55 protein-coding genes, 5 pseudogenes and 2 riboswitches are annotated in these 54,594 nt (G+C 72.7%); of the genes and pseudogenes, 33 read left to right on the top strand and 27 right to left on the bottom strand.

Annotation, left to right across the window (positions count from 1 at the left end):
- Positions 1-202: 202 nt before the first annotated feature.
- The 8 genes and pseudogenes from KV205_RS16625 to KV205_RS16590 form a co-directional block, all read left to right on the top strand.
- On the top strand, positions 203-475 hold the full coding sequence (locus tag KV205_RS16625; protein ID WP_265865146.1) for a hypothetical protein: 273 nt from the start codon (positions 203-205) through the stop codon (positions 473-475).
- Between the two features lie 139 nt (positions 476-614).
- Complete coding sequence (locus KV205_RS16620; protein WP_265865145.1) at positions 615-1,826, top strand: PP2C family protein-serine/threonine phosphatase; 1,212 nt, start codon at positions 615-617, stop codon at positions 1,824-1,826.
- A gap of 191 nt (positions 1,827-2,017) precedes the next feature.
- Positions 2,018-2,578, top strand: a complete 561-nt coding sequence (locus KV205_RS16615) for a DUF5994 family protein (RefSeq protein WP_265865144.1) — start codon at positions 2,018-2,020, stop codon at positions 2,576-2,578.
- A gap of 324 nt (positions 2,579-2,902) precedes the next feature.
- Complete coding sequence (locus tag KV205_RS16610) at positions 2,903-3,106, top strand: cold-shock protein (protein WP_265865143.1); 204 nt, start codon at positions 2,903-2,905, stop codon at positions 3,104-3,106.
- A gap of 362 nt (positions 3,107-3,468) precedes the next feature.
- Positions 3,469-3,759: a CBS domain-containing protein gene (locus KV205_RS16605; RefSeq protein WP_265865142.1), complete on the top strand. Its 291-nt coding sequence runs from the start codon at positions 3,469-3,471 to the stop codon at positions 3,757-3,759.
- Positions 3,760-3,841: 82 nt separating this feature from the next.
- Positions 3,842-4,027 (top strand): annotated as a pseudogene (locus KV205_RS16600) (SCO5918 family protein); the annotation flags it as partial.
- 488 nt (positions 4,028-4,515) lie between these two features.
- Entirely contained in the window at positions 4,516-4,854 is a 339-nt protein-coding gene (locus KV205_RS16595; RefSeq protein ID WP_219664784.1) for a MerR family transcriptional regulator, read from the top strand.
- Between the two features lie 564 nt (positions 4,855-5,418).
- A pseudogene (locus KV205_RS16590) lies at positions 5,419-5,553 on the top strand (excalibur calcium-binding domain-containing protein); the annotation flags it as partial.
- Positions 5,554-6,302: 749 nt separating this feature from the next.
- On the opposite strand, the gene KV205_RS16585 reads toward KV205_RS16590, so the two are convergent.
- The 3 genes from KV205_RS16585 to KV205_RS16570 form a co-directional block, all read right to left on the bottom strand.
- Positions 6,303-7,313: a quinone oxidoreductase gene (locus KV205_RS16585; RefSeq protein WP_265865141.1), complete on the bottom strand. Its 1,011-nt coding sequence runs from the start codon at positions 7,311-7,313 to the stop codon at positions 6,303-6,305.
- Between the two features lie 160 nt (positions 7,314-7,473).
- Complete coding sequence (locus tag KV205_RS16580) at positions 7,474-8,244, bottom strand: aldo/keto reductase (RefSeq protein WP_265865386.1); 771 nt, start codon at positions 8,242-8,244, stop codon at positions 7,474-7,476.
- Positions 8,245-8,522: 278 nt separating this feature from the next.
- The gene (locus tag KV205_RS16570) at positions 8,523-10,010 is read right to left on the bottom strand and encodes a hypothetical protein (protein ID WP_265865140.1); all 1,488 of its coding nucleotides are present in this window, start codon (positions 10,008-10,010) and stop codon (positions 8,523-8,525) included.
- Positions 10,011-10,350: 340 nt separating this feature from the next.
- Between KV205_RS16570 and KV205_RS16565 the strand changes: the two genes are divergently transcribed.
- On the top strand, positions 10,351-10,977 hold the full coding sequence (locus KV205_RS16565) for a TetR/AcrR family transcriptional regulator (RefSeq protein ID WP_265865139.1): 627 nt from the start codon (positions 10,351-10,353) through the stop codon (positions 10,975-10,977).
- Positions 10,978-11,071: 94 nt separating this feature from the next.
- Positions 11,072-11,521 (top strand): annotated as a pseudogene (locus KV205_RS36310) (TetR/AcrR family transcriptional regulator); the annotation flags it as partial.
- A 93-nt stretch (positions 11,522-11,614) separates the two neighbouring features.
- Here KV205_RS36310 and KV205_RS16555 read toward each other — a convergent pair.
- The 3 genes from KV205_RS16555 to KV205_RS16545 all read right to left on the bottom strand — a co-directional run bounded on the left by KV205_RS16555 (position 11,615) and on the right by KV205_RS16545 (position 13,850).
- Positions 11,615-12,256, bottom strand: coding sequence for an endonuclease (locus KV205_RS16555; RefSeq protein ID WP_265865137.1), 642 nt, complete (start codon positions 12,254-12,256; stop codon positions 11,615-11,617).
- Positions 12,256-13,281: a non-homologous end-joining DNA ligase gene (gene ligD / locus KV205_RS16550; RefSeq protein ID WP_265865136.1), complete on the bottom strand. Its 1,026-nt coding sequence runs from the start codon at positions 13,279-13,281 to the stop codon at positions 12,256-12,258. The genes KV205_RS16555 and ligD overlap by 1 nt, the downstream gene beginning before the upstream one ends.
- A gap of 62 nt (positions 13,282-13,343) precedes the next feature.
- On the bottom strand, positions 13,344-13,850 hold the full coding sequence (locus tag KV205_RS16545; RefSeq protein ID WP_265865135.1) for a universal stress protein: 507 nt from the start codon (positions 13,848-13,850) through the stop codon (positions 13,344-13,346).
- A gap of 718 nt (positions 13,851-14,568) precedes the next feature.
- Here KV205_RS16545 and KV205_RS16540 point away from each other — a divergent pair.
- Together KV205_RS16540 and KV205_RS16535 are read left to right on the top strand one after the other, a co-directional pair.
- Positions 14,569-15,711, top strand: coding sequence for a zinc-dependent alcohol dehydrogenase family protein (locus KV205_RS16540; RefSeq protein WP_265865385.1), 1,143 nt, complete (start codon positions 14,569-14,571; stop codon positions 15,709-15,711).
- The gene (locus KV205_RS16535) at positions 15,708-16,055 is read left to right on the top strand and encodes a DUF3040 domain-containing protein (RefSeq protein ID WP_265865134.1); all 348 of its coding nucleotides are present in this window, start codon (positions 15,708-15,710) and stop codon (positions 16,053-16,055) included. Before KV205_RS16540 ends, KV205_RS16535 begins: the two co-directional genes overlap by 4 nt.
- Positions 16,056-16,159: 104 nt before the next feature.
- Here KV205_RS16535 and KV205_RS16530 read toward each other — a convergent pair whose 3' ends face one another.
- From KV205_RS16530 to KV205_RS16510, 5 genes are all read right to left on the bottom strand, one after another.
- Positions 16,160-18,595, bottom strand: a complete 2,436-nt coding sequence (locus KV205_RS16530) for an endonuclease/exonuclease/phosphatase family protein (protein ID WP_374214677.1) — start codon at positions 18,593-18,595, stop codon at positions 16,160-16,162.
- 252 nt (positions 18,596-18,847) lie between these two features.
- Positions 18,848-19,354: a hypothetical protein gene (locus KV205_RS16525; RefSeq protein WP_265865383.1), complete on the bottom strand. Its 507-nt coding sequence runs from the start codon at positions 19,352-19,354 to the stop codon at positions 18,848-18,850.
- A 59-nt stretch (positions 19,355-19,413) separates the two neighbouring features.
- A complete protein-coding gene (locus KV205_RS16520) occupies positions 19,414-20,733 on the bottom strand; it encodes an MAB_1171c family putative transporter (protein WP_265865133.1) in 1,320 nt (439 codons plus the stop codon).
- Between the two features lie 55 nt (positions 20,734-20,788).
- Positions 20,789-21,361, bottom strand: a complete 573-nt coding sequence (locus tag KV205_RS16515; RefSeq protein WP_265865382.1) for a toxin — start codon at positions 21,359-21,361, stop codon at positions 20,789-20,791.
- Positions 21,362-21,469: 108 nt separating this feature from the next.
- Entirely contained in the window at positions 21,470-21,919 is a 450-nt protein-coding gene (locus tag KV205_RS16510; RefSeq protein WP_265865132.1) for a hypothetical protein, read from the bottom strand.
- Between the two features lie 346 nt (positions 21,920-22,265).
- On the opposite strand from KV205_RS16510, the gene KV205_RS16505 reads away from it, so the two are divergent.
- The 8 genes from KV205_RS16505 (at position 22,266) to KV205_RS16470 (ending at position 27,639) form a co-directional block, all read left to right on the top strand.
- Positions 22,266-22,460 (top strand): hypothetical protein, encoded by a 195-nt coding sequence (locus KV205_RS16505; protein WP_265865131.1) that lies wholly within the window; start codon positions 22,266-22,268, stop codon positions 22,458-22,460.
- A 19-nt stretch (positions 22,461-22,479) separates the two neighbouring features.
- A complete protein-coding gene (locus KV205_RS16500) occupies positions 22,480-22,821 on the top strand; it encodes a WXG100 family type VII secretion target (RefSeq protein WP_374214676.1) in 342 nt (113 codons plus the stop codon).
- On the top strand, positions 22,821-23,684 hold the full coding sequence (locus KV205_RS16495) for an RNase A-like domain-containing protein (protein ID WP_265865130.1): 864 nt from the start codon (positions 22,821-22,823) through the stop codon (positions 23,682-23,684). The genes KV205_RS16500 and KV205_RS16495 overlap by 1 nt, the downstream gene beginning before the upstream one ends.
- A gap of 33 nt (positions 23,685-23,717) precedes the next feature.
- The gene (locus tag KV205_RS16490; protein WP_265865129.1) at positions 23,718-24,281 is read left to right on the top strand and encodes a hypothetical protein; all 564 of its coding nucleotides are present in this window, start codon (positions 23,718-23,720) and stop codon (positions 24,279-24,281) included.
- A gap of 41 nt (positions 24,282-24,322) precedes the next feature.
- The gene (locus KV205_RS16485; RefSeq protein ID WP_265865128.1) at positions 24,323-24,622 is read left to right on the top strand and encodes an RNase A-like domain-containing protein; all 300 of its coding nucleotides are present in this window, start codon (positions 24,323-24,325) and stop codon (positions 24,620-24,622) included.
- A gap of 13 nt (positions 24,623-24,635) precedes the next feature.
- Entirely contained in the window at positions 24,636-25,289 is a 654-nt protein-coding gene (locus KV205_RS16480; RefSeq protein ID WP_265865127.1) for a contact-dependent growth inhibition system immunity protein, read from the top strand.
- 33 nt (positions 25,290-25,322) lie between these two features.
- The gene (sigJ, locus tag KV205_RS16475) at positions 25,323-26,267 is read left to right on the top strand and encodes an RNA polymerase sigma factor SigJ (protein WP_265865126.1); all 945 of its coding nucleotides are present in this window, start codon (positions 25,323-25,325) and stop codon (positions 26,265-26,267) included.
- A gap of 124 nt (positions 26,268-26,391) precedes the next feature.
- Positions 26,392-27,639 carry an NAD(P)/FAD-dependent oxidoreductase gene (locus KV205_RS16470; RefSeq protein ID WP_265865125.1) on the top strand — a complete coding sequence of 416 codons (1,248 nt, stop codon included), beginning with the start codon at positions 26,392-26,394 and terminating at the stop codon, positions 27,637-27,639.
- A 19-nt stretch (positions 27,640-27,658) separates the two neighbouring features.
- Here KV205_RS16470 and KV205_RS16465 read toward each other — a convergent pair whose 3' ends face one another.
- From KV205_RS16465 to KV205_RS16455, 3 genes are read right to left on the bottom strand one after another with little or no spacing between them, the layout of a single operon-like run.
- A complete protein-coding gene (locus tag KV205_RS16465) occupies positions 27,659-29,008 on the bottom strand; it encodes a hypothetical protein (RefSeq protein ID WP_265865124.1) in 1,350 nt (449 codons plus the stop codon).
- Complete coding sequence (locus KV205_RS16460) at positions 29,005-29,445, bottom strand: hypothetical protein (RefSeq protein WP_265865123.1); 441 nt, start codon at positions 29,443-29,445, stop codon at positions 29,005-29,007. The genes KV205_RS16465 and KV205_RS16460 overlap by 4 nt, the downstream gene beginning before the upstream one ends.
- 14 nt (positions 29,446-29,459) lie before the next feature.
- On the bottom strand, positions 29,460-30,938 hold the full coding sequence (locus KV205_RS16455) for an APC family permease (protein ID WP_265865122.1): 1,479 nt from the start codon (positions 30,936-30,938) through the stop codon (positions 29,460-29,462).
- 396 nt (positions 30,939-31,334) lie between these two features.
- On the opposite strand from KV205_RS16455, the pseudogene KV205_RS16450 reads away from it, so the two are divergent.
- Positions 31,335-31,553: pseudogene (locus tag KV205_RS16450) on the top strand (NAD(P)-dependent oxidoreductase); the annotation flags it as partial.
- Positions 31,554-31,625: 72 nt separating this feature from the next.
- Here KV205_RS16450 and KV205_RS16445 read toward each other — a convergent pair.
- Both KV205_RS16445 and KV205_RS16440 read right to left on the bottom strand, forming a co-directional pair.
- A complete protein-coding gene (locus tag KV205_RS16445; RefSeq protein WP_265865121.1) occupies positions 31,626-32,498 on the bottom strand; it encodes a CbtA family protein in 873 nt (290 codons plus the stop codon).
- Between the two features lie 20 nt (positions 32,499-32,518).
- Positions 32,519-32,746, bottom strand: coding sequence for a CbtB-domain containing protein (locus KV205_RS16440; RefSeq protein ID WP_265865120.1), 228 nt, complete (start codon positions 32,744-32,746; stop codon positions 32,519-32,521).
- 35 nt (positions 32,747-32,781) lie between these two features.
- Positions 32,782-32,921: riboswitch (cobalamin riboswitch) on the bottom strand.
- 63 nt (positions 32,922-32,984) lie between these two features.
- Here KV205_RS16440 and KV205_RS16435 point away from each other — a divergent pair.
- Positions 32,985-33,551 carry a histidine phosphatase family protein gene (locus KV205_RS16435; RefSeq protein WP_265865119.1) on the top strand — a complete coding sequence of 189 codons (567 nt, stop codon included), beginning with the start codon at positions 32,985-32,987 and terminating at the stop codon, positions 33,549-33,551.
- Between the two features lie 6 nt (positions 33,552-33,557).
- Here the strand turns inward: KV205_RS16435 and KV205_RS16430 are convergent, their stop codons facing one another.
- The 3 genes from KV205_RS16430 to KV205_RS16420 all read right to left on the bottom strand — a co-directional run bounded on the left by KV205_RS16430 (position 33,558) and on the right by KV205_RS16420 (position 35,461).
- Positions 33,558-33,914, bottom strand: a complete 357-nt coding sequence (locus KV205_RS16430) for a GntR family transcriptional regulator (RefSeq protein WP_265865118.1) — start codon at positions 33,912-33,914, stop codon at positions 33,558-33,560.
- Positions 33,915-33,916: 2 nt separating this feature from the next.
- Positions 33,917-34,909: a hypothetical protein gene (locus KV205_RS16425; RefSeq protein WP_265865117.1), complete on the bottom strand. Its 993-nt coding sequence runs from the start codon at positions 34,907-34,909 to the stop codon at positions 33,917-33,919.
- A gap of 108 nt (positions 34,910-35,017) precedes the next feature.
- Positions 35,018-35,461: a MarR family transcriptional regulator gene (locus KV205_RS16420; RefSeq protein ID WP_265865116.1), complete on the bottom strand. Its 444-nt coding sequence runs from the start codon at positions 35,459-35,461 to the stop codon at positions 35,018-35,020.
- Between the two features lie 95 nt (positions 35,462-35,556).
- Here KV205_RS16420 and KV205_RS16415 point away from each other — a divergent pair, with 95 nt between their 5' ends.
- The 3 genes and pseudogenes from KV205_RS16415 to KV205_RS16405 all read left to right on the top strand — a co-directional run bounded on the left by KV205_RS16415 (position 35,557) and on the right by KV205_RS16405 (position 37,500).
- Positions 35,557-35,904 (top strand): DoxX family protein, encoded by a 348-nt coding sequence (locus KV205_RS16415; RefSeq protein ID WP_265865115.1) that lies wholly within the window; start codon positions 35,557-35,559, stop codon positions 35,902-35,904.
- A 157-nt stretch (positions 35,905-36,061) separates the two neighbouring features.
- Positions 36,062-37,002, top strand: a pseudogene (locus KV205_RS16410) (ATP-binding cassette domain-containing protein); the annotation flags it as partial.
- A 153-nt stretch (positions 37,003-37,155) separates the two neighbouring features.
- The gene (locus KV205_RS16405) at positions 37,156-37,500 is read left to right on the top strand and encodes a hypothetical protein (protein ID WP_265865114.1); all 345 of its coding nucleotides are present in this window, start codon (positions 37,156-37,158) and stop codon (positions 37,498-37,500) included.
- A 69-nt stretch (positions 37,501-37,569) separates the two neighbouring features.
- Here the strand turns inward: KV205_RS16405 and cobN are convergent, their stop codons facing one another.
- Complete coding sequence (gene cobN / locus KV205_RS16400; RefSeq protein ID WP_265865380.1) at positions 37,570-41,193, bottom strand: cobaltochelatase subunit CobN; 3,624 nt, start codon at positions 41,191-41,193, stop codon at positions 37,570-37,572.
- A gap of 38 nt (positions 41,194-41,231) precedes the next feature.
- A riboswitch (cobalamin riboswitch) is annotated at positions 41,232-41,371 on the bottom strand.
- 64 nt (positions 41,372-41,435) lie between these two features.
- Here cobN and KV205_RS16395 point away from each other — a divergent pair.
- The 3 genes from KV205_RS16395 (at position 41,436) to cobJ (ending at position 44,862) form a co-directional block, all read left to right on the top strand.
- Positions 41,436-42,713, top strand: a complete 1,278-nt coding sequence (locus KV205_RS16395; protein WP_265865379.1) for a cobalamin biosynthesis protein CobG — start codon at positions 41,436-41,438, stop codon at positions 42,711-42,713.
- Complete coding sequence (locus KV205_RS16390) at positions 42,710-43,363, top strand: precorrin-8X methylmutase (protein WP_265865113.1); 654 nt, start codon at positions 42,710-42,712, stop codon at positions 43,361-43,363. Before KV205_RS16395 ends, KV205_RS16390 begins: the two co-directional genes overlap by 4 nt.
- A gap of 65 nt (positions 43,364-43,428) precedes the next feature.
- Complete coding sequence (gene cobJ / locus KV205_RS16385) at positions 43,429-44,862, top strand: precorrin-3B C(17)-methyltransferase (RefSeq protein WP_370416790.1); 1,434 nt, start codon at positions 43,429-43,431, stop codon at positions 44,860-44,862.
- Here the strand turns inward: cobJ and KV205_RS16380 are convergent.
- Together KV205_RS16380 and KV205_RS16375 are read right to left on the bottom strand one after the other, a co-directional pair.
- A complete protein-coding gene (locus KV205_RS16380; RefSeq protein WP_265865111.1) occupies positions 44,834-46,465 on the bottom strand; it encodes a serine hydrolase in 1,632 nt (543 codons plus the stop codon). The two genes, cobJ and KV205_RS16380, sit on opposite strands and share 29 nt — an antisense overlap.
- Before the next feature lie 37 nt (positions 46,466-46,502).
- Positions 46,503-47,237 carry a cobalt-precorrin-6A reductase gene (locus KV205_RS16375; protein ID WP_265865378.1) on the bottom strand — a complete coding sequence of 245 codons (735 nt, stop codon included), beginning with the start codon at positions 47,235-47,237 and terminating at the stop codon, positions 46,503-46,505.
- A 33-nt stretch (positions 47,238-47,270) separates the two neighbouring features.
- Between KV205_RS16375 and KV205_RS16370 the strand changes: the two genes are divergently transcribed.
- Positions 47,271-48,407 carry a cobalt-precorrin-5B (C(1))-methyltransferase gene (locus KV205_RS16370; RefSeq protein WP_265865110.1) on the top strand — a complete coding sequence of 379 codons (1,137 nt, stop codon included), beginning with the start codon at positions 47,271-47,273 and terminating at the stop codon, positions 48,405-48,407.
- Positions 48,408-48,449: 42 nt separating this feature from the next.
- Complete coding sequence (locus KV205_RS16365; RefSeq protein WP_265865109.1) at positions 48,450-49,007, top strand: GNAT family N-acetyltransferase; 558 nt, start codon at positions 48,450-48,452, stop codon at positions 49,005-49,007.
- Here the strand turns inward: KV205_RS16365 and KV205_RS16360 are convergent.
- Positions 48,994-49,770, bottom strand: a complete 777-nt coding sequence (locus KV205_RS16360; RefSeq protein ID WP_308404085.1) for a hypothetical protein — start codon at positions 49,768-49,770, stop codon at positions 48,994-48,996. The two genes, KV205_RS16365 and KV205_RS16360, sit on opposite strands and share 14 nt — an antisense overlap.
- Positions 49,771-49,883: 113 nt before the next feature.
- On the opposite strand from KV205_RS16360, the gene KV205_RS36550 reads away from it, so the two are divergent.
- The gene (locus tag KV205_RS36550) at positions 49,884-49,958 is read left to right on the top strand and encodes a 50S ribosomal protein bL37 (RefSeq protein ID WP_099895366.1); all 75 of its coding nucleotides are present in this window, start codon (positions 49,884-49,886) and stop codon (positions 49,956-49,958) included.
- Between the two features lie 30 nt (positions 49,959-49,988).
- Here KV205_RS36550 and cobM read toward each other — a convergent pair whose 3' ends face one another.
- The 3 genes from cobM to KV205_RS16345 are packed head-to-tail and all read right to left on the bottom strand — an operon-like array spanning position 49,989 to position 52,186.
- The gene (gene cobM / locus KV205_RS16355) at positions 49,989-50,738 is read right to left on the bottom strand and encodes a precorrin-4 C(11)-methyltransferase (protein WP_265865108.1); all 750 of its coding nucleotides are present in this window, start codon (positions 50,736-50,738) and stop codon (positions 49,989-49,991) included.
- A complete protein-coding gene (gene cbiE, locus KV205_RS16350) occupies positions 50,735-51,991 on the bottom strand; it encodes a precorrin-6y C5,15-methyltransferase (decarboxylating) subunit CbiE (protein WP_265865107.1) in 1,257 nt (418 codons plus the stop codon). The genes cobM and cbiE overlap by 4 nt, the downstream gene beginning before the upstream one ends.
- 60 nt (positions 51,992-52,051) lie before the next feature.
- Complete coding sequence (locus KV205_RS16345) at positions 52,052-52,186, bottom strand: DUF6126 family protein (protein WP_265865106.1); 135 nt, start codon at positions 52,184-52,186, stop codon at positions 52,052-52,054.
- A gap of 117 nt (positions 52,187-52,303) precedes the next feature.
- Between KV205_RS16345 and KV205_RS16340 the strand changes: the two genes are divergently transcribed.
- Both KV205_RS16340 and KV205_RS16335 read left to right on the top strand, forming a co-directional pair.
- Entirely contained in the window at positions 52,304-53,380 is a 1,077-nt protein-coding gene (locus tag KV205_RS16340) for an LLM class flavin-dependent oxidoreductase (RefSeq protein WP_265865105.1), read from the top strand.
- On the top strand, positions 53,377-54,018 hold the full coding sequence (locus KV205_RS16335; RefSeq protein ID WP_374214684.1) for an FMN reductase: 642 nt from the start codon (positions 53,377-53,379) through the stop codon (positions 54,016-54,018). The genes KV205_RS16340 and KV205_RS16335 overlap by 4 nt, the downstream gene beginning before the upstream one ends.
- On the opposite strand, the gene KV205_RS16330 is transcribed toward KV205_RS16335, so the two are convergent.
- On the bottom strand, positions 54,015-54,518 hold the full coding sequence (locus KV205_RS16330) for a PP2C family serine/threonine-protein phosphatase (protein ID WP_265865103.1): 504 nt from the start codon (positions 54,516-54,518) through the stop codon (positions 54,015-54,017). The genes KV205_RS16335 and KV205_RS16330 overlap by 4 nt on opposite strands.
- Positions 54,519-54,594: the final 76 nt, after the last annotated feature.

Here is a 54,594-nt window from a genome sequence, read left to right as displayed (position 1 = left end):
TGCCACGGCAGACGCCGGGCCGGCGGGCGGGGCGGCGGCCCCGTTCCTTCACCGTACTCCGGGAAGACCCGCGGATGCGCCGCTCCCCGCTGCGGAGCCGTTCGGCACCGGCGGCTTCGGACGTACCGTGGACGTACGGGGGCGTGCCCGGCCCGCTCCAGGCGTTCGCGGGCGGACTTCCAGTGGAAAGGACGGTGCCGCCTTGGACCGCAACGAGTCAGAAGCAGAAGCCCTTCCGCCTCCGGGGTACGCCGAGGTCCGCATCGTCTCCGCCACCCCGGACGCCGCCCGGGTGGTGGCTGACATCCTGCGTCACTGCTTCGCCGGCGGCGAGCAGCGCAGCTACCCCACCCCTGGCGGGGGTACCCGCCTCCACCTCACCGTCGACACCGCCCACACCGCCGAACCGGCCCGGTCCTGGCTGGCCACCAGCAGGCCCCCGAGCGGCACCGGGCCTCACTCCGAAGAACCCTGACAAGGCAGCGGAGCCGACGGACGCGCGTGGCGGCCCGGGTCGCCCCGGAGCATCCTGGAAGCCGCACCGCGATGGCGTCGGATCCGGCTCATCGGCACCAGCCCCGGTCGTCGGCCCGCCACCCGCTTGGAGGCTCCGGATGACCGTCGGACGGCACGAGGACCGAGTTCACGACCGCTCGGCAGGCTTCGGGGAGACGCTGCTGGGTGGGTTCCTGGACCGAGCGCACGAGCTGCCGGCCGAACGGGTCGGGCAGGTCGTCGCCGAAACGGCGGCCCGGATCGGGGGCCGGGATGTGCAGATCCTGCTCCAGGACTACGGGCAGCAGACACTGGTCCCGCTCCCCGGCGAAGGGCTGAAGGGCGGTCGGCCCCTGCCCATCGACGGTTCGACGGCCGGCAGGTGCTTCCTCACCTCCCGCCCGGTCGAGGTGCCGCTGGCCGACGGGGTACGGCTCCACGTACCGCTGCTGCACGGCGGCGACCAGGCGGGCGTCCTGGCCGTCACCCTGGACACGGTCGATGACGACGACCGCCGCATCCTGTGCAGGCTCGCGGGCCTGACGACCGACATGATGCAGACCAAGAACCGCTACACCGATCTGTTCTTCCGCACCCGCCGCATCGAACCGATGAGCGTCGCCGCGGAGATCCAGTGGTCGCTCCTGCCGCCGCTGGCCATGACGACGCCGCGCGTCGCCGTCGCCGGAGTCCTGGAGCCCGCCTACGACGTGGCCGGCGACAGCTTCGACTACGCCCTGAACGGGGGCACCCTTCACCTCGCCATGATCGACGCCATGGGCCACGGCCTGGACGCGGCCACGATGGCGACCGTCGCCATCGGCGCGTACCGGCATGCCCGCCGGATCAGCGTCGAGCTGTCCGAGATCTATCTCTTCATGGACCGGGCGGTGGCCGAGCAGTTCGCCCCCGACCACTTCGTCACCGCGCAGATGCTGCGGCTGGACACCGGCACCGGCCGCCTCCAGTGGGTCAACGCCGGGCACCCCGCCCCCATGCTGATCCGCGACCACCGCGTCGTACGCCGCCTGAACAGCCCCACCACCCTCCCCGTCGGCTTCGGCGGAGACCAGCCGCAGGTCAGCGACGTGGCCCTCGCGCCCGGGGACCGGATCCTCTGCTTCACCGACGGTCTGATCGAGGAACACGAGGCCGGGCAGGAGGAGTTCGGCGAGGACCGGCTGATCGACCGTGTCCACCGACTGGACCAGGCCGACCGGGGCGTACGGGCCGTGGCACGCGATCTGTCCCACACGCTCAGACGGGCCCGCGGCGAGACCACCACCGACGACGCGACCCTCGTCCTCATCGAGTGGCGCGGACGAGGGTGACAGGGACGCGGCGCGTCCGGCGGCCACGCCCGCCGTCAGAACCGCCCGGCCCGCCGCCCCCGCCCGGCTCCGGCGCGGAGTACGTTGGAGGTACCGGGAGCACCTCGAACACCCGCCCCCACGCGGACGTCGTTCCCGGCGATCATCAGGCCGGGGTGCCCACAGGCACCCCGGGGACAGGTCCCAGTCTCATGATCAGCACCACCGCTCCCACCCGCCAGGCACGCCTGGCACTCACACCGCGCACCTCCCTGGCCGGGCTGCTGGACGGCGCCTGGTGGCCGTACTCACGCGATCTCGCCACCGAGCTGCCGCCCCTGGTGGACGCGCTACGGGACCGCTTCGGACGCGTCACGCGCATCACCGCGAACCCCGCGCCCTGGCCCGTCGCCCCGTACCAGGTCCCCGTCGGCGAATACGCCGTGCACATCGGCTGGTTCACCGACCAGGCTCCCGACACGATGATCCTGCTCTCGTACAACCTCGGCCGCTGCGACCTGCTCGTGATTCCCCCGGAGACCGAACCCGCCTCCGCCGCAAGGCTGATGGCCGTCGCCTCCACCCCGGGCAACCTCCACACCACGGACACCCTCATGTCCGACGAGGACGCCACCGGCCGCCGCCTGCGGGAGGCCACGGCCGGTGAGAACGCCTGGGAGACGGGGGGCGGGGCCTCATCGCAGCCCCCTTCCCACCCCCGCCCCGTCGTCGGAGCACGCATGATCCCCCTGCCGCGGAGCATGTGGAGGTGACGGCTGCCGGTCTGTCGTCTCCCCGATCTCTCCACGCCGCGAACGAGTATCTGCTCCGGCGGGATGAGAAATGCGAGGGGTCGCGCAGTCAGTCTTTTTGACGTCTAGAAATAGTGACGCCATCGGACCGGGAACGATCGAGTCCGCATGCTAGCCTCGATTTCAGTTGCAGTTGTGGTTCCCGAAACTTCAAGTGCCCCCAGTCAAGCCCGTCGGCCACTGGGAGTGCTTTTTTGTCTCCGGTCTCTCCGGCGGGGTAATCATCACGGCGACACAGCATCCGCGCAGTGCGGATGCCGATGAGCCCCCAGAAAGAGATATGACATGAGCAGTGGCACCGTGAAGTGGTTCAACGCAGAAAAGGGCTTCGGCTTCATCGCGCAGGACGGTGGTGGCCCCGACGTGTTCGCCCACTACTCGAACATCGCCTCCCAGGGCTTCCGCGAGCTGCAGGAAGGCCAGAAGGTCACCTTCGACATCGCGCAGGGCCAGAAGGGCCCGACGGCCGAGAACATCGTTCCCGCCTGACGCTGACGCGCACGACGTGGCTGGGGCCCGCATCCCTCGGGGTGCGGGCCCCAGCCGCATTCTTCTCTCCGCCGACCCGGATTCCATATCCATTCGAAGCTTTTCTCGGAATTCTCCACGTCATTCGATCGCCTGGGAATTCAGGGATGTTCACCGCGTCGATGCGGTCCCGCATGAACAGCACGGGCACCGCGCGCCGTATCCCGGACATCCGTGATGGCGTTTGCTCGCCGCGCCCGGCGCCGAAGGCGGGGGCTCGACGCGATACTTCCGACCCCGTCATGCGCTCCGGATCCCAGCCCCGGCGGCCAGAACCCTCGTACCCGGGGCCGGCACTCCTCTCTCCCACCCAGGAGCCGCATGTGACATCGGATCAGGCACAGCTCGACCCCGCGCACACCGCCGCCGGCAGCCCGCCCGCGCCCCCGACCGGCGAGGCAGAGCCGCATGTCTGGGCCGACATGACCGTCGAGGTGGCTCTGGCAGTCATGAGCGGCGCACGCACCGGGCGCCTCATCGTCCGGGACGACGACGGCCGGCCGACCGGCCTCGTCACCCGGGCCCAGCTCAACGGCTTCCGCGCCACTTCCGCCTACACAGACCGGGTACAGCTGCGTGACCTGCGCCCCGCGGGCTTTCCGTCCCGTCCTTGACGACGCGGGCCGAGGCCGAGCACACCCACCCGCCCCACCGCCGTACCAGCCGATCCCGTCTCTCCTTCTTCTGCGAGCTTCTATGCGGTGCGTCATCGCCCGCTTCCCGTTCGAGCTGACGAAGAACGGTGTCCTGGAGACGATGAAGGACGTCATCGGGCGCCGTGAGTACCCCGCCATGCAGGTCGGCGCCCTCATCACCCGCCAGGACCGCCGCGACTTCAGCGCCCGCGAGGTCGTCCGTGCCATGACCCGGCTCGGCTTCACCTGACGTACCCGCTCCGCGGCCACGGACGGCCAGGTCCGGCAGGCGTACCCTGCCCGGCACGTCCACGGCGGCCTGACCCTGCGGCGGGCGCACATCCCGTACGAGACGCGGGAACCGACTGCGTTCACGCCGACCTCCGGCTGTCGTCCGGCCGCTCTCGCGAGCGGGAGACGCTCGCCCCGGCGGAGTCACGCGGCGGAGGACCTTCGGACGTCGGCCGTGATGCGGGCACGCCCGGGATCAGGCACGGCTCCGTGGTACGGCGGTGTGGATGGCAGCATTACCCTCGGTGAAGGCGTCGGCCCCGACGCACACCGGAAGGTTGGGCGGAGAGCATCCGTGCCCGAGCGGACACGGCACCGCGAGGAGTGTGCCGGCGTGTGGCTCCGCGTGCGGACCACCACCGGATCACGGTCCTCCTCGGGCGCTCTGGTGTCCGAAGGGCCAGAGCGCAGGTCTCCTCGGCCCCTCCCCCCAGAGAGGTGAGAATGACAGCAGACGATGCCCTCGGCCGTCTCGACGATGACGACTACCCCGCCTACACCATGGGCCGGGCCGCCGACATGATCGGCACGACCCCCGGATTCCTCCGCGCTCTCGGGGAAGCCCGCCTCATCACGCCGCTGCGTTCCGAGGGCGGCCACCGGCGCTACTCCCGCTACCAGCTGCGCATCGCCGCCCGCGCCCGGGAACTTGTCGACCAGGGCACGCCCATCGAGGCCGCCTGCCGCATCATCATCCTTGAGGACCAGCTCGAAGAAGCCCAGCGCATCAACGCCGAATACCGCCGCGCGGCGGCCGAGGGAGAGCCTCCGGCCGAGGGCTGAGCGGCGCCTGCGCCCGCAGCGACTCTGCTTCTGCCCAGTGGACCGGGCAGCACCATGGCCGGACGCGCCGTCCGCCGCCATCGACCACGTGGTACCCATCGCCGCCGACGGGCCCGACACCTTGGCCGACGTGTCCGCCGTAGCCGCCCGATTCCTCGGCGATGGAGGCCCCGCCCAGCCGAGCTGATCCACCGCTCCACGGCAAAGCCCCAGGTCACAGACCTGGGGCTTGTTTGTTGGCAGACGGGTGTCGCTGCTCGCACGCCTTTCAGTCCCACGAGAAGGGGCACGCGGAGGCAACGAGCCCCCGAATCGTCTCGCCGGAGGCTCCGTATCAGTCCTCTGACCTGCACCTACGACGTCACGATCACCAGTGCGGCCCGATAGGAGCTCTGAGCGCCCGACACGGTTCACATCCTCGGCACAGCCGGTGACACCGTCTCCGTGAGGCTGGAGGCCGCGCAGGCCGACGGCTCGCTGAGGATCTACGAAGGCACCTACACGGTTCGCGGCGGCACGATCGTCGGCGCTGACGTACACGAGGTGACCGGGCCGGAGCTGCCCCCCTCCATCTACTACGAGGACTGCGACGCGGCACGAGCCGCGGGCGCCGCACCTCTCCACAGGGGCGAGCCCGGGTACGCTCCGCACCTCGACCGAGACGGGGACGGAGTGGCCTGCGAACCGTATCCCCCATGACGCACACGTTCTCGGCGCCCCGAGCCCCCGGACGGCGCCTTCCCCTCCTGTCGAGGGCCGTGCCACAACGTTCCAGCAGGGGGCGGTAAACAGCGGTCATCACGGGGCTGACGGAAGCAGCCAGGACGAGGTGCCGCGTGCCATAGGGGCCCGGACTGCACGTCGTGAGCGGCCTGGGGGGACGATCCGTCCCGCCAGCTTGGCGGGCAAGTCCATCTCCTGGCGGTTCAGCGCCGAAGCTTTCAAACAGATCTTGGACCGGGTACCGGCCCGCCCCGTCTCTTGGACGACTGCCGGCGGTCAACGAGGACAGCGACCCAGATGATTCGTGCGAGCCCACCCAGCATGGGAAGGTGGAACGAAGGGGGAAGAGGGACGCGAAAGCGGTGCGAGCTTCTCCAAGTCCCCCATCGCGTATCTGGAGAAGCGCAGCATGGAGCTTGAGGAGCAGTTGGACGGTGCACTGCGCGTGTACGAGGTCGACGGCTGTCAGGTCGTGCAAGTCGGTAAGCATGCCTATCGCTGACGCGGGAGCGGCCGGCTCGAAGTCGGCGACCGCGTGCTGCTTCCCGCGAATTGGCTGAGCAAGGTCACGTATGGCCCAGGCCCCACATGGGAGTGGTCACCAAGCTCGGCACTACCTACCGCGGTTCCGTGTCCGACATCGTGGGACGAGCACCGGAAACCGACGGGGACGACTGGCTGAAGCTCGTTCGAGAACGTGTCTGTCCCGACCTCGTCACCCGCGATCAGCTCTGCGAATCCTCGCGGCGTCCCATAGCGGCCGCATCGGGTATGACGAGCAGCTTGCCGGTGGTACGCCGAGCCTCCAGATCGCTGTGGGCCTGGGCGGCCTCGGACAATGCGTAGCGGCCCGTTACGGTGATCTCAAGCGTCTTGGAGCGCACCCACTCGAACACATCGGCTGCCCGTCGGAGCAGTTCGGACCGATCGGCGATGAAGTCCCCGAGGCTGGGCCGGATCAGGGTCAGCGATCCGCCGTGGGCGAGCCGAATCGGATCAAACGGCGGCACGGCACCACTTGCCGCGCCGAAGAGCACGAGATGGCCGCGGGTTCGCAGGCTGGCGAGGCTCGCATCGAAGGTGTGCGCGCCGACGCCGTCGAAGACAACCGGCAGTCCCTGACCGTCGTTGAGCCGCCTCACCTCGGCTGCGAGATCGTCGACTTCGGAGGAGAAGATCACCTCGGCGGCCCCGGCACGCTTCGCCAGCTCGGCCTTCGCCGTGGTCGACGTCGTGCCGATCACCCTGCCGCCGAGATGGGTGATGAGCTGGGTCAGAAGCAGCCCCATGCCACCAGCAGCCGCATGCACGAGCACCGTGTCGCCCCCCTGAACCGGGTAGGCGTCCTTGACGAGATAGTGCGCGGTCATGCCTTGGAGGAGTACGGCGGCGGCTGTCTCGAAGCCGATGTCGTCGGGCAGCGGCACCAGCCGGGAGGAGTCCACGACGGCCCGCTCGGCATACGTGCCGGGAATCTCCACCCAACCGACCCGGTCCCCGACTGCGACGTCAGCGACGCCGGGTCCGACTTCGACGACCGTGCCGGCGCCCTCAGCGCCCGGGGTGAAGGGCAGCGGGAGGCTGTACCGGCCTTCGCGGTGGTAGACGTCGAGGAAGTTGACCCCGGATGCGGCGACCTCCACGACCGCCTCGCCCGGACCCGGCCGCGGCTGGTCCACCTCGGCCTCCTGCAGCACCTCGGGACCGCCCACTTCGTACACCTGAATCGCTCGCATGACCCTCCAATGATCGGCTCGTCCCCCACCAACCCCGTTGATGGTGATCCGATTCCCGGCAAGCAGACCAGCCCGCCGCCCCGGCCACAGCCCTGTCCGGCGACCCGCACCACGCTTGGTGACCGGTCCCGCCTGCAGAGTTGTTGTCCAGACCCGTCACTCAGGCCGACAGCGCGTCAAGAGCCGCGAGGTCCTCCTGGTCGAGAGGCAGGTCGGCCGCCGCGATGTTGTCCTCCACATGGGCCACCGAGGAAGTACCGGGGATCGCAAGGACAACCGGTGAACGGGCCAGCGTCCAGGCGAGCTTGACCTGTTCGGGAGAGGCTCCGGTCCGGGCGGCGATACGGGCCAGCGGTTCGGTCGGCTCCGGACGGCCGAGGCTTTCCAAGGAGAAGAACGGCACGAACGCGATGCCCTGCCGGGTGCAGGCGTCGAGGACCTCCGGGTGCCGGCGGTGGAAGAGGCCGTACATGTTCTGTACCGCCACCACCGGGGCGATCTGCTGCGCACGGGCGAGCTGCCCGGTGGTCGTGTTGCTGAGGCCGAGGTGCCGGATCAGCCCCTCCTCCCGCAGGACGGCGAGCGCGCCGAACCGTTCGGCAGTCGTTTCGTCGTCATCCTCGTGGAGCCGCAGATAGACGAGGTCGAGGTGGTCCCGGCCGAGTTCCCGCAGTGTGCGGTGGACGCCGGCGACGAGTTCCCGGGGCCCGGCCGGGGCGCCCCAGCTGCCGTCGGGGTGTCGGACCGGGCCGACCTTGGCCGCCAGGACCAGCTCCTCGGGATAGGGGTGCAGGACGCGGCGGATCAGGCCGTTGGCCGAGAGCCCGCCGTGAAAGTAGAACCAGGCGGTGTCGATGTGATTCACCCCGAGTTCGACGGCCCGCCTCAGCACAGCCGCCGACGTCTCCGGATCGTTCGCGGGACCGGCGATCTCCCGGGCCGGAAGTGGCCCTGGCGGCCGGCCATACGGACGAGGCCGCGTCCCACCGGCTGGGGGTGTCCCTGCGCACCTACCGCCGACGGGTCGCCACTCTCATGGCCGCCCTGGACGCGCGGTCCCGCTTCCAGGCCGGCCTGCGGGCCCGCGAGATCCTCGGCCGGGGGTCGGACACCTGACGGTCTCCGGGCTCCGCGTCGTGTGAGAAGGCAGGAAAGGTGGCCCGCCCCGCTGCCGGGGGATTGCAGGGGGCGGGCCGGGAGAGTGGTCTGTCACCCCGTCGCTGACGGGGCCGGCCGGGGCGACGGCGGGGCCGCGCCGGAGGTGCTGTACGCCGCGAGGGGCCATTCGCGCTGGTAGATCGGGAACGCCAGTTCCTTCTCGAAGAGCGGGGTGCCGAGGATGGCGATACGGGCCATCAGGGCTCCGTTGATGTCGAGCCCGCCGTAGACGCCGGCCTTGCCGTTGACGACCGGGGCGGCGCCGGTGGAGTCGATGGTGACCGAGCCCTCGACGGCCGTCCGGAGGTATGGCTTGATCGACGCCTTCAGGCCCACCGCGTCGTACAGGGCGACCGAGCCCTCGATGTTCAGGCCGGTGCGGACGGACGCCTGGCCGCTGAGCGTGGCGCGGACCGGGGAGATGTTCAGGGTGCCGGGGTCGGTGAGCGTCTTCCAGCCGGTGCCCTTGGTGTAGTCGGAGCGGATGCCCCAGGTGGCGGCGAGCTGCTGCTCGGCGTCGATGGTGACCTTGCCGTCGGCTCCGACCGTGGCGTAGAGCGTGAGGTCCAGGGTGAACACGATCGGCACGGGGCCGACCATCACCGTGGGGGTGGAGTGGAGCTTGGCGAGCGGGATCCGGACCGGCTCGGCGGAGCCGGCGATCCCGGCGCGGACGCGCCAGTCGGCACGGGCGGCGACCTGGAAGCCGACGCCGGCCTGCTTGGGGCTGAGCATGTGGCCGTCGTAGGAGAAGTCGAGGCTCGGGTCGAGCTGGACCGAGCCGGCCAGGGACACCGAGGCCCCGTGGGGCAGCGGGATCGTGGTGTCCGCGTCCAGCTTCAGGCCCGCCGAGACGGAGCCGTCGCCGCCGTCGGCGCGCTTGGTGAAGGAGACCTTGAGGTCCTTGACCTGCGGCTCGACGTTGATGCTGCGCGGGTCGAGGGCGGTGCGCAGGCTGGCGGAGCTGTCGCCGAGGAGCTCCGAGACGGTGGCCGGGCGGGTGCTGACGGCGGTCTTCCCGGCCTCGGTCGGCCTGACCTCGGTGACCGCGAGGAGCGCGCCGCGCGGGGCGGCCGGGGTCGGCGGACTGTCGATCAGCTGACCGGGCCGGACCGCTGCGTCGGCCACGGTCGCGGCGTTCTGCGGAGCGTCGTCGGCGGGGGCCAGGACGGCCTCGCCGGTCCGCCGGTCGTACGAGGCGAGCTTGAGGTCCGGGGTGTCGGCCTGGGCGGGCTTGCCGGACTTCGCGGGAGGAGTGACGATCGCCAGCTTCGCCGGCTTCTCCCTCGGCACGACCGTGACCGGCAGGCTCGTGGTGCCGGGGGTGTGCCGGCGTGCCTGCGGTGTGCGGGTGGGTGTGGGCGTGGGCGTGGCCGTGGGGTCGCCCGTCGGGGAGGCGGCACTCGGGGTGGCGCCGGCGTGGACGGCGGGGGCGTTGTCGGCGGCGGAGCGGGCCGCCGGTGGCGTCGTGCCGCAGCCGCTGAGGGTGAGGGCGGCGGCCACCGTGAGCACGGTCAGTGCTCGGGTGCGTATGGACATGCGGAGTGGTCACCTTCGACGTCGAGTTGGTCAGGTTCGATGTGTGGGGAGAGGTGGAACGCAGGCGCATGGGCCTGACACAGGCGATGTCAGGCTCATGACATGACTGGCGGGCCGCGCGAGGCTGCGGCCCGAAATCGGGGCAGGCCACGCCCGTCGCCGGGTGCACGGATGTACCCGCTGCGCTGACCGCAGAGGCGAAACTACAGCCTGTAGTTCCCGTTGGGCAGACCGTACACTAGCCGGTAACCACACACGAAAACCGGGCAGTCAAGACCACTGCCGAACCGTCGACATCAGGCCACGCACCGCACGGGCGAGAAGCCAGGGAGGTCAGGAGATGGGCAGGCCGCCACGCTCCCCGCTGACCCGGGAGGGCATCCTGCGGGCCGCCCTGGCGCTGGTGGACGAGGAGGGCGCCGCCGCGCTGTCGACGCCCCGGCTCGCCGCCCGACTGGGCGTCAAGGGCCCCTCCCTGTACAACCATGTCTCCAGCCGGGACGAGATCATCGACGGCATCCGGGAGCTGATCGCGGCCGAGATGGAGCTCGACGCGAGCATCCACCCGTGGACCGCGGCGGTGGACAGCTGGGCCCGCGCCTACCGGACCGCGATCGCCGCCCACCCGCACGCGATCCCCCTCCTCGCAGGACGGCCGGTGCGCTCGGCCGCCGCCCTGCGCGGCTACGCGGCGGCGTTCGACGTGCTGCGCGCCGCCGGATGGCCGGAGGACCACCTGATGCCCTTCGTGCAGTCCTTCGAGTACTTCCTCGCCGGCTCGGCCCTCGCCCTGGTCGACGCCCCCATCGCGCTGCCCCTGCCGGAGGACGAACTCCCGCCCGGCCTGGACCCGTTCCTGAACGCCCCGCCCGACTACCGCGACATCGCGTTCGACGCGGGCCTGGCCGCTCTCATCCGCGGCTTCCAGGCCACCCTCGACACCCTCCGGACCGCCACCGACCGGTAAGCACAGGCACCGACGCCCCTCGCGAGGCCGTGCCGGCGCGGGTTCGACTCCCGTCATCCGCTCTTCTGCGAAGCCCCAGGTCAGAGACCTGGGGTACTTCGACTCCTCGGCAGCCCTCCTGGCCACCATCACGGAGGAAGCCTTCCGGCGCTCCGACGAAGCACTCACCCGAGCCCTGGCCGCCGCGAACGGGCCACTGCAACGAGTCGAGGCGTTCTTCAGGGAAAGCCTCCGCCTCGGCGCCGAGGGCGCACACCGGCCCGCCGTCGCCCTCATGAACGCCGGCCTTCCCCCGGCCTGCCAGCAGCGGCTGATGGAACTCCACCTGGAGCAGGTCGAACCGTTCCGCGCCGCCGTCCGGGAGCTCGGCGTTCCCGAACCCGCGCTCACGGCCGACCTGATCGCCGGAATGCTGCACACCGCCCTGGCCGCCGTCGAGAACGGCACCCCCCTCGATACGGTCACACAGCGCACCCTCGCACTCGTGCGCCGCTGCCTCACCCTGGCCGGCGACACGGTCCGCGCACCGGAGGCACGGGACTGAAGCCCTCGTGCCGCCGAAGCGCCTCGGCCGACCGCGGCCCCGCACGCCTCCGGATCTTCGCGAAACTGTCCGACCCCGGCCGCTTCCCGGATCTCAGCCGGCGTTACGCAGGTCGGCGGCGGCTCCCTTGTCGAGTTCGACCCGGACCAGGGCCGCCGCCAGTCGCGGCAGGTCCTCGGGGTCGACCAGGCGCGCGAGGCGCTCGGGCGTCTTCGGGAGGCCGAGGCGGGCTGCGGCGTGGCGGGCCCGTTCGTCGAAGGCGGGGCGGAGTTCGGGCCACAGGCCCTGGGCCTCGCGGCAGAAGATGTCGGCGCCCACCGGCCCGATCCGCGGGACCTCCCGCAAGAGCGTGCGGACCTGCCCGGGGTCCCCGTCGGCCTCCTCGCGCAGCCGGCGCAGGTCTCCGCGGTACCGGTCGAGTACGAGCTCGGCGCCGGCGCCCAGCGCGTTGGCGGTGCTCTCGTCGTAGCGGCGGTAGTGCGCGCGGCCGAGCGCGTCCACCCGGTCCTGCCACGGCGCTTCGGCCATCGCGCGCGGGGTGCGCATTCCGGCCTTGAACAGTTCGTGGGCGGCGGCCACCGCGATGTCGGCCTTGATGCGGACCGAGCAGAGCACGCAGAGGGTCAGCAGCTGGTACAGCGGCGCGGGGGTGTTCCGCAGCTGGATGCCCGCCTCCTCGGCGTGGGTGTGCCCGTACTCCTCCAGCAGGCGTTTCGCCGTCACCGTGGGGGACATCAGCTTCTCCCGGCCGGTTGTTCGCGGACCACATCGCGCGCGGCCTTGTCGTCGCGCAGCCCGAGGTAGCGGGGGTGGCGCAGCAGGCCGGCGGCGGTCCATTCGGTGAAGGCGACCTGCGCGACCAGTTCGGGGCGCACCCAGTGCGCGGCCCGTCCCCGTACCTCCGCGTCGGCGAACGGCGACCGCTGCCGTTCGAGGCCGTCGAGACGCCGGCGCAGGCCGCGCAGGGTGGCGGTGTCGTAGCCGGTGCCGACCTTGCCGGCGTACCGCAGCCGCCCGTCCTGGTAGTAGCCCAGGAGCAGGGCGCCGAAGCCGACCCGCCGGCCGGCCGGCTCGGTGAATCCGGCGATGACGAACTCCTGGCCGCCCGAGCACTTGAGCTTGAGCCAGTCGGTGGACCGGCGGTGGACGTAGGGCGCGTCGGCCCGCTTGGCGATCAGGCCCTCCCAGCCGCGGCCGCACGCCTGGTCGAGGAGGGAGTCGTTGCTGGAAGCGTCGCGGGAGCGGTCGCGGGAGCGGTAGCGGTTGCGGTGCGGGGTGAAGCGCAGCGGGGGGCCGAAGGCGAAGGCGTCGCGCAGCAGCCGCTTGCGGGTACGCAAGGGGAGCCGGGTGGTGTCGTGACCGTCCAGGCGGAGCAGGTCGAAGAGGTAGTACGTGACCCGCACACGGCTCGCCCGTACGGCGGCGGGATCGGTGAGCTGCATGCGCTGCTGGAGGCGGGCGAAGTCGGTGCGGCCGTGCCACAGGGCGACCATTTCCCCGTCCACCGTGAAGTCACGGCGGTCCTGCGCCGCGAGGGCCTCGGCGATCTCCGGGTAGGTGGAGTTCAGCGGCTTCCCGCTGCGGGAGAGCAGCCGCGGCTCGCCCTCGGTCCGCGTCCGGGTGGCGAGCACGCGGACGCCGTCCAGCTTGCGTTCGAAGATCCACTCTTCGTCGAAGTCGCGGCGCGAGCTGAGCGTGGCGAGCATCGGGTTGCCCGGCGCCGCGGCTGACTGGGGGCGGCCGTTCACCGACGCCGTCATCGCATCCTCCTCACCCGGTGTCTCAGCGGACGGACCATGGCCCGAGGCCCGAGGCCCGTGAGTCAGGCGCCGCCCTCTGCCCCAGCCTCCGCCCCTGCCTCCTGGGCAGCGGTGGTGCCGGGGCGGACGATGGCGACCGGGCAGGAGGCGTGCACGGCGCACTGCTGGCCGACGGAGCCGAGGAGCAGGCTGGCGAATCCGCCACGGCCCCGGCTGCCCACGACGAGCAGGTCCGCGCCCACCGATGCCTCGGTCAGCACCGCGGCCGGGTTGCCCGGGGCCACGTGCTCCTCGAACGGCACGTCGCCCGACTGGTCGATCACGGCGCGGATCTCGTCGGACACCGCCTGTCTGGCCTGTTGCGGGTCGAAGGCGGCGTCCACGCCCGACGCGGACCAGCCCACGGCTCCGGGCACGTCGTAGGCGCCCCACGCCTCCAGCTTCGCGCCGGTCAGGCGGGCCTGCTGTACCGCCCATCGCAGGGCTTCGTACGAGGTCGGGGAGCCGTCCACTCCGACGACGATGCGCCGGGGCTCCGCGCTCTGCCCGCTCTGCTCATTGGTGTTCATGGCGAGCTCCCTTCACGTCACCGGCTCCGGCGCGGGCACCGGACCGGGCAGCGGGCCCGGCTGGGGTCGCGGCTCCGGGCGCGGGCCCCCCGGCTTGGGATCCGGTCCGGGCCGCGGAGGCGTCGGCGGAACCGGGTCGGGGCCGCCGGGCCCGGGCACCGGACCGGGCACCGGCCCCGGCTGCGGGCCAGGACCCGGGCCCGGTGCCGGCGTGGGGCTCGGCGGCACCGGATCATTCGGCGGAGTGCCCATCGGGGCCCGCGTCGGCTCCGGCCCTGGCCTGGGTGCCGGTGCGGGGCCAGGACCCGGCCCCGGACCGGGCCTCGGACCCGGACGGGGTGCCGGCGGCCCGGCAGGGAACGGGTTCGTCGGGGGCGCCGGCCGCGGTTCCGACGGATCCGCGGGGTCCGGCGGCATCGGACGGGTCGGGGGAGGGAGACCGGTCTGCGTGTCGCTCACCATGATCACACCCGTTCACAAGGTCCTCGGGCGGTAGCTCTCCACTCTCTCGGCTGCCCGGGCAGGGCCCGCCCATTCCCCGCCCATTTGCCGCCCCTGCCCCAGCCGGGCATAGCGGCACGACGTCCGGGAACGCGCTCATCAGAGGAGTGACGTGAGCGGTGACGTGAGCGGTGAGGAGACGGCGGGAGGAGACGGCATGGACACCTCGCTTCCGGAGACCCACCCGGAGACCCTTCCGAAGAGCCTTCCGGAGACCATGGCGGCCTGGGTCGTCTCCGCCGACCGCCCGGGCCGGTTGGAGCGCACGGAGCTCCCCGTACCGGTCCCGTCGCCGGACGAGCTGCTGGTCCGCGTACGGGCCTGCGGCGTGTGCCGTACCGATCTGCACGTCCGCGACCACGACCTGCTGCCCCACCAGGACCGGGTCGTACCCGGCCACGAGGCCGTCGGCGACCTCGTGGCCACCGGCAGCGAGGTCACCGGGGAGCAGCGGCCCCGAGCCGGCGCGCCGATCGGCATCCCGTGGCTCCGCGGCACGTGCGGCGCATGCCCGTACTGCACGCGCGGCCGGGAGAACCTGTGCCTGTCCTCGCGCTACACCGGCTGGGACGCGGACGGAGGCTATGCCGAGTACGCGACCGTCCCCGCGGAGTACGCCTACGAGCTGCCCACCGCCGGGTCCGCCGGGTCCGCCGGATCCGCCGGATCCCCCGGACACTCCGCCGAGGAGGCCTACTCCGCCGAAGAGCTGGCGCCCCTGCTCTGCGCCGGGATCATCGGCTACCGGGCCCTGCGCCGGGCGGACCTCCCCGCCGGCGGCCGGCTCGGCATCTACGGATTCGGCGCCTCCGCGCACCTCGTCGCACAGCTCGCCCTCGCCGAGGGCGCCACCGTCCACGTGCTCACCCGCTCGCCCGCCGCCCAGACCCTCGCCCTGGAACTCGGCGCCGCCTCGGCCCGCGACGCCCTGCGAGGGCCGCCCGAACCGCTGGACTCCGCCATCCTCTTCGCCCCCGCGGGCGACCTCGTCCCGGTGGGCCTGGAGGCACTGGGCAGCGGCGGAACGCTCGCCGTAGCGGGCATCCATCTCTCCGACATCCCGCCACTGGACTACCGCAAGCACCTCTTCCGGGAGCGGACCGTCCGCAGCGTCACCGCCAACACCCGCGAGGACGGACGCGCGTTCCTGTCCGCGGCCGCCGAACACCGACTGCGCCCGACCCTGTCCCGTTACGACTTCGCCGCTGCCGACACGGCCCTGGACGACCTCGCCGCCGGCCGCGTCCACGGCGCGGCGGTGCTCCGCATGCCCGTACCGACCGAACCGCCGGAGCCGCCGGAGCCGCCCGAACCGTCCGAACCGCCCGAACCGCCCGACACCGGAGGAGGCTCGTCATGAACAACCGGAAGCTCTCCCGCGAGGAGAAGATGATCCTCGACGGCATCGAGCAGGACCTGCGGGGCGGCGACGAACCCCTCGACCACCGCCTCCGCTCCCTCGGGCAGGAGAACAGCCCTGGCGGCTGGATACGCCGGCACCGCCTCGGCCTGTCCACGGCATGCCTCGGCATCGCCTGCGTGGCCTTGTTCGTACCGACGGTCGCCACCTCGTCCCCGGCACTGCTGTGGCTCTTCGCCGCCGTGTGGGTCGTCACCGCGGTGTGCCTCATCCGGTGGGTGGAGCGAGGGTGGCGCCGTCGGAGGACCGCAACGGCCCGACGGAAGGCGACGACGACGTCATAGCGGGCCCTGTAGCGGGCCTTGTGGGGCCGCACCGACCGCTCCGAACGGGCAGAGCCCCAGGTCGGTGACCTGGGGCTCTGCCGATGACCTACCCGATGGGGACATCAGGGCTTGATGCGGACGACCTGCGGGTCGTGGTCGGAGGCCTGGGTGGCGAATTCGCTGTTGATGTGGACGACGTCGTAGTGGGTGTGCTGGGGCTTCAGGGCGGGGCTGACCAGGATGTGGTCGAGGACCTGCGAGTTGCCCTGGTACACGTAGGAGTAGCGCTCGGCCTCGGGGAGTTCGTCGACCAGGTCGCGCAGGACGCCGTCCTGGGTGAGGGTCTGGAGCGCGGGGGAGAACTGGTAGTCGTTGAAGTCGCCGAGGGAGACCACCCGGGCGCGGGGGTCGGCGGCCAGGAGCTTGGCGACGAAGGCCTGTTCGGCCGCGGCCTGCTTGGCGCGCTGGATCTCGGAGCTGCGGGTCGGGGCCTGGAAGCGGCTGTCGAGGCCCTGGTCGCCGCCCTTGCTGTTGAAGTGGTTGGCGATCACGAAGACCGGCTTGTTGTGGAAGCTGAACTGGCCGACCAGCGGCTTGCGGCTGCTCTTCCAGGCCTCGTTGCCCGGGTCGATCCGGCCCGGGGACGCGGTCAGCGAGGTGCGGTTGCCGGTGCCGGTCACGTCCACCGGCGTGGTCGCGTCGCCGCCGGGGATGTCGGTGAAGGAGACGCGGGCCGGGTTGAAGAGGAAGACCTGGCGGATGTTGCCGCCGGGCTCGCCACCGTCCTTGCCGTCCACCGGGTCGACGGAGCGCCAGTCGTACGCCGGGCCGCCGGCCGCCTTGATCGCCTCGACGAACTCGGCGACGGTGGCGTCGGACGACACCGTGCCGTCGTTGACCGGGCCGTTGTCGTCCTGGATCTCCTCCAGGGCCAGGATGTCGGGCGAGCGCAGGTTGGTGACCACGCCGGCCGCCAGCTCGGCGAACTTCGTGTCCGGGTCGCCCGGGTCGAGGTTCTCGACGTTGTACGTGCCGATCTTCAGCTCGCTCGGCAGGCCGGACGCGGTGACCTCCCGCTGCAGCCCGCCGGACTCGACGCCGCCGACCCGGGTGGCCGCCACGGAGTAGCCGCCGAACGAGGTGTAGTCCAGCGGACCGCCGGTGGCGCCGGTGAGCCGGTCGCCGACGTCGGCGACCGGGAAGTCGGCGGCCGCGCCGAGCGACTGGACCATGAGACGGCCGGAGTTGGGCCGGTCGTAGCCGAGGTAGACGACGCCGCCGCGGGACGAGCGCGGGTCCTGCTCGCGGGCGTCCACCCACAGCTCGTGGTACTCGTTGCTGGCCTGCGTCACCGGTACGTCGGCGACCTGGACGTCCATGCCCTCGAGGGACTCGTACAGGTCGAGCGCGTACGTTCCGGGCCGCAGCGGCAGGGACTCGATCGAGCCGCCCGCCGCCTCCGGGGCGTACGCGGCGGGGATGTTCGTGCCGTCGAGGACGACCGGCGCGGGCACCGGGTTGCCCGAGGAGACCACGGTGACCTTGGGCCCGGTCAGCTCGGTGACGGACTGCGAACCGCCCGAGCTGTTCGGGTAGTACTCGCTGACCTTGGCGGTGACGAGCACCGCGTCGCCGACCTTGACGGCGGGGGCGGCGCTGCCGGTGAAGACGAACACGCCCTCGCTGGTGGCCGGGTCGGCGTCCGCGTTCGGGTCCTGCATCCAGAAGCCCTTGGAGCCGTACGTCCGCACGCCGGTGACGGTGCCGGGGACGCCCACGACCGTCTTGCCGGCCAGCGGCGAGAGGCGGGTGGCGCCCTGGATGTCGTGGATCCGCACCGTACCGGGCTCGGTCGGGCCGCCGCCGGAGCCGTCGCCGCCGCCACCCGGGGTGGACTCGCCCTTGCCGTTGACGGGCGTGGGCGCGCCGGCCCGGAGGTCGGCGGCGTTGTCGTCGGTGTCGGCGAGGGACGCGGCGCGGGCCACCGAGGCGGTGTTGGAGGCGCCCGGGGCGGCGGCGGAGCCCTCGTGGACCACGGCGGTGCCGAAGCCCACCAGGTCGACGACCCGGGGGTCGGCGGCGCAGTCCGCGGCGGTCTTGCAGGTCAGCGCGTCGGTGCCGGTGACGAGCGCGATGGTGCCCGTGGTGGCGGACAGGGCCAGGTTGCCGGCGGCGTCGGCGGCCGGCAGGTCCACGGTGCCGCCGGCACCGGGCGCCTCGGCGACCAGGTAGCGGCCGCCGGGGGCGACGGAACCGCCCAGCGGGGTGACGCCCCACTTGCTGGTGGCGCTCGGGTTGCCGGGCAGGTACTGCACGCTGTAGCCGGCCAGGCCGAAGGCGGCCGCGGACGGGTTGGCGAGCTCGATGAAGTCGTTCTTCAGCGTCGCGCCGGAGTTGCCGCCACCGCCGTACACCTCCGCGATGACCGCGCCCGTCGACGGGGCGGCGAGGGCGCCGGGCAGCGGGACGAGCACCAGGGACGCGGTGACCGCGGCAGGCAGGGCGGCACGCAGCAGCAGGCGGGGGGAGCGGCGGCGAGTGGATATGGGTCTTGGCACCGTTGCGGAGCTCCTTCGTGGCGGGACGGGGCCGACCCCGGTTGCCGCGCCGGCGCGGCAACCGGGGTCGCTGAGGGTCCATGAGGGGTCGTCAAAGTGGCGGCGGAGGGCGCCTTCGGGCGTCTCACGCGGATCCAGGGGCGAAGATACGCGCGTAGAACATGGCGTAACAAGGCTTCGGACGTGAACTTACGAGGACGGGCCCACGCTCTACGAGGACGGATGCGGGCACGCTACGAGGACGGGCCCGGGCTATACGAGGAGGAACGCGGCGGCGGTGGACGCGCCGAGCGTGGCTCCGGCCACGGTCTGGGCCACCGTGTGGTAGGTCAGCGCGACCCGGGACCAGCACACGGCGGCCGTGAGCGCGTAGGCGATCAGCCACCAGGGCGAGTGCACGGCGGAGAGCAGGGCCACCACGGCCGAGGCGACGGCGGCGTCGACCGAGATCTTCCAGACGGTGTTCACCGCGAGCAGCCCGATCGTCATCACCCACAGGGCGAGCATGGCGACCAGGATGGCCGTGGGCGCCCCGCCGAGGAGCATGACCACCGAACCGGTGCCGATGGAGCCGAGGATGACGAAGAAGATGGGCGCCCGCTGGGTGCGGTCGACGACGTGGCGGTCGCCCCAGGTGCCGCGCTTGCGCTCCCATTCGATGTAGCCGGCCGGGATGAGCCCGGCGCACAGCGCGCCGAGCAGCCCCCACAGCAGGCCGGTCCAGTGCCCGGACGCGGCGGCGAGGCCGATTCCGAGCATGCCCGCGAGCAGGACGTTGCGGGGCTGGAGGACGTCGGTGACGACGCGGGCGGTCCGGTTCACGCGCCGGCCTCCAGACCGGACGACGCCAGACCGGAACCCGTACCGGACTCCTGACCCGCACCGGACTCCTGACCCGCCCCGAGGCCGGACCGCAGGACGGCGCGGGCCCGCTGCTCCGGGATGTCCTTGTACGCGGCGGCCACCCGTACCAGCCAGGCGACCTCGCCGTCCTGGTCTGTGGCGGGCTTGGTCTCGAAGGCGGCGGCCTTCCCGGCGGGCGCGCCCTCCGCCTTGGCGGCCAGGGCCGCCTTGATCCAGTAGGCGTCGGCGAGCGAGCCGGCCCTGCCGGGGTCCGCGGCCTCGGCCTCGGCGGCCTCCTTGGCGGCGGTGAGGAGGCCGTCCGGCACGTAGTGCCGCAGCTTCTCGACGGCGTCCGCGATGTCGGCCGCCCAGCGGTCGACGCGCAGGTCCGCGGGGGTGCCGAAGCGGGTCAGCTCGCGGGCGAGCGAGGCGGGCGGGGCGAAGGGCTGGTCGGGGAAGGCCGTCATCAGCTCGCGCCACAGCGGATGCAGATCCGCCTGCGCCCGCCACAGCCGGGCCCGCCGCCAGCCCTTGCTGAAGGCGGGGATGGAGGCGCCGAGTGCGAAGAAGGCGAAGAGGACCACCTGGGCGGCCTCGGTGATCTCGTCGAAGGCCAGCGCGAAGCCCGCGCTGGGCCGGTCGGCCACGCTGATCCAGAGGAACAGGGTGCGGCTGAGGGTGTAGCCGACGCCGATGAACATCGCGAAGGTCATCATGCCGAGGCCCACCCGGAGATGAAGCGCCTTGGCGTCGGCCGTGGCCAGGGCCCACTGATAGGCGCAGACGGCGGACGCGGCGCCCAAGTACAGGTAGAAGACGCTCATGTAGAGCGTGGCGCCCCACTGGCCGGCGTGTTCGGCCACGAACCGGTCCGCGGGGACCGAGCGGTCCACCACCGTGAAGAAGAGCACGGTGAGGAGGATCAGGGTGGCCACCGACGCCTTGGCCGCCACCCGCTGGACGACCCGGGCGAAGCGCACGTGGCGCGGGATCTCCCCGTCCGCCGGGAAGTGGCCGTAGATGGCGACGATGTAGCTGAGGATCGCCAGGATGGCGATGGTGGACGTGTAGTGCTTGATCAGCACCGCGAGGTCCACGACGGAGCTGTTGTTGAGGCCTATTCGGACCACTTGGGTCTTGGTCCACAGGGCGACGGCGAAGCCCGCGTAGCAGCCCCACAGGGCGCGGCGGCGCTTGTCCTCCTCGTCGCCCCAGAGCGCGGCGGGCATGCGCCACAGGGCGACGGCGGTCATCAGACCGGCGACGAGGTAGCCGGCGAGGTCGAGTCCGGTCACGTGGGTTCCTCGGGGTGTTCTACGGGAGGGTGGGGGGTGACTGCCGCGGGTGGCGCTACGAGCGGCGGAAGAGCGTGTCGCGCAGGAACGAGCCGCTGAAGAACGCACGGCGCCGGTGCGCGACGGGCCGGGAGAGCGAGTTGGCGAGCCGTCCGACCATGTCGTCGCTGGTCACGTCTCTGGCCATGCGCGGGATGAGGGAGGCGCCGAACTCGGCGACCCGCTCGTCGTGGGTGTCGTACTGGGCGCGGGCCTGGACGGTGTCGGAGGAGAGCACCCTCTTGATCAGCGAGGTGTCGAACACCGGGAGCAGCGCCCGCAGTCGGTCGGCGTCGAGGCTGGTGCCGTGGTCGAACCATTCGTGGCACAGCTCGTGCAGGATCACGTGCTGGGTCTGGTACGCGGTGGGGCGGCGCCGGTAGAGCACGTAACTGGTCGTGCCGGACTTCAGCCGCAGACCGCAGGCCGCGTTGACGCGGGCCAGGCGTTCGGGCAGCTCCTGGAGGACGATGGTCCGGCCGCGGGCCGCCTCCATGTGGGCCACCAGGCCGTCGATGGTGAAGGGGGCCGGTATGGGAAGGTCGGCCAGTCCAGCTTCACACTCTTTGCGCAGTTCGCGCAGGGACATGGGGGCCTCTTGGTCGTCGTCACGCGTGTGTGACATGCGCTCGACGATTTTAGCCAATGCCGATCGCACACACGAAAGACGCGTCCGCCGACGCCCGGGTTCCCCGCCCTACGCCAGGTCGTCCGCCGCACCGTCGGGCTGCTGCTTGGCCTTGGTGTCCGCGAGCAGCGACAGCGCAAACTCCAGGAGCTCCGCCGGCAGCCCGTCGTCGTCGACCCCCCGGCCCGCGACGCCGCTGATCTCGCCGGTGCGGCGCTTGGCGAGGAACTGGAGCCCGGCGACCACGTCGCCGACGACCTCCGACTCCTCCTTGAAGAACCGCCAGTCCACGCCGAAGCCCAGGCCGAGCGCCTTGAGGATCTCCTCGGAGGGCTGGGTGACCTTCCCGGCCAGGATGTTCGAGAAGTAACTGTGGGACAGGGCGCCGCCGCGCTCCCTGACCAGCTCGGCGAAGGTCCGTCCGGACACCTTCTGGCCGGGGAAGGTCTTCTCCAGCATGTACTCGACCTTCTGCTGCAGCGATTGCAGTTCGGGCGCGCGTTCTCCGCCGATGTCCATCCTGTTTACCCACTGTTCGCATCACGCACCGGCGCATGTGCCGGGCTTGCGTAAACACTCTACGTCACTGTTAACTACAAAAAACACGGCCAGGGGACCACAGGGGAGTCCCCTGGCCGTGTGAATCACCCTGCGCGGACCCGCACTTACAGGCGTAGCCCTTCGCGACGGGGGATGCACGAAGGGCTACCCGTGCAGTATGCCAGCCCGTCAGGAGCCGCTCCACAGGGCGCTTCTGACGCTCCCTACGCCCTGTTGAATCGCCGCCGACTGGCAGGGGCCCACGGCCACCGCGTACCGCTCCCTCCACCGCGGCGTCGCCGAGGACGCCGTACGCATCCGCCAGGTGATGGTGCTCCTCGAGGCGGCCATGCGTGCCTCGCGCGACGGCTTCACCGAGAACGAGATCGACCTCCTGGCGCGGTTCCGGCAGATGCAGGACGGCGAGGACGTCACCGAAGCCGCCCGGGACCTCACCGTGCCTGACCCGGCGCCGGGAGGGGACACCACCCGGCCGAAGAGCCGCCTGCAGGACATCTGAACCACGGGGGATCAGCACCTTGTCCGACAACAACCGGATGAACGACCGGACGGGCGACCGGCCAGACGACCGGATAACCGTCAACTTCGCAACGCTGCAGCACCTTTCGGGAGATCTGGAAGCGGTGCTCAAAGTCCTCAACGAGAAGCTGGACGGTCTGTACGGACGGGTCGCCAAGGCCGTCCTGTCCTGGGACGGCGAGGCGCGCGAGGCCTTCATCGACGAGCTGGACAAGTGGAGCCACTCCGCCGACGACCTCAAGGCCGCTCAGGCCTGGCTCCACGAGGTCGTGGTGAAGGGCCACCTCAACTACGCCGCGGCCAACAAGTCCGTACTCGAAGGCTGGGGAGGCGGCGCCTGATGGCCACTCCCGCACAGCCGCCGGGCAGTGGCAGCGGCACCATCGACGTCAAGCCGAGCGACCTCTGGTCGGTCTCCGGGCGGGTCGCCGAACAGCAGGACTTCCAGATCCGGGGCGCCAACAAGCTCCTGGAGGAACTGGGCAAGTACCCCGACGCCGGAGGCGCCGGCACCGAGGCGCAGAAGTTCGCCGCCGCCTACAAGAAGATCGGCGATCGCTGGCTGGACGTCTGGGGCCGGTCCGTGCTCAGCGTCGGCGGTGTCGCCGTCGGCTTCACCGAGACGGCCAACGCCTACTCCAAGGCGGACGCGGCCGCCCACCCCAAGCCGGGGACGACGGCCGAGCAGCGCCCGCGGCCCGCGGTCGTGGACAAGGACCCGAACTTCGGCGCCAACGAGTACATGGGGGACGGTCACACCCTGGACAAGCACGTCGGCAAGACGGACGAGCAGCTCGCGCAGCGGCTGCGCGACCAGCAGGTGGCAGGCCCGACGCCGGCCTGGCCGTACGGCAAGCCGAGGCCCAGTGCCTCGTCCGCCTTCCCGAACTACCAGCGGGCGGAGGAACTGACCGAGTACAACCTCAACCAGAACAAGGCCGCCATCGACGCCTGGATCAAAGGCCCGCCGCCCGCGACCGACGGTGACGTCAAGTCGTTCTACGCGACGGCACCCAACAATGAGACCAGCGGCCACAGCGTGTTCAAGCAGCCGCAGGACCAGAACGACCCGCTGACCGGGTTCAAGCAGGGCGGGATGAACGCCCAGGTGTACGACGTGAAGGGCATCGACACACGGATCCGGTACGACAGCAGCCGTACGCCGCCGTTCACCGTCATGACGTCGATGCCTTCGAAGTCCTAGCCCCGGCAGCCCGCCGAGAAAGGTCAGCACCACATGTCCGTCGACCAGGCCGCCTGGGAAGCCGCGGTACGCCACCTCTTCGAGGACGCGTCCCCGTACGACGCCACGGGCCCGCGCCGCCATGAGGACTGGGTCCTCGACGTCCTCGCGCTGATGGCCCGGGCCGTCCCGGACCCGCGGGGCTGGGCCGGCCTGGACGACGAGGCGGAGGACCCGGAGCGCACTGTGTCCCCCATGTACCCCTTCGTCGACCACCCCCCGGAGTACGTGGCCGTACGTCTCCGGGAGATCGACCGGGGCAGCGCCGAGAACCTGCTGCTGGCCCTCACGGACGACAACTGCACGCTGTCCAGCCTGAGCCGCTTCCAGGAGAGCGAGGAGGAACTGCGGGCCATGGCGCGCACGATCCTCGCCCGTTACGGGGACGATGCCACCTACCACACCAACGTCGACCGGCCCGGCGCCGTACCCGGCACACTCGACTTCACGACCCGGAACTGGGGATACAGCCCGCTCAGCGTCCACACGGAGGACTTCGGCCTGATCGTCGTCTCGGACACCGAGGTCGGCATGTTCTGGAACTTCTCCCCCCTCTGAGCCGCCGCATACAGCGCCCGAGGGTTTGAAAGGATGGCCCCGTGCTGACCCGTTCCGCCACGTACCCCGACCGGGACACCGCCCACTGGGCCACCCAGCAGGTGGTGACCGCCAACGAGCAGATCATCCACCGCTGGCTCGCCCAGGGCACCCGCTCCCGGCTCACCATCGAGGCCGCCTGGCCCTCCCGCGAGGAGCCCCTGGGTCGGGTCCAGCTGGAGGGCGACCTGCTGGCCGGGCGCGGGCCCGTCGACGTGCGCGCGGCGCGCGTGGTGCTGCGGCGCGAGCCGTCGAGCCCGTACGGCTTCGTCGTCCACACCACCGTTCCGTTCTACCTGTAGGGGCCGTACGCACATGTCCATGAAGCCCCTTGAGCACGACCGCCGGTACGGCGAGCTGGACCAGGTGATGCGCGCGTACCTCGGGCAGCCGGCGGACGACACGCCGGAGCGGCGCGGCCGCGCCCTCGACGCGTACCTCCGGCACACCTGGCACACCCGTCCCTGGGCAATCGCGGAGGCGGAGCGCCAGCTGCGCGAGTACAGCCGCAACCCGCCCGGCCGCCTCCGGCAGGAGCTCGGCGAGTTCTACTCGATCCCCGACACCGGAATGCCGCAGTCGGAGATCGGCGGCTGGCTGACGGTCCTGGCCGACCATCTGAAACGGAGCATCGAGGCAGGCGAAGCCCCGGAGCCCGCGCTTCCACAGACGCACTGGGAGTGGCACGCGCGCTTCCCGGAGACCGCGCAGCTGCTCGGCGGCTGGTTCTCCCAGGACATCGTGGACGAGTTCCCCGACCATGAGGCGGCCGTCGCGGACTATCGAGCGTCCACTCACCCGCAGCTGGTCGCCCGCCTGGTGGGCGAACTGAGCGAACTCCTCGCCCTGCCGATGGACGACAGCGATTACGCCCTGGCCGCCGCCGAACTCGGCATGGAGGTCGGTCCGCCCGATCCGTTTTCCCACGGTGCCTGGTTCCAGTCGGTGGCGACGACTCTGGCCGCCTGACCCGCCGGTAAGACACCCCCTAGGATGGCTCCCATGGCCCTGATCGCGAGTGACGTGGACCGGTTCGAGGCAGCGCGGCCCCGGTTGGAGGCCATCGCGTACCGGCTGCTCGGGTCGTCGGGCGAGGCCGAGGACGCCGTGCAGGAGACGTTCCTGCGGTGGCAGGCGGCCGAGGCCGGGCGGATCGAGGTGCCCGAGGCGTGGTGGACGAAGGTGCTCACCAACTACTGCCTCAACCAGCTGACTTCGGCGCGCGCCCGGCGCGAGACGTACGTCGGGCAGTGGCTGCCCGAGCCGCTGCTCGCCGGCGACCCGATGCTCGGGCCGGCCGACACAGCGGAGCAGCGCGAGTCGGTGTCGTACGCCGTGCTCGTCCTCATGGAGCGGCTGTCGCCGGGCGAGCGGGCCGTGTACGTGCTGCGGGAGGCCTTCGACCACCCGCACCGGGAGATCGCCGAGATCCTCGACATCAGCGAGGCCGCCAGCCAGCAGACGTACCACCGGGCGAAGAAGCACCTCGCGGACGGCAGGGCGCGCACCGAGATCGACGAGGCGGCGGCCCGGCGGATCGTGGAGGAGTTCCTGGCGGCGGCGACCAGCGGGCGCACCGAGCCCCTCGTCCAGTTGCTCACCCAGGACGCGATCGCGATCGGCGACGGCGGCGGCAAGGTGCCGGCGCGGGCGAAGGCGTTCGAGGGCGCGGTCGCGGTGGCCACGTTCCTGCGCGGTCTGTTCAAGGCGGGCCCGGCCCAGCGGGCCATCGTCGGCGGAACGGCCGAGATCTACGCCATCACCGCCAACGGCGGGCCGGCCGTTCTAGCGATCGTGGACGGGCGGGTCGTCGGGCTTCTCTGCCTGGAGGTCAGCGCGGACGGGATCGTCGCGGTGCGCAGCCAGGTCAACCCCGACAAGCTGGTCCGCGCGACGGAGCGGTGGGCGGCGGAGGGGCACGACGAGGCACCGCTCCACACCCTCTGACCCCATCCACCATGGATGTGACCCAGGTCACATCTGAATCCTGTCAGGAAACGCGGGGCTGCCCGGTTCAAGGGGCGACACCACGCCGGGACCACGGCGTAACCGCCCAGACAGGAGCACCGACATGCAGCCCACGCAGCAGCACCGCATCGTCGTTCTCGGCGCCGGCTACACCGGCGCCGTCGCCGCCGGCCGCATCGCCAAGCGGCTGCACCGCGGGGACGTCACCATCACCCTCGTCAACCCCGAGCCCGACTTCGTCGAGCGCGTCCGGCTGCACCAGGTCGCGGCCGGGCAGGACCTGAAGCCGCGGCCGTTCGCCGAGATGTTCGCGGGTACGGGCGTCCAGCTGCGGCTCGGCCACGTCACCGCGGTGGACGTGGACCGGAAGACGGTCTCCGTCACCGGCGCGGACGGCCAGGACGACGGGCGGCCGGCGGAACTGCCGTACGACACCCTCGTCTACGCCCTCGGCAGCGGCTGGAACGACGGCGGCGTCCCCGGCGCCGCCGCCCACGCCCACGAGGTCTCCAGCCGCCCCGGTGCGCTCCGGCTCCGCGAGCGCCTGGCCGCGCTCGGCGCCGGCCGGACCGTGGTCGTCGTCGGCGGCGGCCTGACCGGCCTGGAGGCCGCGACCGAGATCGCCGAGGCCCGCCCCGACCTCGACGTCGCCCTGGCCGCCCGCGGTGTCCTCGGCGACTGGCTCTCCGCCAAGGGCCGCGCCCACCTGCGGAAGGTGGTCGACGGGCTCGGCATCACCGTCCACGAGCACACGGCCGTCGCCGAGGTGACCGTCGACCGGGTGATCACGGCCGACGGCACCGCCGTCCCCGCCGACGTCACCGTCTGGACCACCGGCTTCGCCGTCCGCCCGATCGCCGAGGCCACCACCCTGCGGCTCACCGACCGCGGCCAGATCGTCGTCGACGGGACCATGCGCTCGGTGTCCCACCCGGACGTGTACGCGGTCGGCGACGCGGCCATGGCCATCGGCCCGAACGGCAAGCCGCTGCGCATGTCCTGCGCCTCGGGCGTCCCGATGGCCTGGCAGGCCGCCGACGCCATCGCCGCCCGCCTGGCCGGCACCAAGGTCCCGCAGGTCGCCATCCGCTACTTCCAGCAGTGCATCTCCCTCGGCCGCAAGGAAGGCCTGATCCAGTTCGTCACCGCCGACGACCGCGCCGTCGACCGTGCCCTCACCGGCCGCGTCGCCGCCCTCTACAAGGAGCTGATCTGCAAGGGCGCCGCCTGGGGCGTCGCCAACCCCACCGCCGGCCTCCCGACGCGCCGCCGCCACGTCGTACCCCAGGACATCCCGGCCCTGGCCCCGGTCCTGGCTCCGGCCCTGGCGGAGGCGGAGGCGACGGCCTGAGGGAGCGCATCAGAGCGCATCAGGTGGCTTTCGCCTCCTCCGGCTCCTCCGGTTCCTCCGGCTCCTCGGTCTCCTCCGGCTCCTCCCCCAGGAAGTCCTTCACCGCCAGCGCGAAGACGAACGCCAGGGACAGGGCAACGACCACCAGGCCGGTCGGGTGGGACCAGAGGACGTAGGTGACGACGGTGGCCGCGACCAGGAGCCAGGTGAGGAGGGTGGAGTGGCGGTGGACGAAGGGGCCGACGGGGCCCAGGCGCATGCCCGCGTGGTCGGCGGTGGTGCGGGTGGCCGTGATGCCCGAGCGCCAGAGGCCGCGGACCAGGCGGGCGGCGCGGCCGGGGCCGGAGAGCCAGGCGGCGAGGGCGACGATCAGGCCGATCGCCACGAAGACGCGGACCGAGGTGCGGAGGTAGCGGACCAGGATGTCGTAGACGGAGCCGGCGGCGGCCGCGTTGACGCCGGAGGGGAGGGCGTTGAGGTAGACCGTGCGGAAGACGGTGAGGCCGATGCCGAGGAGCAGGGAGGCCACCGCGAAGCCGAGGGCCGCGGCGATCAGGGTGCGGCGGCGGTGGACGGCGAGGAGGACGCCGCCGGCGACGAAGAGGACGGCGAGGACCGGCAGCCAGAAGCCCATCTTCTGCAGCAGGTTGAAGAGCGTCCGGACCTTGCCGATGTCGTCGGCCTTGACGATGGTGAAGTTGGTGTGGACCTCGGGGATCTTCGCCGCGACGCCCATTCCGGCGTCCACCAGGCGTTGCTTCACCTGCTCCACGATCGGCGCGAGGTCGAGGGTCACGGTGTTCTCGTTGATCTTCACCGCGCCCTCGTCGCTGCCGGTCAGCGCCCGGTCGAGGGAGGTGTGGACGGCCCGGTTGGCGTCCTTCCACACCGTCTCGAAGGCGTCGGAGGCGACGACGTCCTGCGCCTTCTCGTGGACGAAGCTCTTCACCGCGCCTTCCAGCGAATCGCCCAGCTTCCCCAGGGCCTTGGTGAGCCGCGGACGATCGGCGGGGGCGACGTCCTCGAGGAGGGACTGGAGGTCGATGTGCTCCATGACGGCGTCGGTGACGCGGTTGGCGACCGCGGCCTGGACGTCGGCGTCGGAGGCGAGCGGCGCGACCGTGGCGACGTAACGGTCGGTGTCCCCGATCTCGTCCGCCGTCCACGCCGCCACCAGTCCGAGCGGGGCCAGCACGCAGCCGATGACGATCAGCAGCGCCGCGAAGAACGAGCGGACCCGGTGGTGGGGCGGGCGCGGCGGCGTCGCGGCGGCTGCCTCCAGCGACGCGATGCGCGCCCGCAGCGCCGCGAGTTCGTCCGCGCCGTTCGAGGAGGACCCCTCCGGGGCCGGGGTGTCGGGCGTGCTCATCGGCGTACCGTCTCATCCGTCTTGAGGTCGTCGACCGCGTCGTCGAACTCGTCGAGCTTGTCGGGGCAGTAGACCTGGAGGACGATCCGCTCGGCCTCCACCGCCTTGCTGTCGGCGATGACCGGCCGCATGCCGGGGCCGGTGGCGCCGTTGGAGAGCGCCTGGATCTGGTGGAGGGCCTTCTTCAGGGCGTTGCCGGGGGCCTCGCAGACCTGTCCGCCGTCGGTGCCGAGCAGCCGCTCGGTGGTGTCCTTGTCGGGGGCCGGGTAGCCGGCCTTCACCAGCGCCTCGCTCAGCTGGTCGGCCTTCTTCGAGGTCTCGTCGGTCTGCTTGATGGTGCTGTAGCGGATGAGCCCGGTGACGACCAGGCCGACCAGGATGACGACCGCGCCCGCGTAGATCCACTTGTGCCGCGCGGCGAACTCGGTGGGACTCATGGCGTCTCTCGCTCCTACGCTTCCCGTGCTTCCGTCGCGGCGGCCGGCTGCCTCCAGCTCGGCTTGCGGAACTTCAGGAAGGCCCAGGGGATCAGCAGACCCAGGATCACCAGACCGCCGCCGACGATCAGGACGTACGACCAGACGCTGCCGCCGCCGAACTGCGAGGGCGGTACGAAGCCGATGGCGAGCGCCGCGGCGGAGGCGAGCAGTCCGGTCACGCACACCACGCCGATGGCCGGGACGCGATAGCCGCGCGGATGGTCGGGCTGGGTCTTCCGCAGCCGCATGGCCGCCGCGAACATCAGCAGATAGACGATCAGATACACCTGGGTGGTGATGGTCGAGAAGATCCAGTAGACGCTCGACACGTTCGGGATGAGCGCGTACCCGAGGGCGATGACCGAGGTGACGACGCCCTGCGTGACGAGGATGTTCTGCTGGATGCCGTACTTGTTGAGCTTCTGCAGGAACGGCGGCAGATAGCCCTCCTGGCGGGAGATCTCCAGGAGGCCCTTGGACGGCCCGGCGAGCCAGGTCAGCATGCCGGCGAGGGAGGCGGAGATCAGCATCACGGCGGCGATCGGGGTCATCCAGCCCACGCCGAAGTACGCGAAGAAGGCCTGGAACGCCTGCATCACGCCCGCCGTCAGGCTGAGCTTGTCGGCCGGTACGACCCAGCTGATGGCGAGCGCGGGCAGGATGAAGATCAGCAGCACGAGCCCCACCGCCAGGAACATCGACTTCGGGTACTCCTTCGCCGGGTTCTTGAGCGAGGAGACGTGGACCGCGTTCATCTCCATGCCGGAGTAGGAGAGGAAGTTGTTGACGATCAGGACCAGGCTGGCGAGCCCGGTCCACTGCGGCAGCAGATGGTCGGCGGTCATGGGCGCGGCGGACGGGTTGCCCTGCGCCAGGAAGACCATGCCGAGCACGACGAGGATCGTGCCGGGGACGAGCGTGCCGATGACCAGACCCCAACTGGACAGTCCGGCAAGCGTCTTGGTGCCGTGCGAGGACACCCACACACCGGTCCAGTACAGGACCATGATGACGATCGCCGTGTACAGGCCGTCGGCGGCGAGCGACGGATCGATGACGTACGCGATGGTCGACGCCACGAAGGCGAGCAGGCTCGGATAGTAGAAGATCGTCATCGCGAACTGGCACCACACGGCGAGGAAGCCGAGCGGCTTCGACAGGCCCTCCGCGACCCAGCGGTACACGCCGCCGCTCCAGCCCGAGGCGAGCTCGGCGGAGACCAGCGCGGTCGGGAGGAGGAACACGATCGCCGGTACGAGGTAGAGGAAGACGCACGCGAGGCCGTACACGGCCATGGTGGGCGCGGCCCGGAGGCTGGCCACCGAGGCGGTGGTCATCAGGGCGAGCGTCACCCACGTCATGGTGGGGGTGGCGGGCCTGCGGTCGGCGGCGACGGCAGGCGGTTGGCTCACCTGGCGCGGCACCTCGGCGGGTACGTCCATGGAACTCATCTGCGCGGCTCCCTCTCCCCGTCCCCCGTGATCGGCGGATCATCCCGATTCTGTGGGGGAGGTGTGGGTTTGTCGCATCGGCAACTACCTCTGGGGGGACCTCCGGGGAGACGCTCACTCGCCTGCCGCAGCTCGGCGCGCGGAAGGCCCGGGGCGGCTCTACGATCGACGCCCGCCACCCCGTACCCGTACGCGATCATGTCGTGCATGAATCCCGACGCCCCGACCCCGGCCCTCCCCCGCTGCGCGATCCTCGACGACTTCCAGGGCGCCGCCCTCGCCTCCGCCGACTGGAGCCCGCTCGACGGACGGGTCGAGGTCCGCGCGCTGCACGAGCACATCGACCCGCTCGCCGACCCCGACGCGCTCGTCGCCGCCGTCGAGGACTGCGAGATCCTCGTCGTGATGCGCGAGGGGTGGATCTCGGGGGCGGGTCTGGACGTGTACGAGACGGAGCCGCTGCCCGTCGACGCCCCCCTGCGCACCCTGCCGAACGTGCTCGCGCTGCCGCACCTGGGGTATGTGACCCGCGGCAACTACGGCCGCTACTTCGGGCAGGCGGTGGAGGACGTCGAGGCGTGGCTGGCGGGGAAGCCGGTGCGCGAGCTGGGGTAGGACGCACGTCGGCCCCGTACCCACTCGGGTGTACGGGGCCGAGGCCTTGCGCGTACGAGACCGTACGAGAACTCAGGCGGCCGGGGCCGGAACCGCTTCCGGGGCCGGCTTCGGGGCGAGCAGGCGCTCCGCGAGGAGCCCGAAGGCGAGCCCGAAGACCGTCCACAGGCCCGCCTGGATGCCGAGGGTCGCGAGCCGGAAGTCCCACAGCACGGCGGCCGGGAAGTCGGCCTGCACCGCGTCCGTGTTGGCGGGCAGGAAGGCGCAGGCGATCGCGACCGCGGCGACGAAGCCGGCGCCCGCGACGACCGTCGCGTTCCAGTTGCCGAGGCGCGGGGCGAGCCGGCGGCCCGCGATGACCGCGGCGATGCCGAGCAGCACGCTCAGCAGGATCATCAGGAAGAAGAGCGTGGTGCGCTTCCCGATGGTGTCCGGGTTGCCGACGGCCGGCGGGGTCGCCGGGTATTTGAGGAACGGCACCAGATAGACCGTGGTGAAGGCCGCCGCCGCGACGAGCGCGGCCGTGGCCTTCGCGGTGAACCTGCCGACCCGTCCCAGGACGAAGCAGAACGCGAGCGACGCGATGCCGCCGAGCGCGACCCCGTAGACGAGGACGCCGGTGGCGAGACCCGCCGTGGACTGGAGGTCCCGGCTGACGATCTCCTCCTCGGCGTCCTCGGCGTCGGCCTGGGTGGCCGCGCCGTTCGCGCCGTTGCCGCCGTGGTCGTGCGCGCCGGCGGCGTGTTCGGCATGCCCGCCGTGCTCCGCCTTGGCGGCCGCCGCCTCCTCGACCGCGATCGAGGCGTTGACGGACGGCTCACCCGCGACGTACGCGACGGCGAACGCGAACAGTCCGGCGATCAGACCCGCGAGCATGCCGCGGAGCAGAAGTCTGCCCACGAGCGAGCCGGAAGGCGCACCCGTGGGTGTGGTGGTGACTGACATGTGCCCGGAAGCCCCTCGGATCAGTGGCAGGGGAAACCGAGCAGGTGACGCCCGTCGTGGACCCACTCGTGCACGTCGCTGCCCGCGAACAGGGAGGTCGCCCCCTGCTCGGCACCGACGAAGTAGAGCGCGACGAGCATCAGGACGCCGACGAACAGCGCCCACGGCAGCACGGCGCGGACCGGCAGCGAGACCGGAGCGACGGCAGGGGTGGACGTGACGGCGGGCGACGCGATGGCCTCGGCCATGGTGGTACCTCCTCGGGAACTCGCGTCCCATACGGTGGTGCGCGACGACGGTCGTCGGGTCTGACTCACCACCCCGGGGCTCGGGGCGGCTCACAGTGGCGCGACCGTGCCGGACTTGCACCGGACTTCCGTCTCGCCGTCGTCGTTCTGTGGAAATGTCGACTGACCGTACCGCGCCGACCACTCCGCGCCAAGAGCGCACGGTTCCCGGGACGGTGAAGTGAGGGATGAATCACCCATGACCGTACGGGTCTCCCTGATCGCGCCCGCCATGAACGCCGCCCTGCGCGAGGCCAGATTCGACGACGCGGGGCCGGTGGAGCTGCCGCTCGCAGGAGTACATCCGTTGCGCCTCGCGCCGAGGGTACGGGTGGTGAGCTCGCCGTCCGGGCGCTGCCGGGCGACGGCGGAGGCGCTGGGCCTGTCGGACGCGTACGAGGTGGAGCCGGCGCTCGCGGGCTGCGCGATGGGCCGGTGGCGGGGCCGACGGCTCGACGAACTCACCGCCGAGGAGCCGGAGTCGGTGGCCGCCTGGCTCACCGACCCGGGCGCTTCCCCGCACGGCGGCGAGTCGCTGCGGGAGCTGCGGACCCGGGTCGCGGAGTGGCTGGAGGTGCTGAAGGGCCTCGGCCAGGGGGAGGTGTGGGCCGTCGCCGAGCCGGATGTGATCCGGGCGGCCGTGGCGCACGCGCTCGGCGCGCCGGAGGGGGCCTTCTGGCGGCTCGACGTGCGCCCGTTGTCCCGTACGACGCTGAGCGGGCGCGCCGGACGGTGGAACCTGCAGCTCGGCGCCCCGGTCGACTGAGACGGGTCAGCCGAGGCTCGTACGCGCCAGCTCCAGGAACTCCTCGTCCGTCACGCCCAGTTGGCGGGCCTCGGCGACGAGGGCGCGAAGGCGTTCGACGAACTGGGCGCGGTCGGGGGCCTGGGCGCCGGGGACGATGACGGCACCGCGACCGCGACGCAGTTCGATCAGGCCCTCCTCGCGCAGGCGCTGGTAGCCGCGCAGCACGGTGTGCACGTTGACGCCGAGGGAGTCGGCCAACTCGCGGGCGGCGGGCAGGCGTTCGCCGGGCGCGGCGCTGCCGTCGGCGAGGGCGCCGCGGACGCAGGCGGCGATCTGGTCGCCGAGCGGTACGGCGGAGGCGGGGTCGACCCGGAAGAGCACGGTCAGATCCTCTCACCGGGGGCGGCCACCGCGGACCCGCCGCCGGAGTCCCGCGCGGCGAGGGTGTTGAGCAGCGCCGCCGCGGTCTCGGCGTCGGCGACGGTGACCAGGAACTCGAAGCCGTTGGTGCGCCGTACGGACAGGGCCTCGCCGGAGCGCAGCAGCAGGGCCGAGCGGCGCGGCCGGGTGCGGTAGCCCCAGCCGCCGAACTCGGCGACGGCCCGTACGTCGTGGACGGTGGCCGAGGCGACCTCGTCGAGCGGGATGCGGATCCGGGGGCGGGGGAGCAGCGCGGGGGTGACGGTCAGGCCGCGCCGGTCGACGCCGACCCGGACCCGGGAGAGCGCCACCCCGGGCACGCCGATGACCAGGCCGACCGCGGCGATCAGGGCGTACGGCCAGGGCGTGACAAGGACCGCGGGGAACAGCGCGCCCGCGCCGGCGACCACGAAGACGGTGCCGAACGCGGTCCCGGCCGTGGAGGTGGCGGCGCGCGACCAGCCGGCGAGCTCGTGCGCGCCGAGATCGAGGCGGGGCGCCCGGACCGGCGGGACCGGGACGACGGGCTCGGGCGGTACGAGGCGGGGCAGGCGGGTGAGGCCCCAGCCGATGAGCCCGGCGAGGGCGCCGATGCCGGCGGCGACGGTGAACACGGCGAGCGGAGTGCTGACCTCGGCCGCGTCGGCGGCGTCGAGGTTGTCGCGGAGCAGCAGGTCGAGCAGGCCGCCGGTGAAGCCGGCGGTGGCCCAGGCGCCGCAGAGCGCGGAGCGGCGGACGAACGCGACCCAGCCGGCGCCGAGCAGGAGGAGCAGGCCGGAGCTGATGGCGGTGTAGGCGGCGAGGCCGGTGAAGCCGTCGGCACGACCGCCGTCGGTGGCGGAGAAGTGGGTGGCGAGCGGGTCGGGCAGCCGGTCGCGCCAGAGGGCGAGCAGCAGCAGATGGGCGGCGAGCGCGAGGACGAACGGCGCGGCGGCGAGCGCGCGAAGACGGTTCACGAGACCCTCCCTCGGTTCTAGTTGTTAGCACTTTACTAGAACAACTTTCGGGGCACACTCCTCCCCGAGGAGGAGGGCGAGACCGTCCGGGGAAGGTGTGGGTGGCGACTACTCGCCACACTCATGGGCGGCCGGATCCACGACCACCCGGTCGAGCAGGCCCCGCAGCAGGGCCTGTTCGGCGGCGCTGAGGTCGCCGAAGAGCTCGCGCTCGGCCGCGCTCACCGCCTCGTCGATGCGCTCCAGGGCCTCCCGGCCAGCGGGAGTGATCTCCACGATGTGCCGCCGGCGGTCGGCCGGGTCGCGGCGCCGCTCGCACAGCTCCGCGGACTCCAACTCATTGAGTATCGCGACCAGTTGGCTGGGGTCGACCTCCATCGCGGCGGCCAGTTCGCGCTGACTGGTGGCGCCGGGGGCGAGCCGCATCAGGGTCATGGCGTTGCGCGGGTGCAGGCCGTCGACGGCGAGCGCGGCGCGGATGCGCGCGCCGGTGAGCTCCCCACGGAAGGAGAGGAGGAAGCCGAGGCGGTCGTCGGGGTGCGCATCTGCCATGTCGTCCACCGTAACAGTGGCTCCATTGTGGAACGAGATAAATCGTTGTTACGCTTCAATGGTTTTCGTCCCCAGATCATCGCTGGAGCTCCACCATGTTCATCGGTTACGTCGTCGTCGCCGCGCTGCTCGCGCTCGCGTCCACCGCCTCCGCCTTCCTCACCTTCACGCGCAATCCGCAGGTCGTGAGCAGCATGGAGAAGGTGGGCGTGCCGGACTCCTGGCTGCCCTGGCTCGCGACGGCGAAGGCGGCCGGCGCGCTCGGCCTGCTCGTGGGCCTGTTCGTCCCGGCACTCGGCGCGGCCGCCGCGGTGGGCCTGGCGCTCTACTTCATCGGCGCGGTGATCTCCCACCTGCGCGTGAAGGACTTCAACGTGGCACCGGTCATCGTGCTCACGCTGCTCGCGGTGGCCGCGCTGGTGTTGCGCATAGCCTCCGCCTGATCCCCTCCCCCTCCCCCTCCCCCTCCCCCTCCCCCTCACTGCAAGACGAGACGGACCGTCTTGTGGAGTCCTCTGGGCTGCCGTACGGTGGGGCGCGTCGTGATACGAGACGTCTCGTATCGCCGTTGCCCTGTCGTCCAGCCCCGGGAGGTCGCCCTTGTTCCGTGCCCAACTCACCGACGTCACCAAGCGCTACGACGACCGGGACGTCCACGACCGGCTCGTCCTCGACCGGGTCGCCCTCACCGTCCGCGCCGGCGAACGCGTCGGCGTCGTCGGGGACAACGGCTCCGGCAAGTCCGCCCTCCTGCGGCTGCTCGCGGGCCTGGAGACCCCCGACAACGGCACCGTCACCGTCGAGTCCCCCGGCGGCGTCGGGCACCTCGCCCAGACCCTGGACCTGCCCGGCACCGCCACCGTCGGGGACGCGATCGACCGCGCCCTCGCCGACGTACGGGAGCTGGAGCGGCGCATCCACGAGGCCGAGGCCGCCCTCGGGACCGGCAGTGACACCGGAACCAGTGGAGACCTCGCCGCGTACGCCGCACTCCTCGCCGCCTACGAGGCGCGCGGCGGCGCGGACGCCGACCGGCGGGTGGAGACCGTGCTGCGGAGGCTCGGCGAACGCGCACCGCTCGCCCGCGACCGGGCCCTCGGCACCCTCTCCGGCGGTGGGGGTACCTCCCACGCCGAAGGCTGTGGGGGAGCTCCCGCCTCGCGCTCGCCGGGGTGCTCGCCTCGGACCCCGAGCTGCTGCTGCTCGACGAGCCGACCAACGACCTCGACGACGAGGCCGTGGCCTGGCTGGAGGAGCGGCTGCGGCGCCACCGCGGCACCGTGGTCGCGGTCACCCACGACCGCGCCTTCCTCGACCGGGTCACCACCGCGGTCCTGGAGGTCGACCACGAGACCCGCACGGTCCGGCGGTACGGCAACGGGTACCCGGGCTATCTCGCCGGGCGGACCGCCGACCGGGCACGCCCCGAGCAGGAGTACGAGGAGTGGCGGGCCGAGACCGTGCGCCACACGGCCGTCGCCGAAGCCAACAGCGGGCGGCTGCCGGCGGCTCGACCTGGCGCCGTGGAGCAGCGAGGTCGGCGGGGTCAGCGCACCGTGTCCGGCGTGAACACCGGCTGCGGGGGCGGGGTGATCGTGACGACCATGACCGGCTCCGGCGGACCGGTCGTCACGGGCACCTCGGGCGTCGGCGACGGACGGGGCGGCGCCGGCGGCGGGTTCGGGCCGGCGTAGATGTTCTGCGGCTCCACGGCCGCCGTCTTCTTCGTCACCTTCGTCCTGCCCGTCGGGTACGGCTTCGCCGAGCGGCCGATGGTCGGCGGGGTCCGGGTGGGCGAGGGCGGTGCGCCGGTGGGCTTCGCCGGGGGCTCCTCGGAGGGGGTCGCGGACGGGGTCGGCGAGGCCGTGGGCGTCGCCGTGCTCGTCGCGCCCGGCTTCTTCCGGCCCTTGCCGTCCCCGTCGTCGTCCGGCCCCGAGCCCGAGCAGGCCCCCAGGGCCAGGCTCAGCCCGAGCACCACCGACACCGCCACCGCTCCGCGGGCACGCATGCCCACCACCCCACCCCTGCTCACGTCCTAGATCCGCACACACGTGCGGCCGGGATCGTAACGCGAGGTCGGAGGCCCAGGCCCGGTCCGCTCGGCGCCCTCAGGCGTCGTCGTCGCCCTCCAGGTCGCCCTCCGTCTCCAGGAACACCCGGCGCAGCGCGGCCAGGGTCTCCGGGTCCGGCTTCTCCCACATGCCGCGGGACTCGGCCTCCAGGAGGCGTTCGGCGATGCCGTGCAGGGCCCAGGGGTTGGCCTCCTTCAGGAAGGCCTGGTTCGTCTCGTCGAGGACGTACTCCTGGGTGAGCTTGTCGTACATCCAGTCGGCGACGACCCCGGTCGTGGCGTCGTAGCCGAAGAGGTAGTCGACGGTCGCCGCCAGCTCGAACGCGCCCTTGTAGCCGTGTCGGCGCATGGCCTCGATCCAGCGCGGGTTGACCACGCGGGCGCGGAAGACCCGGGAGGTCTCCTCGACGAGGGTGCGGGTGCGGACGGTCTCGGGGCGGGTGGAGTCGCCGATGTACGCCTCGGGGGCGGTGCCACGCAGCGCGCGGACGGTCGCCACCATGCCGCCGTGGTACTGGAAGTAGTCGTCCGAGTCGGCGATGTCGTGCTCGCGGGTGTCGGTGTTCTTCGCCGCGACCGCGATCCGCTTGTACGCCGACTCCATCTCGGCGCGCGCCGGGCGCCCTTCGAGCCCGCGCCCGTACGCGTAACCGCCCCACACCGTGTACACCTCGGCGAGGTCGGCGTCGGTGCGCCAGTCCCGCGAGTCGATCAGCTGCAGCAGTCCGGCGCCGTAGGTGCCGGGCCGGGAGCCGAAGATACGGGTGGTGGCGCGGCGCTCGTCGCCGTGCTCGGCCAGGTCGGCCTGGGCGTGGGCGCGGACGTAGTTGTCCGCATCCGACTCCTCCAGGCCCGCGACCAGCCGCACGGCGTCGTCGAGCAGCCCGATGACGTGCGGGAACGCGTCACGGAAGAAGCCGGAGATGCGCAGCGTCACATCGACGCGCGGGCGGCCGAGTTCGGCGAGCGGGATCGCCTCCAGACCGTTCACGCGGCGCGAGGCGTCGTCCCACAGCGGGCGGACGCCGAGCAGGGCGAGCGCCTCGGCGACGTCGTCGCCGGCGGTGCGCATCGCGCTCGTACCCCACAGGGAGAGGCCGACGGAGGTGGGCCACTCGCCGTTGTCGTCCCGGTAGCGGGTGAGCAGCGAGTCGGCGAGGGCCTGGCCGGTCTCCCAGGCGAGCCGGGAGGGCACGGCCTTGGGGTCGACGGAGTAGAAGTTGCGGCCGGTCGGCAGCACGTTGACCAGACCGCGCAGCGGCGAGCCGGAGGGGCCGGCCGGAACGAAGCCGCCGTTCAGGGCGTGCACGGCGTGGGCGAGTTCGTCGGTGGTGGCGGCCAGGCGCGGCACGACCTGGGTGGCGGCGAACTCCAGGACGTCGGCGACGGCACGCACATGACCGGCGGCGACGGTCGCGACGGCGGCCGGGTCCCAGTCCGCCGCCTCCATCGCCTCGACCAGCTCACGGGCCTTCGCCTCCGCCTCGTCGGCGGTGGTGCGGGTCGCGGCCGACTCGTCCAGGCCGAGGGCCTCGCGCAGCCCGGGCAGGGCCTGGGTGCCGCCCCAGATCTGGCGGGCGCGCAGGATCGAGAGGACCAGGTTGACCCGGGCCTCGCCGGTCGGGGCGCCGCCCAGGACGTGCAGACCGTCGCGGATCTGGGCGTCCTTGACCTCGCACAGCCAGCCGTCGACGTGCAGCAGGAAGTCGTCGAAGCCGTCGTCGTCCGGCCGGTCGGCCATGCCCAGGTCGTGGTCCAGCTTCGCGGCCTGGATCAGCGTCCAGATCTGGGCGCGGATCGCCGGCAGCTTCGCCGGGTCCATGCTGCTGATCTGCGCGTACTCGTCGAGCAGCTGCTCCAGGCGCGCGATGTCGCCGTACGAGTCGGCGCGCGCCATCGGCGGCACCAGGTGGTCGACGAGCGTGGCGTGCACGCGGCGCTTGGCCTGGGTGCCCTCGCCCGGGTCGTTGACCAGGAACGGGTAGACGAGCGGCAGGTCGCCGAGGGCCGCGTCCGGGCCGCAGGCGGCGGACAGACCGGCGTTCTTGCCCGGCAGCCACTCCAGGTTGCCGTGCTTGCCCAGGTGCACCATGGCGTCGGCGCCGAAGCCGCCGTCCTCGGCCCGGGCCGCGATCCAGCGGTAGGCGGCGAGGTAGTGGTGCGAGGGCGGCAGGTCGGGGTCGTGGTAGATCGCGATCGGGTTCTCGCCGAAGCCGCGCGGCGGCTGGATGAGCACGAGCAGGTTCCCGCGGCGCAGCGCGGCGAGCACGATGTCGCCCTCGGGGTTCCGGGACCGGTCCAGGAACATCTCGCCGGGCGCCGGGCCCCAGTGCTCCTCGACCTGCGCGCGCAGTTCGGCGGGCAGCTCGGCGTACCAGCGCTTGTAGTCGGCGGCCGGGATGCGGACCGGGTTGCGGGCGAGCTGCTCCTCGGTCAGCCAGTCCTGGTCGTGTCCGCCGGCCTCGATGAGGGCGTAGATCAGCTCGTCGCCGTCACCGGAGACGAGGCCGGGGATGTCGGCGACCGGCCCGAAGTCATAGCCCTCCGCGATCAGCCGCTTCAGGAGCTCCACGGCGGAGGCGGGGGTGTCGAGACCGACCGCGTTGCCGATCCGGGAGTGCTTCGTCGGGTACGCGGAGAGGACGAGCGCCAGCTTCTTCTCGGCGTTCGGGATGTGCCGCAGGCGCGCGTGCCGTACGGCGATCCCGGCGACGCGGGCGGCGCGCTCGGGGTCCGCCACGTACGCCGGCAGTCCGTCCTCGTCGATCTCCTTGAAGGAGAACGGCACCGTGATGAGCCGCCCGTCGAACTCGGGCACCGCGACCTGGCTGGCCGCGTCCAGCGGCGAGAGGCCCTCGTCGTTCTCCTCCCAGGCGGACCGCGACCCGGTGAGGCACAGCGCCTGCAGGATCGGCACGTCCAGCGCGGCCAGCGCCCCCGCGTCCCACGCCTCCTCGTCGCCACCGGCCTGCGCCTCGGCCGGCTTGGTGCCGCCGGCGGCGAGCACGGTGGTGACGATCGCGTCGGCGGTACGGAGGGTGTCGAGCAGCTCGTCCTCGGGGGCCCGCAGCGAGGCCACGTACAGCGGCCTGGCCTGGGCGCCCTGCGCCTCGATCGCGTCGCAGAGGGCGCCGACGAAGGCGGTGTTGCCGCTCATGTGGTGGGCGCGGTAGTAGAGCACGGCGACCGTCGGGCCCTCGGTCCGGCCGGGCGTCCGGTCCAGCGCGCCCCAGGTCGGCGCGGGCGCCGGGGCCTCGAAGCCGTGGCCCGTGAGCAGCACGGTGTCGGACAGGAACCGGGCGAGCTGGGCGAGGTTCGTCGGGCCGCCGTGCGCGAGATAGGCGTGCGCCTCGGTGGCGACACCGACCGGGACCGTGGAGGCGCCCATGAGCTGCGCGTCCGGCGCCTGTTCCCCGCTCAGCACCACCACCGGCTTCCCGGCCGCGAGCACCGCGTCCAGGCCCTCCTGCCAGGAGCGGACACCGCCGAGGAGGCGTACGACGACGAGCTCGGCACCGTCGAGGAGGCCGGGGAGTTCCTGCTGGGGCAGCCGGGCGGGGTTGGCGTACCGCCACTCCACGCCCTCGCCCTCGGTCGCGGCGGCGTTCGCCGCGCGGGCACTGAGCAGGTCGGTGTCGGAATGCGACAGCAGCAGGAGCATGGCGAGGCTCAGGCCTTCCTCGGGGTGTCCGCGCCCCGGGTGGTCGTTGGACGGCGGGAGTTCCTGACTCGCCGGCACCCGGGATCGCCCCGAGGCCGGCTCACAGTGGCGGGACCGCGCCGGATTCTCACCGGGCTTCCTCCCCGGGGTCCTGGGACCCCATGCCGATCTGCATCCTATGGGGTTCGTCCCGCGATGGGGTGGGGTGCTGATCACAGGGTGGGGGCGGGAAACGCGTGGGTATGCTCGCCGCCATGCCCGCCAGCCGACACACCTCGTCCGGACGACCCGGACAGGACGAACCTCTCATACGGGACCGCGGTGACGCCTGCCCCGGGGCGCTGCGTCTGCATCGCGCCGATGACGGGTTCCTCGCCCGACTCCGGCTGCCCGGCGGGAGGTTGACGGACCATCAGGTCGAGGTGCTGGCCGCGGCCGCCGAGGAACTGGGCGACGGCGGGATCGGGATCACCTCGCGCGGGAACGCCGAGCTGCGAGGGCTCGGGGACGGGTGCGGCGCGGAGCTGGCCGCGCGGCTGCGGCGGGGCGGGCTGTTGCCGTCCGAGACGCACGAACGGGTGCGGAATCTGGTCGCCTCGCCGGCCGCCGGCCTTGACGGACTCGGGCACGGGGACGTGCAGTTGTGGGTGCGGGAGCTCGACGGGCTGCTGTGTGCGACGCCGCGCGCCGCGGCGCTTTCGGGGCGGTTCCTGTTCGTCCTGGACGACGGGCGCGGGGACGTCGCCGGGCTCGGCGGGGATGTGACCTTGCTCGCAGCGGAGGGATCAGCGGCGGGATCAGCGGAGGGCGGGGCCGCGCTGATCCGGTGCGCCGGGCAGACCCTCCGGGTCTCCGGCGCCGACGCGCCGCGCGCCGCGCTCGCCGTCGCGCTCGCCTTCCTCGACACCGCCGAGGCGGCCGGAAACGGTGCCTGGCGGGTGCGCGAGCTGCCCGAGGGGTACGCGCCGGAGCTCGCCGCCGCCCTGAGCGCCGCCGGGATCGCCGCGAAGCCCGTACAAGATCCACAGACCCCGCAGGCCGCGCCGCTCGCCCCCGGGCCGCTCGGCGCCGACGCCCTGCATGTGCTCGCGCCGCTCGGCCGGCTCACCGCCGCCCAGGCGCGGGCCCTGCTCCCGGCCGCCGAGGTCCGGCTCACGCCCTGGCGCGGAGTGGTCCTCGCCGAACCCACGGCCACTCCGGCGGAGCTCGCCGCGCACGGGCTCGTCACCGCCCCCGACGCCCCCGCCGTCGGCGTGACCGCCTGCACCGGGCGGCCCGGCTGTGCCAAGTCCCTCGCCGACGTACGGGCGGAGGCCGTCCGCGCGCCCGCCGGCCCGCTGCCCGTGCACTTCTCCGGGTGCGAGCGCCGCTGCGGCCACCCCCACGGCACGTGGGTCGACGTCCTCGCGACGGGCGCCACCGGAACCACCGGCGACGGCGCCTACCTGGTGAACGGCGCGCCCACCCCCCGTACCTCCCTCCACGAAGCCATAGCCACGGCCCGCACCACCACGAGATGAGCGAGAGCGACACGATGTTCGAGTACGAGAAGGACGGGGCGGAGATCTACCGCCGGTCCTTTGCCACGATCCGCGCCGAGGCGGACCTCGCGGGGCTGCCCGACGACGTCGCCACCGTCGCGGTGCGCATGATCCACGCGTGCGGCATGACCGACCTCGTCCGGGACCTCGCGTACTCCCCCGGCGTGGTCGCCGCCGCCCGCGCCGCGCTGCGCGCCGGCGCGCCGATCCTGTGCGACGCGCAGATGGTCGCCAGCGGCGTCACCCGCAAGCGGCTGCCCGCCGACAACGACGTGCTGTGCACCCTCTCCGACCCGGCCGTGCCGGGGCTCGCCGCCGAGCTCGGCACCACCCGCTCGGCCGCCGCCATGGAGCTGTGGCGGGACCGCCTGGAGGGCTCCGTCGTGGCCATCGGCAACGCGCCGACCGCGCTCTTCCACCTCCTGGAGATGATCGCGAAGGGCGCCGGGAAGCCGGCGGCCGTGCTCGGCATCCCGGTCGGCTTCATCGGCGCCGCCGAGTCCAAGGACGCGCTCGCCGCCAACACCCTCGGCCTGGAGTACCTGGTGGTCCGCGGCCGGCGCGGCGGCAGCGCCATGACGGCGGCCGCGCTCAACGCCCTCGCGCACGAAGCGGAGATCCAGAAGTGAGCGACATCCAGGTGGCCAAGGGCAAGCTGTACGGGGTCGGGCTCGGCCCCGGCGACCCGAACCTGATGACCGTCGCCGCCGTGAAGGCCATCGCCGGCGCCGACGTCATCGCCTACCACTCGGCCCGCCACGGCCGGTCCATCGCGCGCTCCATCGCCGCCGAGCACATCCGCGAGGACCACGTCGAGGAGCGGCTGATGTACCCGCTCACCGTGGAGACCACCGACCACCCCGGCGGCTACCGGGGCGCGCTCGACGACTTCTACGAGGAGGCCGCGGCCCGGCTCGCCGCGCACCTCGACGCCGGCCGCACCGTCGCCGTACTCGCCGAGGGCGACCCGCTGTTCTACGGCTCGTACCAGCACATGCACAAGCGGCTCGCGGACCGTTACGACACCACCGTCATCCCCGGCGTGACGTCCGTGAGCGCCGCCGCGGCGCGGCTCGGCGAGCCGCTGTGCGAGGCCGAGGAGGTGCTGACGATCGTCCCCGGCACGCTGCCGGAGGACGAGCTGACGGCCCGGCTCGCGGGCACCGACTCGGCCGTCGTGATGAAGCTCGGCCGCACCTTCCCGACCGTGAAGCGGGCCCTGGAGCGGGCCGGGCGGATCGACGACGCGCGGTACGTGGAGCGGGCGTTCATGGCGGGCGAGCGCACCGGGCGACTCACCGACATCGACCCGGAGTCGGTCCCGTACTTCTCGGTGGCCGTGCTGCCCTCCCGTATCGACCAGCAGGCACCCGTACGGGAGCAGGGCGAGGTCGTGGTCGTCGGCACCGGACCCGCCGGGGCGCCCTGGCTGACCCCCGAGTCGCGCGGCGCGCTCGTCAACGCCGACGACCTCGTCGGCTACACCACCTACCTCGACCGCGTCCCGGTCCTGCGCGCCTCGCAGCGCCGCCACGGCTCCGACAACAAGGTCGAGTCGGAGCGCGCCGAGTTCGCCCTCGACCTGGCCCGGCGCGGGCGGCGCGTCGCCGTCGTGTCGGGCGGCGACCCGGGCGTCTTCGCGATGGCCACGGCCGTCCTGGAGATCGCGGCGGAGGAGCGCTACGCCGACGTGCCCGTACGGGTCCTCCCGGGGGTGACCGCCGCGAACGCCGCGGCCGCCGCCGCGGGCGCCCCGCTCGGCCACGACTACGCCACCATCTCCCTCTCCGACCGCCTCAAGCCCTGGGACGTCATCGCCGGCCGGCTGCGCGCCGCAGCCGAGGCCGACCTGGTCCTCGCGATCTACAACCCGGGCTCCAAGTCCCGTACGCACCAGGTCGCCGCGGCCCGCGAGCTGCTGCTCGAACTGCGCGCGCCGGAGACCCCGGTGGTCGTGGCGCGGGACGTCGGCGGCCCGGAGCAGTCGGTGCGCGTCCTGACCCTGAAGAGCCTGGAGCCCGCCGAGGTCGACATGCGCACGCTGCTGCTCGTCGGGTCGTCGCAGACACAGGTCACGGAGCGCGCGGACGGCCGCACGATCACCTGGACGCCGCGGCGTTACGGGTGAAGGTGCCCAGGCCCTCGGTGTCGAGGTACTCGACGGTGAACGACTTCCCGTCCGAGGCGAAGGTGACCCCGGTGCGGCCGACGGCGTTCTCGCCGCGGGTCTCGAAGCTGAACGTGTCGCCGTCGTAGTGCGTCAGCGGATACGACTGGGACTTCGGCCCCAGGCGGAGCGTCAGGGTCCCGTCGGGGGCGGCGACGACCTCGGCGGGGCCGTAGTACGCGTTGGCGAAGCGGCCCGTGTAGGTGGCGGCGGCCTGCGCGGGGGCCGCGTCGGCGGGCGGGTGGGCGTAGTCGGTCTTCGACCGGCCCGCGTCCGCCTCCTGCTGGTAGAGCGCGTCGACGAGCGGGATCCAGTCGCGGCTGATCTCGCCGGTCTGCGCGATGTCGAAGAAGTCGAGGGCGACGGCGTCGGCGACGCCGACCGGTGAGGTGTTGGTGAGGACGACGATGCCGAGCTGTTCGCCGGGCAGCATCGTCACGTTGGTGTGCGCGCCCGAGGCGAACGCGCCGGTGTGCGAGAGGCGGAGCCGGCCCTCGTCGTCGTAACTCACGTTCCAGCCCAGTCCGTAGAAGCCGGTGCGGGCGGCGGGGGCGTGCGGCGGGCTGGAGACGGACTCGGGCCAGTGGGTGCGTTCCAGGGCCTCGGCGTCGACGATCCGCCGGCCGTCGAGCTCGCCGTTCGCGAGCTGGAGGCGCAGCCAGGTCGCCATGTCGCGGGCGGAGGAGCTGACGCCGCCGGCCGGCGACTGGGCGTCGGGGTCGCGGACGAACTCCGGTTTCCACGCGCCGTCGACCTGGACGTGGCCCCAGGCGCGGTCGGAGGAGTTCGCGTAGTCGGCGAAGCGGGAGCTGGTGGCGTCCATGCCGGCCGGCTTGTAGAGGATGTCGTCGGCCAGCTTCTCCCAGGGCACGCCCTTCTCGTCGGCGACGGCCTGGGCGGCCGCCGTCAGGCCGAAGTTGGTGTAGGCGTAGCTCGCGCGGAACGGTGCGAGGGGCTCGTAGCGCAGGTGGTACAGGATGTACGCCCGGTCGTAGCCGAGGTCTTCGAGGAGGTCCCCGGCGTGGTCGGGGAGCCCGCTGCGGTGCGAGAAGAGGTCCTCGACGGTCACGTGGGAGGTGACCCACGGGTCCTTCAGGGCGAAGCCCGGCACGTGCGGGGCGACGGGCTCGGTCCAGCCGTCGGTGCCGACGGCGCCGGCGACGATCGTCGAGGCGATCGGCTTCGAGACGGAGGCGAGCTGGAAGACGGTGTCGGCGTCGACGGCGGCCTGCTCGCCGGCCTTGCGCACGCCGTAGCCCTTGAGGTGGACGACCTTGCCCTGGTGGACGACGGCGATGGCGACGCCGGGCACGCCGGTGCGTTTCATCGCGTCCCGCACGACCCCGTCGAGCCGGCCGACGGCCCGGTTCACGTCCGCGTCGTCGAGCTGGGGCGGGGGCTGGGGCGGCGGCGGGGACGGTGGAGGCGGGGTGGGGGTCGGGGTGGGGCCGGGTGCGGCGCCGGCCAGGGTGGGGGCGGTGGCGCCGAGGAGGGCCGCGAGACCGACCGTGGCAAGCCGTCGAACGGTACTCCGGCGAGCGGTACTCCGGTGAGCGGTGCTCATTTCTCCATTGAAGGCCGCCCGGCCTGGTCTGTCGCGCTCAGGCCTTCCGGACCCAGGCCGCCGCTTCCTCGGGGGTGGCTGCCGTGGGGACCCCCTGCGGTACGGGCGGACGGCGGACCACGACGACCGGGAGGCCGGCCTCGCGGGCGGCCTGGAGCTTGGGGGCGGTGGCGGCGCCGCCGCTGTCCTTCGTGACGAGGACGTCGATGCGGTGGCGGGCGAGGATCTCGCGCTCGCCGTCGAGGCCGAACGGGCCCCGGTCCAGGAGGACTTCGGTGCGGGCCGGCATCGGGGCCTCGGGGGCGTCGACGGAGCGGACGAGGAACCACTCGGGGCGGTCGGCGAAGGCGGCGAGCCCCATCCGCCCGGTGGTGAGGAAGACGCGGTCGGACCGGCTGTCGAGCCCGTCGAGGGCGGCGGCCGCGGCCTCCAGGGAGTCCACCTCGTGCCAGGCGTCCCCCGCCACCGGGACCCAGCCGGGACGGCGCAGGGCCAGCAGGGGAACATGGGCGGTGGCGGCCGCCCCGGCCGCGTTGAAACTGATCCGCTCGGCGAAGGGATGGGTGGCGTCGATGACCGCGTCCACGGAGTGCTCGCGCAGCCACGCGGCGAGCCCGTCCGCGCCGCCGAAGCCGCCGATCCGGACCTCCCCGGCGGGCAGCCGGGGCGCGGCGACCCGCCCGGCGAGGGAGCTGGTCACGCGCACGTCGTCGTGCAGCAGCCCGGCCAGGGCGCGGGCCTCGGTCGTCCCGCCGAGAATGAGTACGTGCAGGGGAGGCCGCATGCGAGTCCTGGGGGTCCGTTCGTGAGTGCCGGCGGGCGTGCGGCCCAACTCAAGCACACCGGTCTGCGGCCCGGCTGGACGACCGGTGCCTGTGCGACGGCGGCGACGACCGCCGCGTACACGGCGCTGCTCACCGGCGAGTTCCCGGACCCGGTGACGATCACGCTGCCGAAGGGCCAGACGCCGGGGTTCGCGCTGGCGGTGGAGTCCCTGGACGGCGCGGACTCGGCCACCGCCGGCGTGGTGAAGGACGCGGGCGACGACCCGGACGTCACGCACGGCGCGCTGATCCGCTCGACGGTACGGCTCCTGCCGCCCGGTTCCGGCGTCGTCTTCCGGGCGGGTCCCGGGGTCGGCACGGTCACCCTGCCCGGCCTGCCCCTGGAGGTCGGCGAACCGGCCATCAACCCGGTCCCGCGCCAGATGATGCGCGAGCACGTGGCCGAGGTCGCGGCCCGGCACGGCGGCACCGGCGACGTCGAGATCACGCTCTCCGTCGACGACGGCGCCGAGATCGCCCGCTCCACCTGGAACCCCCGGATCGGCATCCTCGGCGGACTGTCCATCCTCGGCACCACCGGCATCGTCGTGCCCTACTCCTGCTCCGCCTGGATCGACTCGATCCGGCGCGGCGTGGACGTGGCGCGCGCCGGCGGCCTCACCCACGTCGCCGGCTGCACCGGCTCCACCTCCGAACGCACGGTCACCGAGCTGTACCACCTGCCGGAGATCGCCCTGCTCGACATGGGCGACTTCGCGGGCGCCGTCCTCAAGTACGTGCGGCGCCACCCCGTGGACCGGCTGACCATCTGCGGCGGCTTCGCCAAGCTCTCCAAGCTCGCCGCCGGCCACCTCGACCTCCACTCGGCCCGCTCCCAGGTCGACAAGCCCTTCCTCGCCGCCCTCGCCCGCACGGGCGGCGCGTCCGACCCCCTGGCCGCGGAGATCGCCACCGCCAACACCGGCCTCGCCGCCCTCCGCCTCTGCGAGGCCGCCGGGGTGCCCCTGGGCGACCTCGTCGCCGCCCGCGCCCGCGACGAGGCCCTCACCGTCCTCCGCGGCGCCCCGGTCGCGGTCGACGTCATCTGCATCGACCGGGCGGGCACGGTGGTGGGCCGCTCGGAGGTGAGGGGACCGGGCGCCGCGCCCGATGCGTAAAACCGCGGGACAGGCGGCCGGGCGGCTCCGGACAATGCCCGCATGACGACCGACTTCTCGCACAAGCCCACGCTCACCGGCGAACTCGTCGTGCTCCGCCCCGTCACCGAGGACGACGTCCCCGCGCTCCTCCCGATGCTTCGGGACCCCGAGATCGGTCGGCTCACCGGCTCCCACGCCGACTTCGAGGAGTCCGCGCTGCGCGCCTGGTACGGGTCGCGGGGTGCGCAGAGCAACCGGCTCGACCTGGCGGTGGTGGAGCGGGCGACGGGGCGGGTGGTCGGTGAGGTGGTGCTGAACGACTGGGACCAGGCCAACGAGAGCTGCAACTTCCGGATCTGCCTCGCCCCGGACGCCCTCGGCCGCGGCCTCGGCACCGAGGCGACCCGGCTGATCGTCGGCTACGGCTTCGAGGCCGTGGGCCTCTACCGGGTGTCGCTCGAGGTGTATGCCTTCAACCCGCGGGCGCGCCGGGCCTACGAGAAGGCCGGCTTCCGCGCGGAGGGCGTGCTGCGCGGGGCGCTGCTGTGGGAGGGGGAGCGGGTGGACGCGACGGTGATGGCGGCCCTTGCACCGGAGTGGGCGGCTACTCGGACCTGAGCGCCCTGCGGCGCTCGTGCTCGGCGTCGAGCTCCGCGAGTTCGGCGCGGCCTGCGGCCAGTTCGGCCTCGCTGAGAGGCCCGTACTTCGCCTCCAGCCAGTCGACGACGTCCCTGAGCGACGGGTAGCCGATCTCCGCGATGTCCTCGGCGAGGTCCGCGAGCTCCAGCTCCGGGTTGAGCGCCGTGACGACCTCCTGCGTCAGGGGCTCCAGCGCCAGGACGTGGCGGACGGCCGCGACGTCGACCTCCGTCTCGTAGTAGTCGGCGGCCCACTCCGCGTACGCCTCCGCCGAGCGGTCCACGAGCAGCTCGAAGAGGTGATCGGCGCCGTCCGGCTCGTCGTCGCCCCGGGCCGGGAAGTCGATGGTGCCGGTACGCCAGGCGGGGTCGGCGGGCTCGCGCCAGAGGCAGGCGGTGACGGCCGGCACCGGCTCGCCGGCCTCGGGCGAGGAGACGTACGGCCGGAAGGCCTCCGGTACGGAGTCCAGGACGCCGGGCCAGACCTCCGGGTCGTCCGTCCGCGCCCAGGGGCTCATCGGCGCCTCGTGGGCGAAGCCCTCCGCGTACGCCCCCGCCGCCGAGAAGACCATCCGGAACTCGTCACCCTGCCCGTCCCGCATCAGGGCGGTGTCCTCGGCGAACGAGTAGTACCGGTCCGCCCACTCCGGGCTCAGCACGGCCTCCAGCATCGCGAGCCCCCGGCAGTGGTCGCGCAGTTCCCCGATGCCCGGCAGCGCCCGGGCCACGTCGTAGACGGTCACGGGGACATGAGAACGCACGGCACTGACAGTCGGGCGATTCCGCATGCGGGCCCCCGCTCCCGACCCTAGGCTGGCCACGGCAGTGCCCTACCGACGTACCGAGAGGGAGTCCCATGGCGAAGCGCGGCAACAAGAAGCGGGCCCGCAAGAAGAAGAAGGCGAACCACGGCAAGCGGCCGAACGCCTGAGTCCGTCCGGCCGCGGGGGCCGCTCGCGCCTCAGCAGGTGTGGCGGTCCCGGGCCGGGTCGTAGAGGTGGCTGTCGCGGAACTCGGCGGCGGCCAGCGTGCGGCCCACGACGATCACGGCGGTCTTGGTGATGCCCGCCGCCTTCACCTGGGCGGCGATGTCCTCAAGGGTGCCGCGCAGCACCACCTCGTCCGGCCGGGACGCCATGGCGACGACGGCGGCCGGGCAGTCGGTCCCGTAGTGCGGGACGAGCTCGGCGACGATCCGGTCGACGTACCGCGCGCCGAGGTGCAGCACGAGCAGCGCGCCGCTGCGGCCCAGGGTCGCCAGGTCCTCGCCGTCCGGCATGGGGGTGGCCTGCTGGGCGATGCGGGTGAGGATGACGGTCTGGCCGACGGTCGGGACGGTCAGTTCGCGCTTGAGCGCGGCCGCGGCGGCGGCGAAGGCGGGGACGCCGGGCACGACCTCGTACGGGATGCCGGCCGCGTCCAGGCGCCGCATCTGCTCGGCCATCGCGCTGAACACGGACGGGTCGCCGGAGTGCAGCCGCGCCACGTCCTGGCCGGCCTCGTGCGCGGCGGCGATCTCGGCGACGATCCGGTCGAGGTCCAGGTTCGCGGTGTCGACGAGCTTCGCGTCCGGCGGGCACTCGGCGAGCAGCTCGCGCGGCACGAGCGAGCCCGCGTAGAGGCAGACGCCGCACTTCGCGAGGGTCCGCGCGCCGCGCAGGGTGATCAGGTCGGCCGCGCCGGGGCCCGCGCCGATGAAGTAGACGGTCATTCCTCTGTACAACCCTTCGTTACGGACCACTGGGTGACCGGCATGGCCTGGCGCCAGCCGGTGAAGCCGCCGACCGGCACGGCGGCGGCGACCGCGAGCCGGATCAGTTCGCCGCCGTGGCGGCCGTACCACTGAGCGAGCAGCGCCTCGGACTCCAGGGTCACGGTGTTGGCGACGAGCCGGCCGCCGGCCGGGAGCGCGTCCCAGCAGGCGTCGAGCAGGCCGGGGGCGGTGAGTCCGCCGCCGACGAAGATCGCGTCGGGGACCGGAAGGTCGGCGAGGGCGGCGGGCGCGGGGCCGGTGACGACCTTCAGGCCCGGTACGCCGAGGGCGGCCGCGTTGCGGGAGATCCGCCCCGCCCGCTGCTCCGACTTCTCCACGGCGACGGCCCGGCAGGCGCGGTGCGCCCGCATCCACTCGATGCCGATGGAGCCGGAGCCGCCGCCGACGTCCCAGAGGAGTTCGCCGGGCGCGGGCGCGAGCGCGGCGAGGGTCGCGGCGCGCACGTACCGCTTGGTGAGCTGGCCGTCGTGCTCGTACGCCTCGTCGGGCAGGCCGGGGGTGAGGGCGAGCCGCGGGGCCGTGGCGGCCGGGTCGCGCACGCAGTCGAGCGCGAGGACGTGGAGGGCGTCGGTCCGCTCGTACGGCCAGTCGGCGGCGGTGCCGTCGAGGACCCGCTCGGCCGGGCCGCCGAGCTGCTCCAGGACCCGGATCCAGGTGCCGCCCCAGCCGCGCTCGCGCAGCAGCGCGGCGACCCGCGCCGGGCTCTCGGGCCCTTCGCCGAGGACGAGGAGCCGCCGCCCGTCGTGGAGCGCGGCGGTGAGCGCGTCGAGCGGGCGGGCGACGAGCGAGACCGTCTCGGTGTGCTCCAGGGCCCATCCGAGGCGGGCGCAGGCGTACGAGACGGAGGACGGGTGCGGCAGGACGCGGAGCCGGTCGGGGCCGACGGTCTCCGCGAGGGTGCGCCCGATCCCGTAGAACATGGGGTCCCCGCTGGCCAGGACGGCGACGGCGCGGCCCTCGTGGGCGGCGAGCAGGCCGGGGATCGCGGGGCGCAGCGGGCTCGGCCAGGGGATGCGTTCGCCAGGGCAGCCATCGCTGTCGGCGGCCGGCAGCAGGTCGAGCTGGCGGGGGCCGCCGATCAGGACGTCGGCGGCGCGGAGGATGCGGCGGGAGGCCTCGGGGAGCCCGTCCCAGCCGTCGGCGCCGATTCCGACGACCGATATGGCGGGCACCGATGTCGCAGCGTTCACGTCGGCGACTCTACGTGAGGCCTGCCGGTCGGCCGCTACGCGGTGTGGGTCACTCGCGGATCACTTCGGGGCGTGCTCGCCCACGTAGAAGAGCAGCCAGATGAAGCCGGCGAGGGCGTGGGTCACGAAGACGTAGACGAAGACGCGGAGCATCACGCCCCGCTCTTTCCACCGTTCCAGATCGAAGTCCGCCATGCCCACCAGAGTACGGGTGAATTGCGGGGGAATAGGGCGGCGGGTGGCGCCGTTGAGCGAGACAGTTTAAGATTCAACCAATGCGTTCAGCAGTGGACCCCGCGAGAGGTGAGCACGATGCAGTTCGGGATCTTCACCGTCGGTGACGTGACGACCGACCCCACCACCGGCCGCGCCCCCACCGAGCACGAGCGGATCAAGAACACCGTCGCCATCGCGCTCAAGGCCGAGGAGGTCGGACTCGACGTCTTCGCGACCGGCGAGCACCACAACCCGCCGTTCGTGCCGTCCTCCCCGACCACGCTCCTCGGGCACATCGCGGCCCGCACGGAGAACCTGATCCTCTCCACCTCCACGACCCTGATCACCACCAACGACCCGGTGAAGATCGCCGAGGACTACGCGACCCTGCAGCACCTCGCCGACGGCCGCGTCGACCTGATGATGGGCCGCGGCAACACCGGCCCGGTCTACCCGTGGTTCGGGCAGGACATCCGCCAGGGCATCCCGCTCGCCATCGAGAACTACGCGCTGCTCCACAAGCTGTGGAGGGAGGACGTGGTCGACTGGGAGGGCAAGTTCCGCAGCGCGCTGCAGGGCTTCACGGCCACCCCGCGCCCGCTCGACGGCATCCCGCCGTTCGTCTGGCACGGCTCCATCCGCTCGCCCGAGATCGCCGAGCAGGCGGCCTACTACGGTGACGGCTTCTTCGCCAACCACATCTTCTGGCCCAAGCAGCACACCGAGAAGATGATCCGGCTCTACCGCCAGCGCTACGCCCACTACGGGCACGGCACGCCCGAGCAGGCGATCGTCGGCCTCGGCGGCCAGGTCTTCATGCGGAAGAACTCGCAGGACGCGGTACGGGAGTTCCGCCCGTACTTCGACAACGCGCCGGTCTACGGCCACGGGCCGTCCCTGGAGGAGTTCAGCCGCGAGACCCCGCTGACCGTCGGCTCGCCGCAGGAGGTCATCGAACGCACCCTGTCCTTCCGCGACTACGTCGGCGACTACCAGCGCCAGCTGTTCCTGATCGACCACGCCGGACTGCCCCTGAAGACCGTCCTGGAGCAGCTCGACATCCTCGGCGAGGAGGTCGTGCCGGTGCTGCGCAAGGAGTTCGAGAACCTGCGCCCGGCCGACGTCCCCGCCACCGCCCCGCTCCACCCCGCCGTCGCCACCAAGGAGGTCTGACCGCCATGCGCACGTTGAAGCTGGTCGCCGTCTCCGCCGGCCTCAGCAGCCCGTCCTCGACACGGCTGCTCGCCGACCGGCTCCTCCAGGCCGCCCGCTACCGGCTCGCCGAGCAGGAGTACGCCGTCGACGTCGAGGTGGTCGAACTGCGCGACCTGGCGGTCGACATCGCGAAGAACTTCGTGACGGGCTTCCCCTCCGAGAAGCTCCAGGAGACGCTCGACAAGGTCACCGGCGCGGACGGGGTCATCGCCGTCACCCCGGTCTTCACCGCCTCGTACAGCGGACTGTTCAAGTCCTTCTTCGACCTGCTCGACCCGACCGCCCTGACCAGCACCCCGGTCCTGCTCGGCGCGACCGGCGGCACCGCCCGCCACTCGCTCGTCCTCGACCACGCCCTGCGCCCGCTCTTCGCGTACCTGCGCGCCTTCGTCGCCCCGACCGCCGTCTACGCGGCCTCGGAGGACTGGGGCACGGGCGGCGACGAATACACCGAGGGCCTCCCGAACCGCATCAACCGGGCGGGCGCCGAGTTCGCCGAACTGATCGCGGGCCGACCGGAACGGGCGGCGGCGGAGGACGAGGTCGTGCCGTTCGAGCAGCAGTTGGCGGGGCTGGCGGATCTGCGCCTGGACTAGGCGCGGTCCACGGCGTCGGCGACGACGCACGCCACGTTGTCCGGGGCGCCCAGGGCGTGGGCGCGGGCGACGAGGTCACGGGCGGTGGCCGCCGGGTCCGCGGCCCGGGTGAGGGCGGGGGCGAGCTCCTGCTCCGGGATCACGGCCGAGAGGCCGTCCGTGCAGAGGAGCAGGCGGTCGCCCGGGCGGAGTTCGTGGAGGGCCAGCTGCGGTTCCGGCGGTACGTCCGCGCCGTCGAGGGCCTTCAGGAGCAGGGCCCGGTCCGGGCGGGCGGCGGCCTCCGCCGGTGAGAGCTCGCCCGCGTCGACGAGGGCCTGGACCACGGTGTGGTCCCGGGTGAGCCGGCGCAGGGCGCCGTCCCGGAGCAGGTACGCGCGGGAGTCGCCCACGTGGGCGAGGGCGAGCCGGTTCCCGGCGAGGAGGGCGGCGGTGAGGGTGGTGCCGGAGTCGGGGCACCCGGCGACCGCGGTGCTGGCGTTCGCCCCACCCCGTGTGGGCATTCGTCCCGCAGGGCGGGACGGGTGGGCACACGGGACGGCGCCCATGCGGGCGCGTTCCGCACCTGCGCCTGGACCC

This window comes from Streptomyces sp. SKN60 (genome assembly GCF_026236535.1).
Taxonomy (GTDB): domain Bacteria; phylum Actinomycetota; class Actinomycetes; order Streptomycetales; family Streptomycetaceae; genus Streptomyces.
Note: the sequence above shows the minus strand (reverse complement) of the source record. Positions and strands in the feature narration are given on the sequence as shown.

What these genes read in the sequence shown, in the direction of transcription:
- KV205_RS16620 (WP_265865145.1), top strand. Translation starts at nt 615, where the DNA reads ATGACCGTCGGACGGCACGAGGACCGAGTTCACGACCGCTCGGCAGGC.
- KV205_RS16615 (WP_265865144.1), top strand. Translation starts at nt 2,018, where the DNA reads ATGATCAGCACCACCGCTCCCACCCGCCAGGCACGCCTGGCACTCACA.
- KV205_RS16610 (WP_265865143.1), top strand. Translation starts at nt 2,903, where the DNA reads ATGAGCAGTGGCACCGTGAAGTGGTTCAACGCAGAAAAGGGCTTCGGC.
- KV205_RS16595 (WP_219664784.1), top strand. Translation starts at nt 4,516, where the DNA reads ATGACAGCAGACGATGCCCTCGGCCGTCTCGACGATGACGACTACCCC.
- KV205_RS16585 (WP_265865141.1), bottom strand. Translation starts at nt 7,313, where the DNA reads ATGCGAGCGATTCAGGTGTACGAAGTGGGCGGTCCCGAGGTGCTGCAG.
- KV205_RS16570 (WP_265865140.1), bottom strand. Translation starts at nt 10,010, where the DNA reads ATGTCCATACGCACCCGAGCACTGACCGTGCTCACGGTGGCCGCCGCC.
- KV205_RS16565 (WP_265865139.1), top strand. Translation starts at nt 10,351, where the DNA reads ATGGGCAGGCCGCCACGCTCCCCGCTGACCCGGGAGGGCATCCTGCGG.
- KV205_RS16555 (WP_265865137.1), bottom strand. Translation starts at nt 12,256, where the DNA reads ATGTCCCCCACGGTGACGGCGAAACGCCTGCTGGAGGAGTACGGGCAC.
- ligD (WP_265865136.1), bottom strand. Translation starts at nt 13,281, where the DNA reads ATGACGGCGTCGGTGAACGGCCGCCCCCAGTCAGCCGCGGCGCCGGGC.
- KV205_RS16545 (WP_265865135.1), bottom strand. Translation starts at nt 13,850, where the DNA reads ATGAACACCAATGAGCAGAGCGGGCAGAGCGCGGAGCCCCGGCGCATC.
- KV205_RS16540 (WP_265865385.1), top strand. Translation starts at nt 14,569, where the DNA reads ATGGCGGCCTGGGTCGTCTCCGCCGACCGCCCGGGCCGGTTGGAGCGC.
- KV205_RS16535 (WP_265865134.1), top strand. Translation starts at nt 15,708, where the DNA reads ATGAACAACCGGAAGCTCTCCCGCGAGGAGAAGATGATCCTCGACGGC.
- KV205_RS16525 (WP_265865383.1), bottom strand. Translation starts at nt 19,354, where the DNA reads ATGCTCGGAATCGGCCTCGCCGCCGCGTCCGGGCACTGGACCGGCCTG.
- KV205_RS16515 (WP_265865382.1), bottom strand. Translation starts at nt 21,361, where the DNA reads ATGTCCCTGCGCGAACTGCGCAAAGAGTGTGAAGCTGGACTGGCCGAC.
- KV205_RS16510 (WP_265865132.1), bottom strand. Translation starts at nt 21,919, where the DNA reads ATGGACATCGGCGGAGAACGCGCGCCCGAACTGCAATCGCTGCAGCAG.
- KV205_RS16495 (WP_265865130.1), top strand. Translation starts at nt 22,821, where the DNA reads ATGGCCACTCCCGCACAGCCGCCGGGCAGTGGCAGCGGCACCATCGAC.
- KV205_RS16490 (WP_265865129.1), top strand. Translation starts at nt 23,718, where the DNA reads ATGTCCGTCGACCAGGCCGCCTGGGAAGCCGCGGTACGCCACCTCTTC.
- KV205_RS16480 (WP_265865127.1), top strand. Translation starts at nt 24,636, where the DNA reads ATGTCCATGAAGCCCCTTGAGCACGACCGCCGGTACGGCGAGCTGGAC.
- sigJ (WP_265865126.1), top strand. Translation starts at nt 25,323, where the DNA reads ATGGCCCTGATCGCGAGTGACGTGGACCGGTTCGAGGCAGCGCGGCCC.
- KV205_RS16470 (WP_265865125.1), top strand. Translation starts at nt 26,392, where the DNA reads ATGCAGCCCACGCAGCAGCACCGCATCGTCGTTCTCGGCGCCGGCTAC.
- KV205_RS16465 (WP_265865124.1), bottom strand. Translation starts at nt 29,008, where the DNA reads ATGAGCACGCCCGACACCCCGGCCCCGGAGGGGTCCTCCTCGAACGGC.
- KV205_RS16460 (WP_265865123.1), bottom strand. Translation starts at nt 29,445, where the DNA reads ATGAGTCCCACCGAGTTCGCCGCGCGGCACAAGTGGATCTACGCGGGC.
- KV205_RS16455 (WP_265865122.1), bottom strand. Translation starts at nt 30,938, where the DNA reads ATGAGTTCCATGGACGTACCCGCCGAGGTGCCGCGCCAGGTGAGCCAA.
- KV205_RS16445 (WP_265865121.1), bottom strand. Translation starts at nt 32,498, where the DNA reads ATGTCAGTCACCACCACACCCACGGGTGCGCCTTCCGGCTCGCTCGTG.
- KV205_RS16440 (WP_265865120.1), bottom strand. Translation starts at nt 32,746, where the DNA reads ATGGCCGAGGCCATCGCGTCGCCCGCCGTCACGTCCACCCCTGCCGTC.
- KV205_RS16435 (WP_265865119.1), top strand. Translation starts at nt 32,985, where the DNA reads ATGACCGTACGGGTCTCCCTGATCGCGCCCGCCATGAACGCCGCCCTG.
- KV205_RS16420 (WP_265865116.1), bottom strand. Translation starts at nt 35,461, where the DNA reads ATGGCAGATGCGCACCCCGACGACCGCCTCGGCTTCCTCCTCTCCTTC.
- KV205_RS16415 (WP_265865115.1), top strand. Translation starts at nt 35,557, where the DNA reads ATGTTCATCGGTTACGTCGTCGTCGCCGCGCTGCTCGCGCTCGCGTCC.
- KV205_RS16405 (WP_265865114.1), top strand. Translation starts at nt 37,156, where the DNA reads ATGTTCTGCGGCTCCACGGCCGCCGTCTTCTTCGTCACCTTCGTCCTG.
- cobN (WP_265865380.1), bottom strand. Translation starts at nt 41,193, where the DNA reads ATGCTCCTGCTGCTGTCGCATTCCGACACCGACCTGCTCAGTGCCCGC.
- KV205_RS16395 (WP_265865379.1), top strand. Translation starts at nt 41,436, where the DNA reads ATGCTCGCCGCCATGCCCGCCAGCCGACACACCTCGTCCGGACGACCC.
- KV205_RS16390 (WP_265865113.1), top strand. Translation starts at nt 42,710, where the DNA reads ATGAGCGAGAGCGACACGATGTTCGAGTACGAGAAGGACGGGGCGGAG.
- cobJ (WP_370416790.1), top strand. Translation starts at nt 43,429, where the DNA reads ATGACCGTCGCCGCCGTGAAGGCCATCGCCGGCGCCGACGTCATCGCC.
- KV205_RS16380 (WP_265865111.1), bottom strand. Translation starts at nt 46,465, where the DNA reads ATGAGCACCGCTCACCGGAGTACCGCTCGCCGGAGTACCGTTCGACGG.
- KV205_RS16365 (WP_265865109.1), top strand. Translation starts at nt 48,450, where the DNA reads ATGACGACCGACTTCTCGCACAAGCCCACGCTCACCGGCGAACTCGTC.
- cobM (WP_265865108.1), bottom strand. Translation starts at nt 50,738, where the DNA reads ATGACCGTCTACTTCATCGGCGCGGGCCCCGGCGCGGCCGACCTGATC.
- KV205_RS16345 (WP_265865106.1), bottom strand. Translation starts at nt 52,186, where the DNA reads ATGGCGGACTTCGATCTGGAACGGTGGAAAGAGCGGGGCGTGATGCTC.
- KV205_RS16340 (WP_265865105.1), top strand. Translation starts at nt 52,304, where the DNA reads ATGCAGTTCGGGATCTTCACCGTCGGTGACGTGACGACCGACCCCACC.
- KV205_RS16330 (WP_265865103.1), bottom strand. Translation starts at nt 54,518, where the DNA reads ATGCCCACACGGGGTGGGGCGAACGCCAGCACCGCGGTCGCCGGGTGC.